The 55592-nt window shown below is 71.0% G+C and carries 55 protein-coding genes and 1 pseudogene (1 of these 56 cut by a window edge); 23 read left to right on the forward strand and 33 right to left on the reverse strand.

The genetic code is table 11. The features are described 5' to 3' along the window. Positions 1-280: 280 nt before the first annotated feature. Positions 281-988: a dienelactone hydrolase family protein gene (locus AQJ46_RS31975; protein WP_059208864.1), complete on the reverse strand. Its 708-nt coding sequence runs from the start codon at positions 986-988 to the stop codon at positions 281-283. A 178-nt stretch (positions 989-1166) separates the two neighbouring features. Between AQJ46_RS31975 and AQJ46_RS31980 the strand changes: the two genes are divergently transcribed. Next, positions 1167-1559 (forward strand): VOC family protein, encoded by a 393-nt coding sequence (locus tag AQJ46_RS31980; protein ID WP_059208865.1) that lies wholly within the window; start codon positions 1167-1169, stop codon positions 1557-1559. 42 nt (positions 1560-1601) lie between these two features. After that, entirely contained in the window at positions 1602-2666 is a 1065-nt protein-coding gene (locus tag AQJ46_RS31985) for an adenosine deaminase (RefSeq protein WP_057611448.1), read from the forward strand. On the opposite strand, the gene AQJ46_RS31990 is transcribed toward AQJ46_RS31985, so the two are convergent. The 3 genes from AQJ46_RS31990 to AQJ46_RS32000 all read right to left on the reverse strand — a co-directional run bounded on the left by AQJ46_RS31990 (position 2654) and on the right by AQJ46_RS32000 (position 5679). After that, positions 2654-3163, reverse strand: a complete 510-nt coding sequence (locus AQJ46_RS31990) for a mycothiol transferase (RefSeq protein WP_059208956.1) — start codon at positions 3161-3163, stop codon at positions 2654-2656. The genes AQJ46_RS31985 and AQJ46_RS31990 overlap by 13 nt on opposite strands. 28 nt (positions 3164-3191) lie before the next feature. Beyond that, the gene (locus AQJ46_RS31995) at positions 3192-4694 is read right to left on the reverse strand and encodes a carotenoid oxygenase family protein (protein ID WP_059208866.1); all 1503 of its coding nucleotides are present in this window, start codon (positions 4692-4694) and stop codon (positions 3192-3194) included. A gap of 67 nt (positions 4695-4761) precedes the next feature. Beyond that, a complete protein-coding gene (locus AQJ46_RS32000) occupies positions 4762-5679 on the reverse strand; it encodes a LysR family transcriptional regulator (protein ID WP_059208867.1) in 918 nt (305 codons plus the stop codon). A gap of 124 nt (positions 5680-5803) precedes the next feature. Between AQJ46_RS32000 and mgrA the strand changes: the two genes are divergently transcribed. Then, positions 5804-6799 carry an L-glyceraldehyde 3-phosphate reductase gene (gene mgrA / locus AQJ46_RS32005; protein ID WP_059208868.1) on the forward strand — a complete coding sequence of 332 codons (996 nt, stop codon included), beginning with the start codon at positions 5804-5806 and terminating at the stop codon, positions 6797-6799. 103 nt (positions 6800-6902) lie between these two features. Here mgrA and AQJ46_RS32010 read toward each other — a convergent pair whose 3' ends face one another. Then, positions 6903-7187, reverse strand: coding sequence for a DUF1905 domain-containing protein (locus AQJ46_RS32010; protein ID WP_059208869.1), 285 nt, complete (start codon positions 7185-7187; stop codon positions 6903-6905). Positions 7188-7258: 71 nt separating this feature from the next. Then, complete coding sequence (locus AQJ46_RS32015) at positions 7259-7642, reverse strand: nuclear transport factor 2 family protein (protein ID WP_059208870.1); 384 nt, start codon at positions 7640-7642, stop codon at positions 7259-7261. Between the two features lie 331 nt (positions 7643-7973). On the opposite strand from AQJ46_RS32015, the gene AQJ46_RS32020 reads away from it, so the two are divergent. From AQJ46_RS32020 to AQJ46_RS32035, 4 genes are all read left to right on the forward strand, one after another. Continuing rightward, positions 7974-8384: a hypothetical protein gene (locus AQJ46_RS32020; protein ID WP_059208871.1), complete on the forward strand. Its 411-nt coding sequence runs from the start codon at positions 7974-7976 to the stop codon at positions 8382-8384. Positions 8385-8462: 78 nt separating this feature from the next. Next, positions 8463-10796 (forward strand): ABC transporter ATP-binding protein/permease, encoded by a 2334-nt coding sequence (locus tag AQJ46_RS32025; RefSeq protein WP_059208872.1) that lies wholly within the window; start codon positions 8463-8465, stop codon positions 10794-10796. Between the two features lie 7 nt (positions 10797-10803). Beyond that, the gene (locus AQJ46_RS32030; protein WP_059208873.1) at positions 10804-11352 is read left to right on the forward strand and encodes an SH3 domain-containing protein; all 549 of its coding nucleotides are present in this window, start codon (positions 10804-10806) and stop codon (positions 11350-11352) included. Then, complete coding sequence (locus AQJ46_RS32035) at positions 11342-12319, forward strand: serine/threonine-protein kinase (protein WP_059208874.1); 978 nt, start codon at positions 11342-11344, stop codon at positions 12317-12319. The genes AQJ46_RS32030 and AQJ46_RS32035 overlap by 11 nt, the downstream gene beginning before the upstream one ends. Here the strand turns inward: AQJ46_RS32035 and AQJ46_RS32040 are convergent, their stop codons facing one another. Then, on the reverse strand, positions 12320-12733 hold the full coding sequence (locus tag AQJ46_RS32040; protein WP_059208875.1) for a nuclear transport factor 2 family protein: 414 nt from the start codon (positions 12731-12733) through the stop codon (positions 12320-12322). Positions 12734-12777: 44 nt separating this feature from the next. Then, positions 12778-14055 carry a streptophobe family protein gene (locus AQJ46_RS32045; RefSeq protein ID WP_059208876.1) on the reverse strand — a complete coding sequence of 426 codons (1278 nt, stop codon included), beginning with the start codon at positions 14053-14055 and terminating at the stop codon, positions 12778-12780. Between the two features lie 174 nt (positions 14056-14229). Between AQJ46_RS32045 and AQJ46_RS32050 the strand changes: the two genes are divergently transcribed. Beyond that, entirely contained in the window at positions 14230-15453 is a 1224-nt protein-coding gene (locus tag AQJ46_RS32050) for a DUF6777 domain-containing protein (protein ID WP_059208877.1), read from the forward strand. Between the two features lie 87 nt (positions 15454-15540). Continuing rightward, positions 15541-15999, forward strand: coding sequence for an ATP-binding protein (locus AQJ46_RS32055; RefSeq protein ID WP_059208878.1), 459 nt, complete (start codon positions 15541-15543; stop codon positions 15997-15999). A 67-nt stretch (positions 16000-16066) separates the two neighbouring features. On the opposite strand, the gene AQJ46_RS32060 is transcribed toward AQJ46_RS32055, so the two are convergent. Both AQJ46_RS32060 and AQJ46_RS32065 read right to left on the reverse strand, forming a co-directional pair. Further along, positions 16067-16963 (reverse strand): RNA polymerase sigma factor SigF, encoded by an 897-nt coding sequence (locus AQJ46_RS32060; RefSeq protein ID WP_057611434.1) that lies wholly within the window; start codon positions 16961-16963, stop codon positions 16067-16069. Positions 16964-17184: 221 nt separating this feature from the next. After that, positions 17185-17964: a class I SAM-dependent methyltransferase gene (locus AQJ46_RS32065; RefSeq protein WP_059208957.1), complete on the reverse strand. Its 780-nt coding sequence runs from the start codon at positions 17962-17964 to the stop codon at positions 17185-17187. Between the two features lie 88 nt (positions 17965-18052). Here AQJ46_RS32065 and AQJ46_RS58830 point away from each other — a divergent pair, with 88 nt between their 5' ends. Beyond that, positions 18053-18481 (forward strand): helix-turn-helix domain-containing protein, encoded by a 429-nt coding sequence (locus tag AQJ46_RS58830; RefSeq protein WP_057611433.1) that lies wholly within the window; start codon positions 18053-18055, stop codon positions 18479-18481. Between the two features lie 18 nt (positions 18482-18499). On the opposite strand, the gene AQJ46_RS32075 is transcribed toward AQJ46_RS58830, so the two are convergent. From AQJ46_RS32075 to AQJ46_RS32085, 3 genes are all read right to left on the reverse strand, one after another. After that, the gene (locus AQJ46_RS32075) at positions 18500-19102 is read right to left on the reverse strand and encodes a ClpP family protease (RefSeq protein ID WP_020117991.1); all 603 of its coding nucleotides are present in this window, start codon (positions 19100-19102) and stop codon (positions 18500-18502) included. Between the two features lies 1 nt (position 19103). After that, positions 19104-19727, reverse strand: coding sequence for a ClpP family protease (locus AQJ46_RS32080; protein ID WP_059208879.1), 624 nt, complete (start codon positions 19725-19727; stop codon positions 19104-19106). Positions 19728-19848: 121 nt separating this feature from the next. After that, entirely contained in the window at positions 19849-21060 is a 1212-nt protein-coding gene (locus tag AQJ46_RS32085) for an epoxide hydrolase family protein (RefSeq protein ID WP_059208880.1), read from the reverse strand. A 124-nt stretch (positions 21061-21184) separates the two neighbouring features. Between AQJ46_RS32085 and AQJ46_RS32090 the strand changes: the two genes are divergently transcribed. Beyond that, a complete protein-coding gene (locus AQJ46_RS32090) occupies positions 21185-21667 on the forward strand; it encodes a VOC family protein (protein WP_059208958.1) in 483 nt (160 codons plus the stop codon). Between the two features lie 27 nt (positions 21668-21694). On the opposite strand, the gene AQJ46_RS32095 is transcribed toward AQJ46_RS32090, so the two are convergent. The 5 genes from AQJ46_RS32095 to AQJ46_RS32115 all read right to left on the reverse strand — a co-directional run bounded on the left by AQJ46_RS32095 (position 21695) and on the right by AQJ46_RS32115 (position 27300). Then, the gene (locus tag AQJ46_RS32095) at positions 21695-22597 is read right to left on the reverse strand and encodes an SGNH/GDSL hydrolase family protein (protein WP_057611430.1); all 903 of its coding nucleotides are present in this window, start codon (positions 22595-22597) and stop codon (positions 21695-21697) included. 124 nt (positions 22598-22721) lie between these two features. Beyond that, the gene (locus AQJ46_RS32100) at positions 22722-23600 is read right to left on the reverse strand and encodes a geranyl diphosphate 2-C-methyltransferase (protein WP_059208881.1); all 879 of its coding nucleotides are present in this window, start codon (positions 23598-23600) and stop codon (positions 22722-22724) included. A gap of 50 nt (positions 23601-23650) precedes the next feature. Further along, complete coding sequence (locus AQJ46_RS32105) at positions 23651-24691, reverse strand: family 2 encapsulin nanocompartment cargo protein terpene cyclase (RefSeq protein WP_059208959.1); 1041 nt, start codon at positions 24689-24691, stop codon at positions 23651-23653. Positions 24692-24696: 5 nt separating this feature from the next. Then, positions 24697-26133 (reverse strand): family 2B encapsulin nanocompartment shell protein, encoded by a 1437-nt coding sequence (locus tag AQJ46_RS32110; protein ID WP_059208882.1) that lies wholly within the window; start codon positions 26131-26133, stop codon positions 24697-24699. 159 nt (positions 26134-26292) lie between these two features. Next, on the reverse strand, positions 26293-27300 hold the full coding sequence (locus AQJ46_RS32115) for a zinc-binding alcohol dehydrogenase family protein (RefSeq protein ID WP_208617017.1): 1008 nt from the start codon (positions 27298-27300) through the stop codon (positions 26293-26295). A 139-nt stretch (positions 27301-27439) separates the two neighbouring features. Here AQJ46_RS32115 and AQJ46_RS32120 point away from each other — a divergent pair, with 139 nt between their 5' ends. Further along, positions 27440-28240, forward strand: a complete 801-nt coding sequence (locus tag AQJ46_RS32120) for a VOC family protein (protein ID WP_079072503.1) — start codon at positions 27440-27442, stop codon at positions 28238-28240. Here AQJ46_RS32120 and AQJ46_RS32125 read toward each other — a convergent pair. Further along, entirely contained in the window at positions 28237-29037 is an 801-nt protein-coding gene (locus AQJ46_RS32125) for a class I SAM-dependent methyltransferase (protein WP_059208885.1), read from the reverse strand. The genes AQJ46_RS32120 and AQJ46_RS32125 overlap by 4 nt on opposite strands. A gap of 74 nt (positions 29038-29111) precedes the next feature. On the opposite strand from AQJ46_RS32125, the gene AQJ46_RS32130 reads away from it, so the two are divergent. Both AQJ46_RS32130 and AQJ46_RS32135 read left to right on the forward strand, forming a co-directional pair. Continuing rightward, on the forward strand, positions 29112-29693 hold the full coding sequence (locus tag AQJ46_RS32130; protein ID WP_059208886.1) for a TetR/AcrR family transcriptional regulator: 582 nt from the start codon (positions 29112-29114) through the stop codon (positions 29691-29693). Between the two features lie 23 nt (positions 29694-29716). After that, positions 29717-30412 (forward strand): ribonuclease H family protein, encoded by a 696-nt coding sequence (locus AQJ46_RS32135; protein ID WP_059208887.1) that lies wholly within the window; start codon positions 29717-29719, stop codon positions 30410-30412. A 21-nt stretch (positions 30413-30433) separates the two neighbouring features. On the opposite strand, the gene AQJ46_RS32140 is transcribed toward AQJ46_RS32135, so the two are convergent. Together AQJ46_RS32140 and AQJ46_RS54485 are read right to left on the reverse strand one after the other, a co-directional pair. After that, complete coding sequence (locus AQJ46_RS32140; RefSeq protein WP_059208888.1) at positions 30434-30886, reverse strand: SRPBCC family protein; 453 nt, start codon at positions 30884-30886, stop codon at positions 30434-30436. A gap of 81 nt (positions 30887-30967) precedes the next feature. Beyond that, positions 30968-31163, reverse strand: a pseudogene (locus AQJ46_RS54485) (tyrosinase family oxidase copper chaperone); the annotation flags it as partial. A 161-nt stretch (positions 31164-31324) separates the two neighbouring features. Here AQJ46_RS54485 and AQJ46_RS32145 point away from each other — a divergent pair. From AQJ46_RS32145 to AQJ46_RS32155, 3 genes are all read left to right on the forward strand, one after another. Then, on the forward strand, positions 31325-32542 hold the full coding sequence (locus AQJ46_RS32145) for an FAD-dependent monooxygenase (protein WP_059208889.1): 1218 nt from the start codon (positions 31325-31327) through the stop codon (positions 32540-32542). Positions 32543-32635: 93 nt separating this feature from the next. Continuing rightward, complete coding sequence (locus AQJ46_RS32150; protein WP_059208890.1) at positions 32636-34114, forward strand: MFS transporter; 1479 nt, start codon at positions 32636-32638, stop codon at positions 34112-34114. After that, positions 34111-34704: a TetR/AcrR family transcriptional regulator gene (locus tag AQJ46_RS32155; RefSeq protein WP_059208891.1), complete on the forward strand. Its 594-nt coding sequence runs from the start codon at positions 34111-34113 to the stop codon at positions 34702-34704. The genes AQJ46_RS32150 and AQJ46_RS32155 overlap by 4 nt, the downstream gene beginning before the upstream one ends. Here AQJ46_RS32155 and AQJ46_RS32160 read toward each other — a convergent pair. After that, entirely contained in the window at positions 34701-36413 is a 1713-nt protein-coding gene (locus tag AQJ46_RS32160; protein ID WP_404828489.1) for a cholesterol oxidase substrate-binding domain-containing protein, read from the reverse strand. The two genes, AQJ46_RS32155 and AQJ46_RS32160, sit on opposite strands and share 4 nt — an antisense overlap. Positions 36414-36549: 136 nt before the next feature. Here AQJ46_RS32160 and AQJ46_RS32165 point away from each other — a divergent pair, with 136 nt between their 5' ends. Together AQJ46_RS32165 and AQJ46_RS32170 are read left to right on the forward strand one after the other, a co-directional pair. Beyond that, positions 36550-37533: an aldo/keto reductase gene (locus AQJ46_RS32165; protein WP_059208893.1), complete on the forward strand. Its 984-nt coding sequence runs from the start codon at positions 36550-36552 to the stop codon at positions 37531-37533. An 84-nt stretch (positions 37534-37617) separates the two neighbouring features. After that, positions 37618-38103, forward strand: coding sequence for a DUF6328 family protein (locus AQJ46_RS32170; protein ID WP_059208894.1), 486 nt, complete (start codon positions 37618-37620; stop codon positions 38101-38103). Here AQJ46_RS32170 and AQJ46_RS32175 read toward each other — a convergent pair. The 4 genes from AQJ46_RS32175 to AQJ46_RS32190 all read right to left on the reverse strand — a co-directional run bounded on the left by AQJ46_RS32175 (position 38024) and on the right by AQJ46_RS32190 (position 41442). After that, positions 38024-38716, reverse strand: coding sequence for a DUF2238 domain-containing protein (locus AQJ46_RS32175; protein ID WP_059208960.1), 693 nt, complete (start codon positions 38714-38716; stop codon positions 38024-38026). The two genes, AQJ46_RS32170 and AQJ46_RS32175, sit on opposite strands and share 80 nt — an antisense overlap. A 106-nt stretch (positions 38717-38822) precedes the next feature. Next, positions 38823-39260: an SsgA family sporulation/cell division regulator gene (locus tag AQJ46_RS32180; RefSeq protein WP_057611414.1), complete on the reverse strand. Its 438-nt coding sequence runs from the start codon at positions 39258-39260 to the stop codon at positions 38823-38825. Between the two features lie 61 nt (positions 39261-39321). After that, positions 39322-40377, reverse strand: a complete 1056-nt coding sequence (locus AQJ46_RS32185) for a hypothetical protein (RefSeq protein ID WP_059208895.1) — start codon at positions 40375-40377, stop codon at positions 39322-39324. 93 nt (positions 40378-40470) lie between these two features. Continuing rightward, positions 40471-41442, reverse strand: coding sequence for an LLM class F420-dependent oxidoreductase (locus AQJ46_RS32190; RefSeq protein WP_059208896.1), 972 nt, complete (start codon positions 41440-41442; stop codon positions 40471-40473). An 86-nt stretch (positions 41443-41528) separates the two neighbouring features. Here AQJ46_RS32190 and AQJ46_RS32195 point away from each other — a divergent pair, with 86 nt between their 5' ends. Beyond that, on the forward strand, positions 41529-42956 hold the full coding sequence (locus AQJ46_RS32195; RefSeq protein WP_059208897.1) for a serine hydrolase domain-containing protein: 1428 nt from the start codon (positions 41529-41531) through the stop codon (positions 42954-42956). On the opposite strand, the gene AQJ46_RS32200 is transcribed toward AQJ46_RS32195, so the two are convergent. The 7 genes from AQJ46_RS32200 to AQJ46_RS32230 form a co-directional block, all read right to left on the reverse strand. Further along, the gene (locus AQJ46_RS32200) at positions 42948-44588 is read right to left on the reverse strand and encodes a serine/threonine protein kinase (RefSeq protein WP_059208898.1); all 1641 of its coding nucleotides are present in this window, start codon (positions 44586-44588) and stop codon (positions 42948-42950) included. The genes AQJ46_RS32195 and AQJ46_RS32200 overlap by 9 nt on opposite strands. 152 nt (positions 44589-44740) lie before the next feature. Beyond that, a complete protein-coding gene (locus tag AQJ46_RS32205) occupies positions 44741-45700 on the reverse strand; it encodes a threonine/serine dehydratase (protein WP_059208899.1) in 960 nt (319 codons plus the stop codon). 70 nt (positions 45701-45770) lie between these two features. After that, positions 45771-46745, reverse strand: a complete 975-nt coding sequence (locus AQJ46_RS32210; RefSeq protein ID WP_059208900.1) for a polyprenyl synthetase family protein — start codon at positions 46743-46745, stop codon at positions 45771-45773. After that, the gene (locus AQJ46_RS32215) at positions 46742-47782 is read right to left on the reverse strand and encodes a tetratricopeptide repeat protein (RefSeq protein ID WP_059208901.1); all 1041 of its coding nucleotides are present in this window, start codon (positions 47780-47782) and stop codon (positions 46742-46744) included. The genes AQJ46_RS32210 and AQJ46_RS32215 overlap by 4 nt, the downstream gene beginning before the upstream one ends. 171 nt (positions 47783-47953) lie before the next feature. Continuing rightward, complete coding sequence (locus AQJ46_RS32220; RefSeq protein ID WP_059208902.1) at positions 47954-48631, reverse strand: AIM24 family protein; 678 nt, start codon at positions 48629-48631, stop codon at positions 47954-47956. A gap of 69 nt (positions 48632-48700) precedes the next feature. Beyond that, positions 48701-50119: a CAP domain-containing protein gene (locus AQJ46_RS32225; protein ID WP_059208903.1), complete on the reverse strand. Its 1419-nt coding sequence runs from the start codon at positions 50117-50119 to the stop codon at positions 48701-48703. A 66-nt stretch (positions 50120-50185) separates the two neighbouring features. Continuing rightward, complete coding sequence (locus AQJ46_RS32230; protein WP_059208904.1) at positions 50186-51382, reverse strand: serine hydrolase domain-containing protein; 1197 nt, start codon at positions 51380-51382, stop codon at positions 50186-50188. Between the two features lie 176 nt (positions 51383-51558). Between AQJ46_RS32230 and AQJ46_RS32235 the strand changes: the two genes are divergently transcribed. The 3 genes in view from AQJ46_RS32235 to AQJ46_RS32245 are tightly spaced (at most 29 nt apart) and all read left to right on the forward strand, a layout consistent with a single transcriptional unit that may run on beyond the window. Further along, entirely contained in the window at positions 51559-52737 is a 1179-nt protein-coding gene (locus AQJ46_RS32235; RefSeq protein ID WP_059208905.1) for an ROK family transcriptional regulator, read from the forward strand. A 29-nt stretch (positions 52738-52766) separates the two neighbouring features. Further along, the gene (locus tag AQJ46_RS32240; RefSeq protein ID WP_059208906.1) at positions 52767-54545 is read left to right on the forward strand and encodes an alpha-galactosidase D; all 1779 of its coding nucleotides are present in this window, start codon (positions 52767-52769) and stop codon (positions 54543-54545) included. Between the two features lie 20 nt (positions 54546-54565). Further along, positions 54566-55592 carry the start of a glycosyl hydrolase family 95 catalytic domain-containing protein gene (locus tag AQJ46_RS32245; RefSeq protein WP_059208907.1) on the forward strand. The gene runs 1316 nt beyond the window's last position, so the window shows 1027 of its 2343 coding nt (coding positions 1-1027); it begins with the start codon at positions 54566-54568; its stop codon lies off the right edge, out of view.

Here is a 55592-nt window from a genome sequence, read left to right on the forward strand (position 1 = left end):
AGCAAGGTGGCGGCGGTCCTGACCGCGACCCCCGGAATCGAGGTCAGGATACGGTTCGTCACAGGGCACCCGCGCTTTCAGCGGGTCCGGTCCGTCGGCCCCCGCGCCTCGCAGCGGGTCCGAGCCGTCGCAGGGCGCCCCGTCTTGCAGCGGGTCCGAGCCGTCGCAGGGCCCCGCTTTGCAGCCGGCCCAACCCGACCCAGGGCACCCCGCCCTGCAGCCGGCCAACCCGCCGCAGGGCACCCCCGTCTCGCAGCCGCCCCGGTCCTCAGTGCAACCCCTAGCCCAGCCATTCGTGCAGGAACGGCACCGTGCTCTCCCACGCGCGGGTGGCGGACTCGGCGTCGTAGACCGGGCGGCCGTCGTTGAAGAAGGCGTGGTTCGCCGGGTAGAGGCGCAGGTCCGGGGTGATCCCGGACTGCTCCCGGACGGCCTCGCGCAGAGCGTCGAGGCTCTTCGCCGGGATGCTCTCGTCCAGCTCGCCGTAGTGGCCCAGGATCTCCGCCTTCAGGCCCGAGAAGTCGGGCAGCTCGCCCTGGATCACGCCGTAGAACGGCACCGCCGCGCTCACCCGGGAGTCGGCCGCCGCCAGGTACAGGACGAATCCGCCGCCCATGCAGAAGCCGACCGCGCCGACCGTGTCCGAGGTGACCTCGTCCAGCGACAGCAGGTGGTCGACCGCGCCGGAGAGCAGCTCCACACCCCGTGAGACCGGGAGGTCCTGCATCATCCGCAGGGCCTCGGCGCTCTCGTGGGCGACATTGCCGCCGTACAGGTCGGGGGCGAGGGCCACGAGGCCCTCCGCCGCCAGCCGGTCGGCGACGTCGGCGATGTGGTCGGTCAGGCCCCACCACTCCTGGATGACGATGACACCCGGCCCGCTCCCGGACGGCGGCAGTGCCAGATAGCCGTGCGCGGTGGTGCCACCGCTCGGGAAGGTGACGTTCTGGCGGGCGGGAGCTCCAGTCGACTTCGGCAGTTCTGTCATGGTGCTCGACTCCTGTGCGGCAGTCCGGTGATGGGGCGCCGGAGCCGTGACCCCGGCGGTGATCACCAGCCTGTCACGCGGCGCACGGCCCACACACAGGAGCCCCTGCGGATCGGACTGGCGTCAAGGAGGTTTTACGTATAACCTCTCCCGTCAACCACCCGTCCGAGAGGTTCCGATGAGACGCATCGCCCTGGTCACCCTCGTCGTCGACGACTACGACGAGGCGATCCGCTTCTACACCGAAGCTCTCGGCTTCCGGCTCATCGAGGACGCACCCCGCCCCGACGGCTCCCGCTGGGTCGTCGTACGGCCTGACGAGCGCGAAGGCGGCACCGACCTGCTGCTCGCCCGCGCCAAGGACGAGGCTCAGCAGGCCCGGGTGGGGGACCAGACCGGCGGGCGCGTCGGCTTCTTCCTGCACACCGACGATTTCGCCCGCGACCACGCCCGCATGCTCGGCGCGGGCGTGACCTTCCTGGAGGAGCCGCGCCACGAGCCCTACGGCTCGGTCGCCGTCTTCCAGGACCTCTACGGAAACCGCTGGGACCTGCTCCAGCCCGCCGACTGACCTTCACCGCCACCCTGCTCGAAGTCCGAGGAAGACCCCGCCATGACCGCTACGCGCGTAGACGCCGAACTGATCCGCCGCCTCCCGAAGGCCGTCCTGCACGACCACCTCGACGGCGGCCTGCGCCCCGCCACCGTGGTGGAGCTCGCGGCGGAGGTCGGCCACACCCTGCCCACCACCGACCCGGACGAGCTCGCCGCCTGGTACTTCGAGGCAGCCAACTCCGGGGACCTGGTGCGCTACATAGCCACCTTCGAGCACACCCTCGCCGTCATGCAGACACGTGAGGGCCTGCTGCGCACGGCCGAGGAGTACGTCCTCGACCTGGCCGCCGACGGGGTCGTGTACGGCGAGGTGCGCTACGCCCCCGAGCTGAACACCAACGGCGAACTGACCATGGCCGAGGTCGTCGAGACGGTCCAGGAGGGCCTGGCCGCCGGTATGGCGAAGGCCGCCGCCGCGGGCACCCCGGTACGGGTCGGGACGCTGCTGTGCGGGATGCGGATGTTCGACCGGGTGCGCGAGGCCGCCGACCTGGCCGTGGCCTTCCGGGACGCCGGTGTCGTCGGCTTCGACATCGCCGGCGCCGAGGACGGCTTCCCCGCCGCCGACCACCGGGACGCCTTCGAGCACCTGCGCCGCGAGAACGTTCCGTTCACCATCCACGCCGGCGAGGCCCACGGCCTGCCCAGCATCCACCAGGCCGTGCAGGTGTGCGGCGCCCAGCGCCTGGGCCACGGGGTGCGGATCACCGAGGACATCGTCGACGGCAAGCTCGGCCGGCTAGCGGGCTGGGTCCGGGACCGCCGGATCGCCCTGGAGATGTGCCCGACCTCCAACCTCCAGACCGGCGCCGCCACCTCGATCGCCGAGCACCCCATCACCGTCCTGAAGGACCTGGGCTTCCGGGTCACCCTCAACACCGACAACCGGCTCGTGTCCGGTACGACGATGACCCGGGAGATGTCCCTGCTGGTCGAGGACGCGGGCTGGACGGTCGAGGACCTGCGCACGGTCACGGTGAACGCTCTCAAGAGCGCCTTCATCCCGTTCGACGAGCGCAGGGCCCTCATCGAGGACGTCGTCCTGCCGGGCTACGCGCTCTGAAGCAGCCCTCGCAGATAGGCGGCCTGTCCGACGTGCTGGAGATCGTCGGACAGGACGCTGATCAACCGGACCGCCAGGGTGACCGGCGGATCCCAGTTCTCGTCCACGACCCGGTCCAGGTCCGCGGCGGTCAGCCCGCGCAGGGCTTCGAGGCTCTGGGCGTGCACGGCGTCGTAGTAGCCGGTCAGCAGGTCGGCGGAGTCGACCCGCACCTTGGCGACCTGCGCGGAAGTGTGGCCGTACCCGATGTCATGGGGCTTCAGGTCCAGTCCGAAGCGCTTCTCCCAGTCCTGCGTCAGCCAGACCTGGTCGAGGCCGAAGGCGCCGGCAACGTGGTCGTCCTGGACGCGGGTGAGATGCCAGACCAGCCAGGCCACGGAGTTGGCGTCGGGGCCGGGGCGACGGTGGAGGTCGTCGAGGGTCAGGCCTTCGACGGCCGCGTGGACCTCTTCCTGGATGCGGGTGTACGCGTCGATGAGGATGTCCTTTGCATGCATGGTGTCCACCCTCGCGCATCGCGCCGCGTCACGCGTCGGGAATCCAACTCCCGTGGAAACCCAGCGGCACCCGTCCCGGCAGATGGATCCGGGCGACCGGCTCGCCGCTGAAGTCCTGGGCCGCGAGAATCACCAGGTCCGAGGCCCCGCGATCGGGGTTGTGCACATACGCGATCGCGTACCCGTCGTCCTCGGCGGCCCGCTCGTCGCAGGGGTCGGACGGCACGAACACGGCCTCGCTCGCCGCCGCGCCCCGGGGCAGCCGGTGCACCTGCGAGGTGCCGCGCAGCAGGTCGTGCTTGATGAGCGCGTTGCTGAACGCCCGGTCGGGTGGATTGCCGTCGACCGCCTGATAGGCCAACGCCATCTCCGCGGCTGCCGCCGAGTAGCCGTAGCGGTGCCGGCGGGACACCAACGCCTCGTTGACGCGCGGGAATTCCTGCGGGCGGTCGTCGAGGGTCCGGGTCCGTACCCGCCCCTGACGCAGGTCCACCGTCCAGCGGTCCAGCCGGGGGGTGCCCGCCCCGTACGGCCCTCCCGAGCCGTTGCCCGCCACGAGGAAGGGCGCGTCGAAGTTAGTCATGTCGATGACCAGGTTCGGGCCCTCCTCGTAGGCGTTGAGGGTGTGCGAGTAGTACACCGGGTCGACCTCGAACCAGCGGACCGCACCCCCGGCGCGAGGCAGCACGCCGACCCGTGCCGGATGCCGGTCGTTCCAGACGTACGGCACCATGTCGCCGCGCTCGGCGCCCGCCGGGTCGAAGGTGACCGGCATGTCGAGGATCACCACATGGTTCTCGGTGAGCGCGAAGTCGTGGATCATCGGCGCGTCCGCCACCGGGATCCGCGTGCTGCGCGAGACGCGGCCCGCCGGGTCCACGACCAGGTGCCGCACATGGTCCCAGGTCGGGTAGTAGGCGATCGCGTGCAGTTCACCGGCGTGCACGTCGTACTTGGTGTGCGCGGTGAACGCGCCCTCCAGGGTGCCCCGGAAGTCGTACGTGCCCACGGTGTTCAGCTCGTCGTCCAGCTCGTACGGCAGCGGCCCGCTCTCCTGGAGCGCCAGGATCCGCCCCCGGTGCGGGATCACATGGGTGTTGCAGGGGAAGTCGTCCGGCGGCACCGGGCCCGGGTAGGGCTCGCCGAGCTTCTTCGTCACCTGCGACGAGCGCACCCAGCGGTTGCGGTACCACTCCGCACGGCCCTCGCGCAGCCGGACGCCGTGCACCATGCCCTCGCCGAGCATCCAGTGGTGGGCGCGCGGGTCCTCAAGGCCCAGAGCGTTGGGGCCGTTGCGCAGATAACGGCCGTTGAGCTCACGCGGGATGCGCCCGGTGACCGGCAGGTCGAAGGCCGTCAGCTCCTCGGTGACCGGCTTGAAGGCGCCCTCCAGGAACGGGAAGTGGCGCGTGGGCGTCGGGCGCGGTGCCGCGGAGGCGGGGCCCGCGCCCACTCCCGTGCCGGCCAGGCCGCCCGCGGCCGCGACCGCCGCCGCGCCGCGCAGTACGTTCCGTCGTGTGGGGTCCGTCATCTTCCCTACTCCTGACCGTAGTTGTCCTCGGGGACGGTCATGAGTCTGGTTCGCGGGACGGATCAGGTCACGAGGTGTGGACCCCGTCGGGGGGTGTACTCAGACCCCCTGTTTCCAGCAGCGCCATCAGCGCCCGCGCCGCCGGGCTCGTCGCCTGCGAGGGCGGCAGCAGGGCGACCGTCTCGTACACGGTCTCGCCGGTGCCCTTGACCGGCAGAGCCGTCAGCGACGACCGCTTGTGCCGGAAGTGCTGGGGCACGACGGCCACGCCGAGGTTCTCGTCCACGAGGTCGAGGAGACTGTGCACGTCGTTGACCTCCAGCGCGACGTTGCGGCGCAGTCCCGCGGCGGCGAAGGCGGCGTCGGTGGTGCGGCGCGGGCCCCAGTCCGGATGGAAGTCGACGAAGACCTCGCCGCCCAGATCCTCCGGCGTCACGGCCGCGCCGAGGGCCGCGAGCCGGTGGCTGGGGTGGCACAGCACGGTCATGGGCTCGCTCGACAGCGGAACGACGCGCAGCTGGTCGGTGTCCTGTTGCGCCGCCCGGACCGCGAAGGCCAGATCGAGGCGTCCGGCGGCGACCTCCTCGGCGAGGGCGGCGGACCCCGCCTGGCGCAGACAGATCTCGACGTCCGCATGCTGCCGTCGGAACGCGGCGAGCAACCCCGCCACATGCAGTCCGGCGATGCACTGTTCGGAGCCCAGCGCGAGCATCCCGCGCAGCACCCCCTGCACGGCCGCCACCGCCTCATGGGCCGAGCGCACCTGCGCCAGGATCCGCTCGGCCTCGCCGAGCAGCGCCCGCCCCGCGGGAGTGAGCGTCACCCGGCGCGTGGTCCGCACGAACAGCGGGGTCTGCAGCTCCCGCTCCAGCGCCCGAATGGACGCGGACAGTCCCGACTGGGACACCAGGAGCCGCTCGGCGGCCCGGGTGAAGTGCTGGTCCTCGGCGACCGCCACGAAGTGTTGGAGATGGCGCAGTTCCATGATTGAGAAGCCTATCCGCTGAATTCCATCGGATTCTTCTGTTGGACCAATGCCCCCAGGTCGCGAAAGAGTGGACAGAGGTTCAAGACCCTGGTTTCACCGTGCCAACCCCTCTGGAGTCGCGTTGTACACCGCACACCCCGACCGCTACGCGGAGATGCCCTACCGGCGCACCGGACGCAGCGGCCTGAAGCTTCCCGCGATCTCGCTCGGCCTGTGGCACAACTTCGGCCCCGCGGACCGTACCGTCGAGACCCAGCGGGCCATCCTGCGGCGCGCCTTCGACCTCGGTGTCACCCACTTCGACCTGGCCAACAACTACGGCCCGCCGCCCGGCGCCGCCGAGTCCGCCTTCGGTGAGGCGCTCAAAGCCGACCTCGCGGCCTACCGCGACGAGCTGATCATCTCCACCAAGGCCGGATACCTGATGTGGCCCGGTCCGTACGGCGAGTGGGGTTCCCGCAAGTACCTTCTGTCCTCGCTGGACCAGAGCCTCACCCGGATGGGCCTGGACTACGTCGACATCTTCTACTCGCACAGGCCCGACCCGGAGACTCCGCTAGAGGAGACGATGGGCGCCCTGCACACCGCGGTCCAGCAGGGCAAGGCGCTCTACGTCGGCATCTCGAACTACTCGGCCGAGCAGACCCGCGAGGCCGCCCGCATCCTCGGTGAGCTGGGCACCCCGCTGCTCATCCACCAGCCGCGCTACTCGATGCTGGACCGCCGCCCCGAGGACGGCGGTCTGCTGGACGCGCTGGACGAGCTCCAGGTCGGCTCCATCGTCTTCTCCCCGCTGGAGCAGGGCCTGCTGACCGGCCGCTACCTCGACGGCATTCCCGAGGACTCGCGAGCCGCGAGCGACAGCCCGTTCCTGAACTCGGACGCGGTCACCGAGGACCTGGTGCAGCAGCTCCGGGAGCTCGACGACATCGCCAAGGGCCGCGGCCAGACCCTCGCCCAGCTGGCCCTGGCCTGGGTCCTGCGCGGCGGCCGCGTCACCTCGGCGCTCGTCGGAGCCAGTAGCCCGAAGCAGATCGAGGACAGCGTGGGCACGATCGCCAACCTGGACTTCGACGCGGAGGAACTGGCGAGGATCGAGGCGATCGTCAAGGGATGACCGACGCGGCCGTCATGGCCGCGGGAGGTTGAACGGACGGGCACCGGCTTCGGGCGGTGCCAGGGTCCGCTGCTGGTGATGCGGCCACGTGGGGGAGGCCTGATCAGCCGGTTCGCTCCTCGATGCGCACGGTGACCGTGTCCCCGGCCTCCTTCCCGATGGCCTTCCGCACGTCGGCCTTCACGGGCAGCATGTGGGTGCCGTCCCCGAGCGCCATGAAGGAGCTCTGGAAGGGGTGTCCGTCGACGGTCCCGCGGACCTTCACCAGTCCGCGGGTGCCGAAGAACTCGACGGAGGCGGGCCAGTGGACACAGGTCCAGCTGCCCTTCTCCGGTTTCCTGCTGAGGACCGCGGTGAATTCCGCGTCCACTTCTCCGGTAGCGGCCATGAGGTCCTCCCTCGCCGGTGGCTTCTCTTCAAGAGACCACCGGCGAGGGGAAAACTCATCGCGGCCGTCGCTCACGCCCCGTCCGGAACCCGGTCGAGAAAGCCGAGGACACTCCTGATCCGGCCGTCACCGGCCAGCGTGATCACGTCGGATCCGGCGACGGGCGCCGACCCGTCGACCTCACTCACGAGCTCCCAGGAGAACCGCGCGGTGTCGTGATGCCCGTCGACGGCGCCGGTGAGCCGGAAGGCGAAACCGGGGAACTGCTCGTGGGCCGCCGCGATGACCCCGGCGATCTGCTCGTGGCCGACCACGTCGGCGAGCGGGTCGGTGTATCCGCCGCCCACCGCCCAGGCGGCCGCCACCGCTTTCGTACGTGCCTCCGGCTCCCTGGAGTTCCAGGCTTCGAAGTAGCGGCTGACGGCGTTCTCGTAACGATCTGTGTTCACGGGCATGGGTGATCAGCCTCCGTCGAGGTCGTCTGTGCTGGTGGGACCTGATACCGCAACCCTGCCCGCGACCCTCGGAACCGTCGATTACTTCCCGGGTAATGACGTTTGAGTGTGTACCCGTCAGATTTCGGCCAGGAGGGTGGGCGAATATGCCAGGAGACTGGCCAAAAAGATGTGGTGACAGTGTTTCAGTAGTGAACATACTCGACTGACAGGTCCTTCACATCGAGCGAAGAGTCCGTCACGTACAGCACTGAGGACCGCGACCGCACATGAACCGCACCGAAAGCGAGGCCCTGCCGCCAGGTGAACGGAGCAAGCGGGGGAGTGGATCGTGCACGACGAATTCCTGTGCCATGTCACGGGGTACGGCATCTGCGACGGGCGGCGCATCGGCGTACCTCTCGGAACCTATCGCGCGCCCACCCTTGCCCTCGCTCTGTGGTGGTTACGTGACCGGGCCTCGTGGATCGCCGACCGATTAGATCCCCAGCCCGAGGCCGAGCACTTCCCGGCGGGCGCCCTCGCCCCCGTCGCCGGCACCGTGCTCGACGTGCCCGCCGTCATGCGGGCCTGGTGTGCCGACCTGTATCAACAGGATCTGGTCGCCGACGAGTTGGCGGCCGGCCGCCTGGTCCGGATCGCTGCCAGTGACGACACCACCGAGTACGAACTGCTCGCCGAGTCCGTTGACGCGGCGAGAATGCACCGGATGGCCTCGGCGCTCTTCACGCCGGTCGCCTGAGCCCGGCCCACGCCTCTGTGTGTGATGCTCGATCTGCGCCGCCGGGCGACAAAGGTGGTGAATCGGTAGAATTCTGGCATGGCGGAGCGGCCGGTCGCACCGACGGCGCCCGAGCTCGTCCTGGAGACCGACACCGGCTCCACGGTGATGAGCCCGGGCCACGACTACCATGTCGGGCGCGACCCGCTGAGCGACATCGTCATCGACGATGCCCGGGTCTCCTGGCACCACGCGGTGCTGCGACCCGGGGCCGACCACTGGACCATCGAGGACGAGAACAGCACCAACGGCACCTACGCCGACGGCCGCCGCGTCCGCGAGTGGGACGTCGGCCCCGGCAGCGTGATCCACTTCGGCAGCCCCGCCGACGGCCCCTGCGCGGTCCTGCTGGGCCGCCTCGAGCCCGAGCGCCCTTCCGCGGTCTCGATGCCGGGTCTGACCGGCACCTTCCGGCGGCCCACTGCCGTACGCCCGCTGCCCACCCGCACGGTCCGTATCGGCCGCGCCGACGACAACGACCTCGTCATCGACGACCTGGTCGTCTCCCGTCACCACGCCGAACTGCGCGCCCTGCCCGACGACAGCTACGAGATCGCCGACCTCGGCAGCCACAACGGCACCTATCTCAACGGCCGGCCGGTCACCGGCGCCGCCATCGGCCCCGGTGACATCGTCGGCATCGGCCACTCGGCGTTCTGCCTGGTCGGCGACACGCTCCAGGAGTACGTCGACACCGGCGAGGTCTCCCTCGACGTCCAGGACCTCACGGTCGCCGTCGACCGCGGCCGCAAGACCCTGCTCGACCACGTGTCCTTCCCGGTGGGGGAGAAGTGCCTGCTCGCGGTCGTCGGCCCGAGCGGCGCCGGAAAGTCCACCCTCCTGAACGCCCTCACCGGACAGCGCCCCGCCGACCACGGCACCGTCCTCTACGACGGCCGCGACCTCTACCGCGACTACGCCGAGTTGCGCCAGCGCATCGGCCTGGTCCCGCAGGACGACATCCTGCACGCCCAGCTCACCGTCCGCAGCGCCCTGTCCTACGCCGCCGAACTGCGCTTCCCGCAGGACACCGCCAAGGCCGAGCGCCGGGCCCGGGTCGACGAGGTCATCCGGGAACTCGGTCTGGAGCAGCGCGCCGCCCAGCCCGTGCACAGCCTGTCCGGCGGTCAGCGCAAGCGGGTCAGCGTGGCCCTGGAGCTGCTGACCAAGCCCTCCCTGCTCTTCCTCGACGAACCGACCTCCGGCCTCGACCCCGGCATGGACCGCTCGGTGATGCACATGCTGCGCGGCCTCGCCGACGACGGCCGCACGGTCATCGTCGTCACCCACAGCGTCCTGAGCCTGGACGTCTGCGACCGCCTCCTCGTCCTCGCGCCCGGCGGGAGGATCGCCTACTACGGCCCGCCCGAGGACGCCCTCGCCTACTTCGGCTTCGAGCAGTGGCCGGAGGCCTTCGAGGCCTTCGAACGGGACCAGGACCGGGACTGGTCCGGCGACTTCCGCACCTCGCCCTTCCGGCACCAGTACGTCACCGAGGCCACCGCACAGCCCCGGATGCCCCGCTCCGAGCCGGTCATCATCGCGCCCCCGCCGAGGCCCCGCAGCCGCGGCGCCCAGCTCGGCACCCTGATCCGCCGCTACAGCGCCGCTCTCGGCGCCGACCGCACCTTCCTCGTCATCATGATCGCCCTGCCGTTCGTCATGGGCGCCATGGCCCGGGCCCTCGCGGGCAGCCAACTCACCCGCGACACCGCGATGAACGCCCTGCTCATCCTGTGCGTCGGAGGCGTCCTCACCGGCGCCGCGAACGCCGTGCGCGAGCTGGTGAAGGAGCGGGTCATCTACCAGCGCGAACGAGCCGTCGGCCTGTCCAGATCGGCGTACCTGATGTCCAAGGTCGTCGTGCTGGGCACGATCACCGTCGTGCAGGCGGTGGTCCTGACCCTGGTCGCCCTCCTCGGGGTCGACCTCAACGCGCCCGGTGGCGAAGGCGTGTTGATGCCGCCCCTTGCCGAGATCACGATCGCTGTCGCCCTTCTGGCGTTCACGGCGATGATGCTCGGTCTGCTCGTGTCCGCGCTGGTGCGCAAGGAGGAGGTGACGATGCCGCTGCTCGTGCTGCTCGCCATCGTCCAGGTCGTCTTCTGCGGGGCCCTGCTGAAGCTCGACGGTGTGCCCGGCCTGGAACAGCTGTCCTGGCTGGTGCCCTCGCGCTGGGCGCTCGGAGCGATGGCCGGCACGATCGGTCTCGCCCGGATCGTGCCGGGCGACCTCACCGGCGATCCGTTGTTCAAGCACTCGGCGGGCGTGTGGCTGCTGAACATCGGCATGCTCGTCGTCCTCTCCGTGCTCTTCGGATACGTCGTCTCCCGGCTGCTGCGCCGCCACGAACCCGCCGTCATGCGGAAGTAGGCCGCCGATGACGACTCCCGGCTTCCGGCCCACCCACGTCGTCCCCGGCCAGGGCATGCCCGCCTGGGACGCCCCCGACCCGGCCCGCCCCACCGTCCCCCTCGACCCGCTCCTGCCCGTCCAGCTCATGGAGCGACGCGGCGACTGGGCGTACGTCCTGTGCGCCAACGGCTGGTCGGCCTGGGTCGACGGCCGCCATCTGGTCGCCGTACCGCAGGATCCTCCCGCCCCCGACAGCCCGCTCACCCGCGCCGCCGACCCGCGCCCCCTGCTGGCCCGCGCGGACGAGACCCTCGCCCGCTACCGGGCCGCGGTCGAGGAGCTGGCCGGCGGCGGCCTCGACGGGGAGGCGTTCCGCGGCCGCACGCGGGGACTGCGGATCGGGGTGGTCGTCGACGGGGAGCACATGTGGCTGTACGACGCCCAGCACGGACGCTGGGTGTACGCGGACGGGACCCGGCTGAACACCTACGCCACCGATGACGGGCCGCAAGCGGACGGGCCTCAAGCGGGCGGACATGCCCCCACCCAGGTCGTGACGCGCGATGGCCCGTGAGACCAGCCTCTTCTCCGGCAGCCCCTCCGAACTGGTCGGCAGACAGGTCGCGAGCTACCGCATCGAGCAGGAGATCGGCCGCGGGGGCATGGCCGTCGTCTACCGGGCCCGGGACCTGCGCCTGGACCGCACGGTGGCGCTGAAGCTGCTGGCCCCCGAACTGGCCCGCAACGACACCTTCCGCAACCGCTTCAGCCACGAGTCCCGGGTGGCCGCCGCGATCGACCACCCGCACATCGTCCCCGTCTTCGAGGCGGGCGAGACGGACGGCGTCCTGTACATCGCCATGCGGTACGTCGCCGGCAGCGACCTGCGTCATCTCCTGGACCGCCAGGGCCCGTTGCCCCTCCCGACCGCCTTGCGGATCGCCGCCCAGATCGCCTCCGCGCTCGACGCGGCCCACGAGCACGGGCTGGTCCACCGGGACGTGAAACCCGGCAACATCCTGGTCGCCCGCGGCACCGACAGCGACCACCCCGAGCACACCTACCTCACCGACTTCGGCCTCACGAAGAAGTCCCTGTCGCTGACCGGGTTCACGACGGTCGGCCAGTTCGTCGGCACCCTCGACTACGTGGCACCCGAGCAGATCTCGGGCCGCCCGGTCGACGGCCGCTGTGACGTCTACGGCTTCGCCTGCGTGGTCTACGAGTCCCTCACGGGCCACCCGCCCTTCCGCCGAGACGACGACATGGCCCTGCTGTGGGCCCACCAGTACGACGCCCCGCCCGCCCTCTCCGAGGCCCGCCCCGGCCTCCCCGCACCACTCGACGCGGTCTTCGCCAAGGCCCTCGCCAAGACGCCCGACGACCGCCACGACTCCTGCCTGGCCTTCGTCGCGGCCCTCCGCTCGGCGGCGACGGGCACCCACCCGCCGACGGAGGTCGCCCTGCCGACCGTAAAACCACAGGACACCCGACCGAAGCCCCCACCCCACTGGGCGAAGCCGGTGGTCCGGGGGCGGTAGTCAGCCCTGACCCAGCCCGTTCAACGGCAGCTTCCGCGCCAGCACCCTGCGGTGGCTGATCCGCCACCGCGCCCCGACGCGGATCACGGTGTCCTCGTACGTGACCGAGCCGCACGCGCCGTCCGCCATGACGCCGAGACCCTTGGAACGGGCGTGGACCCGGTCGTCGCCGATCTCCTCGACGAACACGTTGGTGACGTGGTGCGCCACGGGATTTCCGGCACCCAGAGCCAGGGCCGCAGCCTTGACCGCGACGAGCCCGATGAGTTCACCCTGGCCGTAGTCGGACACGTCGTAGACGACATCCGCGGTGAAGACCTCGTCCAGCCTGTCCAGCGCCCCGGCGTCCACCAGGTGTCCGTGCAGCGCGATCAACTCGGTTACGGCAAGGCGGTCTTCGAGAGCCAACGTCATGCGGAGCCCCTTCCTCGGCTGAGCGCACCCTGCCACGCCCCGTGTCACAGGTCAGCCGGTTTGATCTCTCCTTTGCGCCGCACCGACCGTGCCGGCAGTGCGCCGAGGAAACCGGTGACCAGACCCCACAGGGCGCCGAGGCCGACCGCCGGCCAGAGCTCCGGTTCGAGGAACAGCTTTCCGCCCAGGCCGCCCCCGAGGTCGCCGATGCCGAGCACCGAGAGTCCGTACTGGGCGGAGATCCGGCCCACGAGGCAGATCATGAGAACCGTCAGGGCCAGGGCGACCGCCATGTGCACCGCGTGTCGCCAGGCGCGGACCCGGGCGGGTGAGCGGGCCGCCATCAGGAACGCCACGGCCAGCAGCAGGACCGCGTCGACGACGACCAGCCACCAGACCCGGCCGTCGTGCTCGGCGAGTGTCCGCAGATCGAGCGTGGTGGTGTCCTTGGAGCGCAGCACCTCGTCCAGGACGTGCGGCATGGGCAGTCCGAAGGGCCCTTCCACCCGGCCGTTCCAGGTGGCGCCGAGCCCGATGGTCAGGGTGAGCCAGACCAGGTTCGGCATGCCCAGCAGGATCACCGCGAGCGTCTCGCGCGCATGACCGCGTGTCACGGCGACGACCAGGGCGATGAGGGTGCCGAGGACGACGTAGGCGAGCAGCAGGACGACCATGGCGTGCGCGGCCGGCCGTACCGACTCCTGGAACGGCAGCAGCCGACCGGGCAGCGGAGCCCTGGCCGACACCAGCAGGGTCAGCACCAGTACGCCGGCCATCCACAGGAGGCCGAACAGAAGGGTCTGCGGCACGTCCGTGGTGAAACCGACCTCGGGCGAGACACCGAAGATGTCTCCCAGGTCGCTCAGCGTGTCGTCGCCGAGGGAGAGCTTGAACGTCTGGCGGGCCGCGTAGGCCAGGGCGAGGAGCGCCGGCAGCCACAGGACGGCGATCCGGGCGGCCCATCCGGCGAGCTCCCGACCGCCCGCGACCGCCCGGTGCCGCAGCGGACGCAGAAAGCCCGCACCGAGCACCAGCGCACCGGTCAGGGTGACGGAGAGAGGGATAACGGTGAGCCCGGCCTCGGTGTCGGCGAGCCCTCCCGCGCTTCCCGACAGCTTGATCGTGCCGCCGACGGCGGTGACGACGGTCGCCGCCACGACCCGGGGGAACGCGTGGTCGGGAAGATCGGACGCACCCGCCGCCCACAGCCCCAGTGCGGCCACCACCCCCATGGCGCCCAGCGCGACCAGGACCGCGGCCACGGCCTGCGCCCAGCCGTGGCGAGCGACGACTGCCTGGTCAAAGGGGGGGTGTGGGCTCACCCTGCCACGCTATGCAGCCCCGGCACGGCGCGCCCGCCGGGAGGTCCGTCCGCGTCCGCTTGCGGACGGCACAGGGCCGGAGCAGAGAATAGGTACGGAACGTAAAAATGCGGCTGAACCGGGGCAAGCGCATCGCGCGCCGCAGGAATCCCGAGTCGGGAAGAAGAAGAGCTCGTGAGCGTCGAACCTCCGTCGTCAGGCCGTCCCACGGGGCCGCCCTCCGGCCCGCTCTCGGGCCCTTCGCAGCCGCCTTCGGGCCCGCCCTCGCAGCCCCCGGACAGCAGCGGCGGGGCATCCGCGCCCGAACCCCGCCGCCCCTGGTGGAGGTCGGCGCCCCGGGTCGCGCTGATCGCCGCCGCGGTGGTCGCCGCCGTCGCCCTCGCGGTCGTCCTCACCCGCCCGGACGGCGCCTCCACCTCGGCCGGCGGCGACGGCGAGGTCTTCCTCCAGGCCGCCGCCAAGACGGGCCCCGACCCCTTCACCGAGTCGACCGCGAAGGACAGCTCGGCCCCGCCCGTCTCCGCCTCCCCGACGGACACCTCCGAGCCCGCGAACGCCGTACGAGGCGTCGACGGCGGCGCCCCTGGTCTCTACGGCGGCACCCGCAACGTCTCCAGCTGCGACGTCGAGAAGCAGGTCAAGGCCCTCCAGGCGGATCCCTCGAAGAACAGGGCGTTCGCCTCGGTCGCCGGCGTCCAGCCGACCGGGGTCCCGGCCTACCTGCGCTCGCTCACACCCGTCCAGCTGCGCATGGACACCCGCGTCACCAACCACGGCTACCGCGACGGCGCCGCCACCAGCTACCAGGCCGTCCTCCAGGCCGGCACCGCCGTCCTCGTCGACTCCCACGGCGTGCCCCGCACACGCTGCGCCTGCGGCAACCCGCTGACACCGCCGGTCGCCCAGCAGACCACGCCGAAGCACACCGGCGACACCTGGTCGTCGTTCCGCCCCTCGAACGTGGTCGTGGTCGCGCCCTCCACGACGGTCATCAACATCTTCGTGATCTACGACCCCGTCCATCACGACTGGATCGCCCGGCACCGCGGCGACACCGGAGGCAAGGACCACAAGACCCACCCGCCGGCCAGGCCCTCGCCGTCGGTGAGCGCGTCCACGCTGCCCCCGCCGACCTCTCCGTCGCCCTGCGTCTCCACGTCCAAGGGAGCCACCGGCACCCCCTCCGGATCGGCGAGTCCCTGCCCGCCGACCTCGACCGCCCCGTCCTCACCGGCCCCGAAGACACCGTCGACGAAGCCGCCCACCAGTGAATCCTCGGGTGACGAGACCGTCACGCCCGACTCCTCGGCACCGCAGTCGCCCCACGCCTCCGACACGACGCCCGGCACCACACAGTCGGCGTCCCTGGCCGGCGATCCGGTGTCCTGGGTGGTGTGACGCGTCACCTGGACTGCGCCGCGCGGCTCGGGGTACGAGCACTGATGCAGCAGCGTCCGGCCAGTCCGGCTTCCGAGAGAGAAACGCATGATCGAGCACCTGGACGGGGCAGTGATACCGACTGGTTTCGACGTGCCCGTGGAACCCCTGAGGCAGGCGGCGCACTACACCGGGGAGCCGGGAAGCATCGCCGAGGCGCGGTCGTTCGCCGCGGACTTCCTCAGCAGGCTCAGAACCGAGTGGTGTGCCGCCATCGGTGACCGCACCGAGGAGGAGGTGCTCCTCGTGGTGAGCGAACTCGTCACCAACGCCGACCGGCACAGCAACGGGCCGTACATCCTTGAGCTGGAGGGCACCGACGCCGCGGTCGTCGTCACGGTCTACGACAGCAGCGCCACCTTGCCCCGCAGGTTCCCGCGGGATCCTGAGCGCGTGGGCCGGCACGGGCTGGAGATCGTGCACGTCCTGGCGCACGAGGTCGCCGCGGAACGCGTACCCGTGGGCAAGCGGGTGAGGGCCGTACTGGGCTTCGGCGCCAGGGAATGAGCCCGCCCGGTCGTGCAGCGGGTGCCGTCCCGGGGACGGCACCCGCCGCTTTCGCTGTCCGTGTGCCTCAGGCGCAGCCCAGCTCGCCCAGCATGCCCTCGCGCAGCCGTGTGATGATCCGCTTGATCAGCCGGGACACATGCATCTGCGAGCAACCGAGCCGCTCACCGATCTCCGACTGGGTGGCCTCCTCCACGAACCGCATGTGGATGATCTGCCGGTCGCGGTCGCTCAGCTCGGCCATCAGCGGGGCGAGTGACTGGAAGTCCTCGACGAGCCGCAGCCCGTCCTCCTCCACACCGATGAAGTCGGCGAGGACCGCTTCGCCGCCCTCGGGGCCGTCGCCGGTCAGGGCCGCGTCCAGAGAGGAGGAGTTGTAGCCGTTCGAAGCGATCTGTGCCTCGATCACCTCGTTCTCGGAGATGTTCATCAGGGTGGCGAGTTCGGCCACCGACGGGTCCCGGTCCAGACGGCTGGCGAGCTCCTCGCGGGCCTTGGCCAGCTCGACACGCAGTTCCTGCAGGCGCCGGGGGACGTGCACCGCCCAGGTGGTGTCACGGAAGAAGCGCTTGATCTCGCCGACGATGTAGGGCAGCGCGAACGACGTGAACTCGACCTCGCGGGACACCTCGAACCGGTCGATCGCCTTGATCAGGCCGATCATGCCGGTCTGGACGATGTCCTCCATGTCGTCCCCGCGGCCCCGGAACCTTCCGGCCGCGAAGCGAACGAGCGACATGTTCATCTCAATGAGGGTGTTGCGCGCGTACTGGTACTCGTGCGTCCCCTCCTCGAGCTCGGTCAGACGGTGGAAGAACTGACGGGACAGCTCCCGCGCGTCCCGCGGTGCGACGGCCCGCGGTTCCTCGACTCCCGGCAGCGGTGTCTCACCCGTCCTGGTCCCGCTGGCGTGCTCGGTGACCTGTGCCTCCGAACGGTTCACGGCGGTGACGACGGTATGCATTACCTCTCCCACGAAAGTCACGGCTCGACGTCTGCCTCTTCGGCCTGGGTTGTCTCGGGTCCTGCGAATGGTGCGCGGCCTGCCGTGTACCCCGAACGCGAAAACATATGCGTCCCCGGCCACCGGCAGACCAACCGCCCGCAGCTCCCTCACCTTGCGCGTACCCGAGGAGTGACGACGCATGCCCGACAAGTGGCCGGGTGGCGCGAAATCGACGCTGCTCAGGGAGCGACCCGGGTCGTGACGATCAGTTCGTGGAGGTACCGCTTGGTGACACGGCCGCCGTGGCGCGTCTCGATCAGATCCCGGATACAGGCCAGGAGGCCCTCGCGGCGGGTGCTGTCGAGGGCCCGGTGGCCCGAGTAGGTCAGGAGCACGTCGATGTACTGGTCGGTGGTGTAGGTGATGTCCTGTTCGACACGGGTCACCGTGACGTCACCGAAACGCGGACAGCTCTCGAACTGCTCCGTGTCCGAGACGATCTCCGACGACGGTTGGAGCCGCAGCCCGGGCGGCGTGGCCGGATCCCAGCGTTCGTAGCACTCCTGGGCCCGGGCGAAGAAATCGACGGTGCCACCCGCCACATGCTCGGTGACGACCACGGCGAGGTGCCCTCCCGGGTGCAGCGCGTCCGCGGACTTCTCCACGCGGACGGCCGGGTCGAGCCAGTGCCAGGCGGTGGCACAGGCGACCAGGTCGAAGGGCTCGTCCGGCAGGGTCCAGCCCTCGAAGTCCGCGTGGCGCACCTCGACACGGGGGAATCCGCCCAGTCGCCGCCGGGCCACCGCCGCCATGGCGTCGCCCAGTTCCACGGCGGTGATGTGGCAGCCGGACTCGGCCAGGGCGCGGGTGAGTTGGCCGGTCCCGGGAGCCACCTCCAGGACACGCGTGTACGGGCCGAGGTCCGCCACCCGGGCCAACTCCGAGACCAGAGCCTGCGGATAGCCCGGCCGCGCCCTGTCGTACAGCTCCGCCGCCTCGTTGAACGTGTCGCGCAGCACCGGTTCCCGCACTTTCCCGTCGGACGATTCCACCCAGGGCAGAATGCCGGACCCTTCCCATGGCGGCCACGGAATCTAGGCTGATCCGGTGAGCAACGAAGCGCCGAACCAAGCCCGCGTGATCCCCCTGCGCCCGCAGTCCGTGCGCCCGGGGACCGCCCGCCCAGTGTCCGAACGCCCCGCCACGACACCGCCCAGGGAGCCCGCCGCCCGGCAGACCAGGGAACCCCTGTGGCGTGACCTCGTCGGAGACGTCCTGCGCCGCGAGCGTCTCGCCCAGGAGCGCACACTCAAGGACGTGGCCGACGCGGCCCGGATCTCGATGCCCTACCTCTCCGAGGTGGAGCGCGGCCGCAAGGAGGCATCCTCCGAGGTCCTCGCGGCCGCCGCCCACGCCCTGGGTCTCGGCCTCGGTGATCTGCTCTCCCTGGCCCAGGGGGAGCTCACCCGGCACTCGGCGCGCAGCCGCCGCGCGGTGCCGGGATCGCCGTACAACGGGATGTGCCTGGCGGCCTGAGGCGGCGGGGCCGGTGCCTCAGACCGTGACGAGGCGCCGGCTCACCACCTCGTCGGCCAGCCCGTACTCCACGGCCTCCTCCGCGGTGAACACCTTGTCGCGGTCCATGTCCGCGCGCAGGGTCGCGATGTCGTGGTGGGTGTGGCGGGCCAGCACCTCCTCGACCTGGGAGCGGATGCGGACCATCTCCTTGGCCTGCAGGGCGAGATCGGAGATGGCGCCGCGGCTGCCGCCGGAGGCGGGCTGGCCGAGCAGCACGCGCGCGTGCTCCAGCACCAGCCGTCGCCCGGGATCCCCTCCGGCCAGCAGCACGGCCGCGGTGGAGGCCGCCTGCCCCACGCAGAGCGTCGAGATCGGCGCCTGCACGTAGGTCATCGTGTCGTAGATCGCCATCAGCGAAGTGAACGATCCGCCGGGGGAGTTGATGTAGATCGAGATCTCGTTCTCCGGTGCCGCCGACTCCAGGTGGAGGAGCTGCGCGATCACGACGTTGGCCACCCCGTCGTCGATCTCGGTGCCGAGGAAGATGATCCTCTCGGACAGCAGCCGGCTGAACACGTCCGAGGACCGCTCGCCGTGCGCGGTCCGCTCGACCACGTACGGAATCGTGTAGTTCGCCATGTCACAGCCCCATCCGTCGCTTCGAGGCGGCCGGGCGGACGTCGGCCAGCGACTCCAGGACCCGGTCCACCATGCCGTACTCCCTGGCCTCCTCGGCCGTGAACCAGCGGTCGCGGTCGCCGTCGCGGGCGATGGTCTCCGGTGTCTGGCCCGTGTTCTCGGCGAGGAGCCGCTCCATGGTCTGTTTGCTGTGATCCAGGTTCTCTGCCTGGATCAGGATGTCGGCGGTGGTCCCGCCGATGCCCGCGGACCCCTGGTGCATCATGATCCGCGCGTTGGGCAGGGCGTACCGCTTGCCGGGCGTGCCGCCGCAGAGCAGGAACTGGCCCATGCTCGCCGCGAAACCCATGGCGAGCGTCGACACGTCGTTGGGAATCAGCCGCATCGTGTCGTAGATGGCGAGACCCGCGTACACGGAGCCGCCCGGACTGTTGATGTACAGACTGATGTCGGTGCGCGGGTCCTCCGCGGACAGGACCAGCAGCTGGGAGCAGACCCGGTTGGCGGAGACCTCGTCGACCTGGGTGCCCAGCAACACGATGCGCTGGGCGAGGAGTTGGGCGGCCAGTTGGTCGTCGAAGCGGGTGGGAGGGGTGTCGCCCTCCTCGGCCCGGATGGAAGTCATGGGCTGTCCTCGTGGTCGTAGGGATGCCGTCGGCTCCACTGTTGACCTCGGACGATGCCCCGACGCGGTTTCTCTGCCGGTGGCAGATTCGCCACCGGCAGAGCGCGGGCCCAGTGGGCGCTCAGTCCTTCTCGCGCAGTTGCCGGAAGAACGCCCGCACGTCCTCGACCAGCAGGTCCGGCTCCTCCATCGCCGCGAAGTGGCCGCCGCGGTCGAACTCGGTCCAGCGCACGAGGTTCTCGGTGCGTTCCGCCTTGTGCCGCAGCGGGATCTGGATCTCCGCCGGGAAGACGGCGACGGCGGTCGGCGCGGTCGACGGTTCGGTGGGCCGGGCCGCCCTTCCGCCCGTGGCGTGCGCCCGCTCGTAGTAGATCCGGGCGGCCGAACCGGCGGTCCCGGTCAGCCAGTACAGCATCACGTTGGTCAGCAGCCGGTCCCGGTCCACGGCCTCCTCGGGCAGCTCCGCGGAGTCGGTCCACTCCTGGAACTTCTCCACGATCCAGGCGAGTTGGCCGACCGGCGAGTCGGTGAGCGCGTAGGCGAGGGTCTGCGGCCGGGTGGAGTGCAGCACGGCGTACCCGGTGCCCTCGCCCGACCAGGCGCTCCACCGGCGCCAGGACTCCAGCGCGCGCTCCCGTTGCTCGGCCGCGAGGGGAGCGAGTTCCTCCTCGGTCGGTTCGTGCGTCGCCTGCGCGCCCGGCAGCAGGTTGAGGTGAACGCCGATGACCCGCCGGGGGTGGGCGCGGCCCAGCTCCCGGGAGATCGCCGAGCCCCAGTCCCCACCCTGCGCGCCGAACCGCTCGTAGCCGAGCCGTGTCATCAGCTCGGCCCACGCGTCGGCGATCCGGCCCGCCTCCCAGCCCGTGTCGGCGGGCGGCCCGGACAGCCCGAAACCCGGAATGCTCGGTACGACGACATGGAAGGCGTCGGCCCGGTCGCCCCCGTGGGCCTCCGGATCGGTCAACGGGCCCACCACGTCCAGGAATTCGACGATCGAGCCCGGCCAGCCGTGCGTGATGACCAACGGGGTGGCGTCCGGCTCGGGGGAGCGGACGTGGGCGAAGTGCACGGTGGTGCCGTCGATGACGGTCGTGAACTGCGGCCACTCGTTCAGCCGTGTCTCGGCGGCGCGCCAGTCGTAGGAGTGCCGCCAGTGGTGCGCGAGCTCACGCAGATAGCCGGCCGGCACCCCGTAGGCCCACCCGGTGGCCGAGAGGTCGTCGGGCCAGCGGGTGCGGTCGAGCCGGTCGTGGAGGTCGTCCAGGTCGCTCTGCGGAATGTCGAGTCGGAAGGGCCGGACGAGGTCCGGGTGCTCAGTGGGCGCAGACGTCATGCCCGGATGCTAGTTCGCACCGGTGTATCGGCCACCTGGATTAACCGACTGCCCGACCGATGAGTTCCGCGGCGAGGATCGGTCGACACAGATGACGGACGTTCGCACCACCCAGGAGGTACGCATGAGCACCGACGGTTTCACCACTTGTCTCTGGTTCGACGGCCAGGCGGAGGAGGCCGCCCACTACTACGTCTCCGTCTTCAAGAACTCCAGCATCGGCGAGATCGCCCGCTATCCGGAGGGCGCGCCCCAGCCCGCCGGCAGCGTGCTGACCGTCGAGTTCACGGCCAACGGCCACCGGTTCCTCGCGCTGAACGGCGGCCCCGAGTTCAAGTTCACCGAGGCGGTCTCCTTCATGATCTTCTGCGAGAACCAGGAGGAGATCGACTACTACTGGACCAAGCTCACCGAGGGCGGTGGCGAGCCCGGCCCCTGCGGCTGGCTGAAGGACAGGTACGGCCTGTCCTGGCAGGTGGTTCCGGACCGGCTGCAGGCCATGGTCACCGACCCGGACCCGGCGAAGTCGGCCCGTGTGATGAAGGCGTTCATGGCGATGAGCAAGTTCGACATCGCCGCCCTGGACAAGGCCTACGCGGGCGAGTGAGCGTTCCTCGAACGCTCTCGAACCGTCTCAGGACGAACCGATCACCCGCGTGATCTCCCGGGCGATCCGCAGGATGCCGGGGGAGCGGGCCGGGCAGGGCCTGGGCGTGGACGTCGTGGGCGCCAGACAGAAGTGCAGATAGTCCTTGTCGAGGTGCAGGGCCGTGCGGTCGCGGTCCGGCTGGGTGCAGTAGTCGGGATGCTCGTGCTCGTAGGAGGTGCACGGCAGGTACTGCACCCAGGTGTACCGGGACCCGGCGGGTGCCACCGTCGCGCCCGCGTCGGCGACGACGTCCCCCGAGGCGGCCGCCTGCTCCTCGTACAGCTCGTTCACGCGCCGGACGCGGTCGGGGGTGATCGGGTCCGGGCCCTGTGCCACCCACACGATCCGCGGCCGCCGCTCGCCGCCCGCCGCGGCGATCTGGTCGGTCAGCCGGCGAAGGTCGGCCCGGTACCTGCTGAAGTACTTCTGCGGCGAGGCGGCGTGGCTGATCCCGTCCATGCACCACGTGTAGTCCCACGCGTTGCCCCAGAACTGCAGCACCACGAAGTCCGGGTGCAGCGCGCGGACCAGCGCGGCCGCCTTGTCCCGGTCGGGCACCAGCGACTTCTTCCCGGTGCCCTCCAGGTAGTCGCAGGGTGTGGTCCCCGAGTACGGCGCGCTCGTGTACGTCGCCCGCAGCTCCCGGCGCAGCTCCTGCCCGAGGACCCGCTGGGCCTCCATGGCGAGCGAGTCGCCGAGATACAGCACCCGCGGGGCGACCACGGCGACCGCGGAGGGACTGGGGGAGGACTGGGCGCGCTGATGCGTGGTGGCCGCACGCGAGACGTCCGGGGTCGGTGGCGCCGCCTCCGGGCCGTCCGACGGGTCGCTGCAGGCACCGAGCAGCAGAACTGCGGTCAGTAACCCCACGATCCACGATGTCCGCATGTGCGACTCCCGCCCCGGTCGCCGAAAAACGGTTCCCCAGGCAAGCACAGCCGGGCCCGAGGGGGAAGACACGCGGCGTGGCAAGGGAGGACCGGGGCTCGCGACGCAGCCCCGGTCCTCCCGTTCACACGCGGTCGGCAGCGATCAGCAGGTACTGGAAACTGCCGTTCCGGTAGGCGGTCATAAAGGTGTCCTCGATTCCCGTGACCAGATGGTCGGCCTCCTTGCGCAACTCCCAGTAGGGCAGGGCCGCCTCGGTGAGGTCCTCCACGTGCACCGGAACCAGCCGGTTGCGGGCCATGGCGCGGAAGTAGGCCGAGCGGGGATGGATGTCGCAGATGTAGTGGGCGTTGATGAGCGAGACCTCGCGGGAGGCCTGCCCGTAGGTGTCGTTGTAGCAGCCGGTGATCACCACATAGCGTCCGCCGCGGCGCAGCAGCCGCGCGTGCTCGGCGAACAGCAGGTCCAGCTCGACGTACATGGTCGACTCGTTGTTCCAGGAGGCCGCGTAGGCCCCGGAGGGCAGCCCGGTGTCGAGCATGTTGCGGTGGTGGTAGCGCACCCGGTCGTCGATGCCCCGCTTGCGGGCCTGGGCGTTGGCGAACTCCGCCTGCTTCTCGGAGATGGTGACGCCGTCTGCGTGGCAGCCGTGGTGCAGATGCGCCACGACACTGCCGCCGCCGCGCCCGCACCCCGCGTCGAAGACACGGTCCTCGGGACGGAGCGGGCCGAGCCGGGCGGCGAGGAGTTCGGCCTGGGCGTGTTCGAGGCGGTGCAGTTCGGCGGTGATCCGCTCCCGCCGCCGTACCGGATCGGGTTCCTCGAGGACGGAGCGGTCGGCCTCTCCGATTCCGTAGTGGTGGTGGTAGAGGTCGTCGAGCTTTCCGAGTTCGAGGTTGACCGGGTTCTCCTCGGCGTTCCAGTAGTCCGCGACTCGGGTCTGGTACGTCGACTGGGTCGGCACCGGAATGCTCCGGGCGCCGGCGTGGGGGGCGGTGGTCAACGGTGACTCCTCGTGCTGGTACGTGTGACGTCCTGTCATGCGATCGCGCTTTACCAGTAGTTGGGCAGGTGATAGCGGTGGCTGTTGGTGGCGTGCCACTCGTGGTTGCCGGCCACCCAGTCGGACAGGCTCCGGGTGTAGCGCTCCACGAGCGGTGAGGTGGCGGAGAGCAGGGCCGACTCCTCGTCGAAGGCCGCCATGATCCGGTTGTGGATCTCGACCGACCTCAGATACGCGGCCTTGAGCCCGCACCGCTCGTTGGCGGCGACGACCTGCGGCAGATTGAGGTGGGTCGGGTCGCTCGCCAGCTCCTTGGTGAAGGAGTAGAGGTCGTTGACGATCGTGGTGGCGTTGCAGGCCAGTGCCGTGACCCGCTGGATCTCGGGACGGGCGTAGATCGCCTCGGGCAGTTCGTAGCCGTCGACCGCGTCGACGATCGACAGACAGGGACGGAAGTTGTTGAACTGCCGCATCACCAGGTACTCCCAGACCCGCGGCACATAGCGGGTCTCCGCCCAGGCCGCCTCGGCCAGGTAGCCCAGATGCAGCCGGGCGATGTCGTGCACGAACCGGTCGGTCTGACTCGGGGTGGCGAGGACGGCGTAGTCCCCCAGCGCGAAGTGGTAGGAGCGCAGCGGGCCGTCGGCCCGTACGCCCTCGCGCCACTCCTCCTCCAGTTCGGGGATGCCGTGGTAGGGGTCGACGGCGGACTGCGCCATGATCAGCCGGCCGCCGAGACCCCGGCGCGCTCCGCCGCGGCCCTCGTCCTCCTCGCAGTAGCAGGAGTCGACGACGTTCTCGGCGAGCAGCAACTCGCCGGCGACCGTGAGCCGTTCGAGGTCGGCCGCCTCCGGGTGTTGCAGCACCACGGCCCGGCCGAACTGGAACCCGGAGAAGTCCCCCTTCCACGCCTCGGGGAACAGATCGAGGCGCCTGGCCCAGGCTTCCAGCCTGCGGTCGATCTCCGCGGCCTTCACCGGGTCGGCGGGGGCGACCTTCCGGTACCTCAGACCGGGGATCGCCCCGCCGGGCCGGCCGGCGCGCAGGGTGCTCGCGATGTCGGGCGGGCCCGGCAAGGACTGGGTGCTCATCGCGGTCACTCGGCCGTCCGGCCGATCTGAGCGTTCTCCAGGATCCCGACCGCGTCGGGCACGAGGATGGCCATCGAGTAGTAGGCGGTGACGAGGTAGCGGATGATCGAGTTGGTGTCGATGCCCATGAACCGTACGTTCAGGCCGGGTTGGTACTCCTCGGGGATGCCGGTCTGGTAGAGCCCGATGGCACCCTGGTCGCCCTCCCCGGTGCGCAGCGCGATGATGCTGCTGGTGTGCTGCGGGCTGACCGGGATCTTGTTGCAGGGGAAGATCGGCACCCCCCGCCAGGCGGGGATCTCGTGCCCCTCGACGCTCGCCGTGCCCGGCACCAGACCGCGCCGGTTGCACTGCCGGAAGAACGCCGCGATGGCCTTCGGGTGGGCGAGGAACAGCTTGGTCTTGCGGCGCATGGCGAGCAGTTCGTCCATGTCGTCGGGGGTCGGCGGTCCGGTGAAGGTGCTGACGCGCTGGGCGTGGTCGGCGTTGTGCAGCAGCCCGAACTCCCGGTTGTTGACCAGCTCCCACTCCTGGCGCTCGCGGATCTCCTCGATGGTGAGCCGGAGTTGCTGCTCGGTCTGGTCCATCGGGTTGTTGTAGAGGTCGGCCACCCGGGTGTGGACCCGCAGCACGGTCTGGGTGAGCGACAACTCGTACTCACGCGGGGCGAGTTCGTAGTCGACATAGCCGCCGTTGATCGTCGGCTCCCCCACGTGGCCCGCCTGGACGGGGACGTCGGCCTCGCCCTTGCGGTTCATCGGCAGGCTCTGCCGCCGCGCGTAGGCCTCCAGATGGGCCGCGAGGGACGGCACCCGCTCGGTGAACTCGGTGACCACCGACCAGGGCAGGGCCAGCACGACGCCCGAGGTCTCGGCCCGGACCGAGCTCAGCCACAGCGGATCGGGCTGCCCTATGGCCTCGTCGCCCATCTGGGCGCCGTCGGTGACGACACCGACGATCTCCTCCTCGCCGTACTTGCCCTCGGTGAAGCGGGTGAAGCGGCCGTGCACGACGAGGTAGGCCTCGGTGACCGGCTGCCCGGCCTCGACCAGGACCTGGCCGGCCCGGATCTCCCGGACCCGGAAGCGGGTCGCGATCTCTTTGAGGACCTCGGTGTCGGAGTAGCCGCGCAGGGTGGGGAGTTCGGTGAGTGTCTGGGGGATGACCCGGATGTCGTCGGCGCCGTTCTGCTCGAACTGCACCCGGCCCCGGCCCACCCGGAGCTGGAGGCGCCGGTTGACCCGGTAGGTGCCGCCCTTCACGTCCACCCACGGCAGCATGCGCAGTAGCCAGCGGGAGCTGATGGCCTGCATCTGGGGTTCGGACTTGGTGGTGGTGGCGAGTTGCCGGGCGGCCGTGGTGCTGAGGCTGGTGAGCCGGTCTTCGGACGGGGGATCGGGTTCGTCGACGGCGGGGCCGGTGGCGCTGTCCGGTGTGGACACATTCCCTCCTGGGAGGTGAGCGGGCTGGCCTTGCGCGAGGTCCAGCCAAACAGCTGGAGCGGCCTCTTGATCAGGGCGTGAAGGGGGCGGCTTCACGGGCGGGAAGGTGTAAACCTTGCAGGTGAGGCAGTCGGCGCATCATGAGTGCCCCCGCGCTCCTCAGGACAGGTCGTTCACCAGTACGGCCGCCCCGTCGAAGCGCCCCGCCTTCAGATCCCGCAGCGCCCGGTCGGCCTCCGACAGCGGATACGTGTGCGTGGTCGCACGCACGCCGTGCCGGGCGGCCAGGGCCAGGAACTCCCTTCCGTCCTCACGGGTGTTGGAGGTGACGCTGCGCACCTCCTTCTCGTAGAACAGCTCGCTCTCGTAGTGCAGCGCGGGCACGTCGCTGAGATGGATCCCGGCGATCGCCAGCACCCCGCCCCGGTCGAGGGCCCGCAGTGCCAGGGGGACCAGGTCACCCACCGGCGCGAAGAGGATCGCGCTGTCCAGCGGCTCGGGAGGCATCTCGTAGGCGTCCCGCGCCGAAGCGGCTCCCAGCTTCAGCGCCAGCGTCCGAGCGGCAGCACCACGGGTCAGGACGTGCACGGTGGCGCCCTCGGCCAGGGCCATCTGTGCGCACAGATGGGCGCTGCCGCCGAAGCCGTAGAGCCCGAGGCGCCCGCCCGGTGGAAGGGAGGCCCGCCGCAGCGCCCGGTGGCCGATGATCCCCGCGCACAGCAGGGGAGCGAGCGACACGTCGTCGACCCCTCCGGGCAGCCGGTAGGCGAAAGCGGCCGGTACCACCGTGTACTCCGCGTAGCCGCCGTCGGCGTCCCAGCCCGTGTACCGGGAGGCCGGGCACAGGTTCTCGGACCCGCGCACGCAGTACGCGCACGTCCCGTCGGTCCGCCGCAGCCAGGCCACCCCCACCCGCTCACCGACCTCGAAGCCGCGCACCGCCGCTCCGAGCCCGGCCACCACCCCGACGACCTCGTGCCCCGGCGTCACCCCCGGCCGGTGCACCGGCAGATCCCCCTCGGCGACGTGCAGATCGGTGCGGCACACCCCGCACGCGCGCACATGCACGAGAAGTTCGTCGTCACCCGGATCCGGGACCGGCCGTGCGACGAACCGGAGGCCGCCTTCCTCGACCGGTCCCGGAGCCGCCACCGACCACGCCCGCATCGTCATGGGAGTTCCCGTCCTCGGAGAGTGTCCTTTCTGTCCAGTCTGAAGCGGAATCGTCCGTTCGACGCGCGGTCGGACGCACCCGTGACTAGCGTGTGGAGTCGTACCGACCACCGATTCGGGAAAGGCCGCGATCATGGCCGTACAACCTGAGGGAACCCCCTGTTGGGCCGACGCGATGTTCAGCGACGTCGAGGGGGCCAAGAGCTTCTACGGCGACGTCCTCGGCTGGACCTTCGGCGAGGCGTCGTCGGAGTTCGGCAACTACACGCAGGCCTACGCGGACGGGAAGGCCGTCGCCGCCGTCGTGCCGCCGATGCCCGGTCAGGAGGGCCATTCGCAGTGGTGCCTGTACTTCGCGTCCGCGGACGTCTCCGCCACCGCCGGCAAGATCCGTGACAACGGCGGCGAGCTGCTCATGGAACCGATGCAGGTCGGCGACTTCGGCACGATGTGCCTGGCCCGCGACCCGAGTGGCGTCGTCTTCGGCGTGTGGCAGGCAGGCACCCACGAGGGCTTCGAGGCGCCGCCCGAGCAGACGGGGGCGTTCTGCTGGGCCGAGGTCTACACCCGTGAACCCGAGAAGTCCGACGCGTTCTTCCCGGCCGTCTTCGGCTACAGCGCCCGGCAGATGCAGGACGACGCCGTCGACTTCCGCATGTTCAACCTCGGCGACCACACCGTTCTCGGTCGCATGAAGATGACGGACGACTTCCCGCCCGAGGTGCCGGCGTACATCAACGTCTACTTCAGCGTCGACAACTGCGACGACGCCGTCGCCCGCGCCACCAAGCTCGGCGGCATCCTGCGCTTCGGGCCCATGGACTCCCCGTTCGGCCGGTTCGCCGCCCTCAGTGATCCGCAGGGCGCGAGCTTCTCGGTGATCGACGTGACGACGACCCAGGGCGACATGCCTCAGATCTCCGACGTGCCCTAGCCGCTGCGCACCGCCGTGACCACCACGGCGGTGTAGTGCATCGAGAAGCTCCCGCCCAGCGCGTCGACGGCGTCGCCGAGACCGCCGAGCAGGGCGTCGAGCTGCTCGGCGGGCAACTGCCCGTGGCCGCCGAAGGTGGGTACCTGGTCCAGCCACTCCTCGCGGGTGTAGACCCGGTCCCACTCGAAGCGCCACTCCTCCGGCTCACCGAAGGCGGCCGCCTTCCGGATCCCGTCGGCCGCCGTGGCGCAGACGCCCGCGTAGGCGTCCGGACCGGTCATCCGGCGCCAGTCCATCGGCATGCCGGGCACGGCCCGGGTGTACGCCTCGGCGAACGCCTCGGCCACGTCGTTCGCGGGCTGGAAGGCGTTCCAGAAGAGGGCCAGCCGTCCGCCCGGCCGCAGCGCCCGGGCCGCCCGGTCCGCACCGGCGACGGGGTCGACCCAGTGCCAGACGGTCCCCGCCACGACCGCGTCGAAGTCGCGGCCCGCCGGATCCCAGTCCTCGAACTTGGCGACCTCGACGTCGAGTCCCTTGTCGCGCGCGAACGCCGCCATCCGGGCGTCGGGTTCCACCCCGAGCACCCGGCAGCCGTACGCCCGGAACGCCAGCCCGGCGATACCGGTGCCCGTGCCCACGTCCAGGACGTCCCGGCCGGGACTCGCGGCGGCGATCCGCTCCACCAGGGCGTCGGGATAGCGGGGGCGGGTCCGGTCGTAGCGCTCGGCGTCCGAGCCGTACGACTCGGCGATGGCGCGCTGGGTGTGCGGCTGTTGTTCCTCAGCTGGAGTGGGCATGCGCCCACTCTAAGTGGGCGCATGCCCACTCGACAAGAATCAGGGAGGATGTTCGAGAAAGAGGGAGGTGGGCCGTGCCGACAGGGATCGCCATCCGCGATGTGCGGGAGCAGTTGTTCGACGCCGCCGAGCGGATCCTGCTGCGGGGCGGGGCGAACGCGCTGACCAGCCGGGCGGTCACCACCGAGGCAGGGGTCGCCAAAGGGGTTCTGCACCGCCACTTCGAGGACTTCGACGCGTTTCTCGCCGAGCTGGTGCTGGACCGCATCGGGCGTATCGAGGACCGCTCCCGGGCCCTGCGCGAGTCGGCGGGGACCGGTGCCGTCGTCGACAACCTCACCGCGGTCCTGACCGAGCTCTTCGGGACGATCGCCCTGCGGATCGTCGGCCTGGTCATCGCTCGCGACGCTCTGCGGGCCCGGTTGCGCGAGGCGAGGGGTGGGGGAGTGCCGGTGCTGCGGGAGGCCACGGCGATGGTGGCCGGTTATCTCGCCGCGGAGCGCGACCTGGGGCGCGTCCCGGCCGACGCCGAGGTGGAACTGATCGCCCCCGCGCTGATCGGGGCGGCGCATCTCCTCTTCGCCGACACGGAAGGGGCGACACCCGGTGACGGGGAGGTCCGCAGGGTCGTGGCCACGGTGGTCACGGTGGAGTGAAGGGGCGTCCCTCCGCTCATGGCATGATCGAGCGCATGCGTGAACGACTGGTGGCCGCGTGCGACGGCGCTTCGAAGGGAAATCCGGGACCTGCGGCCTGGGCCTGGGTCATCGCCGACGAATCGGAGACGCCGGACCGCTGGGAGGCCGGGCCGCTCGGCAAGGCCACCAACAACGTCGCCGAACTCACCGCGCTGGAGCGGCTGTTGGCGGCGACCGACCCGGATGTGCCACTCGAGATCCGGATGGACTCGCAGTACGCCATGAAGGCCGTCACCACCTGGCTGCCCGGGTGGAAGCGCAACGGCTGGAAGACCTCCGCGGGCAAGCCGGTCGCCAACCAGGACCTCGTCGTCCGGATCGACGAACTGCTCGACGGCCGTTCGGTCGAGTTCCGTTACGTCCCCGCCCACCAGGTCGACGGCGACCCGCTGAACGACTTCGCCGACCGCGCGGCCAGCCAGGCGGCGATCGTCCAGGAGCCCGCGAGCAGCGAACTCGGCTCTCCGCAGCCGCCGCCGTCGCCGGACACCCCGAAAGCCGACCGCCCCGCCCGGGCCAAGTCGCCCAAGCGGAGCGGCGGTTCGTCTTCTCGTACGATCAAGGCCAAGTTCCCCGGCCGGTGTCTGTGCGGACGTTCCTATGCGGCGGGCGAACCCATCGCGAAGAACGCACAGGGCTGGGGGCACCCGGAGTGCCGTACGGAAGCGGCCGGTTAGCGGCCGGTCGCAGCGCGGCGGTCAGACGACCGCCCCGCGCCACTCTCCGGTCTCCTGACCACGCTCCTCGATGAACGTCTTGAAGCGCTCCAGGTCGCCCTTGGTCTGCCGCTTCACGAACCCGAGCTTGTCGCCGACCTTCTCGGTGATGCTCTCGGGATGGAAGTCCATCTGGAGCATCACCTTGGTGTGGGCGTCGTCGAGGCGGTGGAAGGTCACCGCACCCGCCTGCTTGGCCTCGCCGGCGATGGTGGTCCACGCGACCCGCTCGTCCGGGATCTGCTCGGTGATCTCCGCGTCGAACTCCCTGTGCACCCCGTTGACGTTGGTCACCCAGTGCGTGAGCGTGTCGGTGCGCTGTTCGATCCGCTCGACCCCGCTCATGAACTCGGGGAAGGTCTCGAACTGCGTCCACTGGTTGTAGGCGGTGTGCACCGGCACGCCGACCTCGATGGATTCCTCGACCTGCGACACGGGTGAATCCCTCCTTGGTCTTCTCGGTGTGTACGGCGCGGGTACCGCACGACCTGCGGGGCAAACCGGACGAGACGATCGTCATGCGCTGTCGTAGGTGTAGTGGCGGGTGTGGTCCAGCGGGTCCGCGGGGAACGGCAGTTGCTGTGCGCCCTGGAGCTCGTCCACGGCGGCCGTGCGGCGGCGCGGGTGCCGGGGCGTGGTGGCTGACGATGCCGATCCAGCTGCCATCGGCGTTGCGCCTCAGGTGCAGCTCCCTCCCGTCGGCCGTCACGGCCTCCCGGAGTCGACGGACTCAGCATGCCCATCGTCCTCGCCGAGCGAGCGCGGCCCGGGCCCGCCTCACGTGCGGAAAGTGACGCGATCCGAATCGGAGGTCGCGCATCGCCGGGCTGCTACTCTGCGTTGCCAATCGACCGCTTTGAGTAATTACTAGGGGTGTGTGTGAAGGTCGCCTGCGTCGGCGGCGGGCCCGCCGGCCTGTATCTCTCGATCCTGCTGAAGCGGCAGGACCCGTCCCACGACATCACTGTCCACGAGCGCAACCCGGAGGGCTCGACCTACGGCTGGGGCGTCACCTACTGGCGCGGACTGCTCGACAAACTGCACGCCCGCGACCCAGAGTCGTCCCGCGCGATCGAGGAGTCCTCGGTCACCTGGAACGAGGGCGAGGCCCGGGTACGGGACCTGGTCACCCGGCGCGACAGCGACCCGGGCTTCGGCATCGGCCGCCACCGCCTGCTGGAGATCCTCGCCGAGCGGGCCCGCTCGCTGGGGGTGCGGCTCGAGTTCGAGCACGAGGTCACCGGCGACAACCTCCCCGATGCCGACCTCGTCGTGGCCGGCGACGGCGTGCGCAGCGCCCTGCGCACCGGACATGCCGACCACTTCGGCGCCGAGACCCGGGAAGGCCGCAACCGCTACATCTGGCTCGGCACCAGCAAGGTCTTCGACTCCTTCACCTTCGCCTTCGTCGAGACCGACCACGGCTGGATCTGGTGCTACGGCTATCCCTTCAGCCCCGAAGGCAGCACCTGCGTCGTCGAGTGCGCGCCCGAGACCTGGGCCGGCCTCGGCCTCGGCAGTGCGAACGAGGCCGACGGACTCGCCCTGCTGGAGAAGCTGTTCGCCGACGTCCTCGACGGCCACCCCCTGATCGGCCGCTCCGCCGGCTCGGGCAGCGCCCAGTGGCTCAGCTTCCGCACCCTCACCAACCGCACCTGGCACCGCGACAACCTCGTCCTCCTCGGCGACGCCGCCCACACCACCCACTACTCCATCGGCGCCGGTACCACCCTCGCCCTGGAGGACGCCATCGCCCTGGCCGACGCCCTGCGCCGGGACGCCGAGCTTCCGCAGGCCCTCGTCCGCTACGAGCGGCAGCGCAAGGCGGAACTGCTCTCCATCCAGAGCGCGGCCCGCTACAGCGCTCAGTGGTACGAGAACCTGCCGCGCTACATCGGCCTGCCCCCGGAGCAGATGTTCGCCCTGCTCGGCCAGCGCCACTCGCCGCTGCTGCCGTATGTCCCGCCCCAGCTGTACTACCGGCTCGACAAGGCCGCCGGGCAGCTGGAGGCGCTGCGCAGGATCAAGCGCTGGCTCGGGCCGAAGGTGGCGCGCAGCGTGCACGCACGGGAGCTGGCTTCTCGCAAGTAGCTCGGTGGCCCCGGAAAGTGTTGGGTGAATGACGATTCACCGCTAAAGTGAATTGTCATTCACCCAGCTTTCCGTATCGAGTCCGGAGCGCCGATGGACCAGCAGGGCCCGATATCCCCGCCGCGCGGAGCAAGCCTGCGGACCCGGCTCACCGTCCCGGTGCTGGCGATGTGCGGCACGCTCATGGCCGTCATGCAGACCGTGGTCGTCCCGCTGCTGCCGGACCTGCCCCGGCTGACCCACTCCTCGCCCGGCGCCGTCTCCTGGATGGTCACGGCGACCCTGCTCGCCGGTGCGGTCCTCACTCCGGTGCTCGGCCGTGCCGGTGACATGTACGGCAAGCGGCGGGTCCTCACCGGCGCCCTCGCCCTGATGACGCTCGGCTCGGTGATGTGCGCACTCTCGTCCGACATCACCGTGCTCATCACGGCTCGCGCCCTGCAGGGTGCCGCCGCCTCAGTGGTGCCGCTGTCGATCAGCATCCTGCGCGACGAACTGCCGCCGGAGCGCCGGGGTTCCGCCGTCGCGATGATGAGCTCCACGGTCGGCATCGGCGCCGCGCTCGGTCTGCCGCTGGCCGCGATGGTCGTCCAGTACGCCGACTGGCACACCATGTTCTGGATGACCAGCGCCCTCGGCGCCCTGGGGGTCACGGCCGTGGCGTGGGCGGTCCGCGAGTCGCCGGTACGACAGCCGGGCCGCTTCGACGTGCAGGGCGCCCTGGGACTGGCCGTGGGCCTGGTGAGCCTGCTGCTCGGGGTGTCCCAGGGCGGGCAGTGGGGCTGGGGCAGCCCCCGGGTCCTGGGCCTGTTCCTGGTGTCCGTCGCCGTCCTGGCCCTGTGGTGGTGGCGCCAACTGCGCACCGACCAGCCCCTGGTCGACCTGCGGCTCGTCACCCGGCCGCGGGTCGGCCTGTCGCACGTGGCCGCCCTGCTCACCGGCTTCGCGTTCTACGCCAACTCCCTGGTCACGGCCCAGCTGGTGCAGGCGCCGAAGGCCACCGGCTACGGACTCGGTCTGTCGATCGTGGACACCGGCCTGTGCCTGCTGCCGGGCGGAGTCACCATGCTCCTGTTCTCACCGCTCTCGGCCCGGATCTCCGCCTCCCGCGGTCCGCGCATCACGCTCGCCCTCGGCGCCGCGGTCATCGCGTGCGGCTACGCGGTACGCATCGCGGACAGCCGCGATCTGTGGATGATCATCCTGGGCGCGACCGTGGTGGCCACCGGCACCACCCTCGCCTACTCGGCGCTGCCCACGCTGATCCTGCGCGCCGTCCCGGCCGAGCAGACGGCCTCCGCCAACGGCGTCAACGTCCTGATGCGCACCGTCGGCCAGGCCGCCTCCAGCGCGGCGGTCGCAGCGGTCCTGGTCCACCACACCAGCCTGGTCGGCGGCGTACTCGTCTCCACCCTGCACGGCTACCTGCTGGCCTTCGCCATGGCGGGCGCGATAGCCCTCGCGGCGTGCGCGGCGGCGCTGACCATCCCCGGCGACTCCGCCCCCGAGGGGACCCGCCGGGCCAAGGGCCGCACCCGGGGCGCGCGGGAGGAGGCGATGGAGGGAGCATGAGTGCCGTGAGCACACCGCCCCCCACCACCACCACCACCACGACCGCCCGCCGGGACGCCGAGGCGACCAAGGCCGCCATCCTCAGGGCGGCCCGCTATCTCCTGGCCCGCACCCCCCACGCCGACATCACCCTCAAGGCGGTCGCCGAACGCGCCGGAGTCAGCCCGCCGTTGATCGTGAAGTACTTCGGCAACAAGGACGCCCTCTTCGCCCGCGTCATGTCCTTCGAGTCCGACGCGACGGCCCTGCTCGACGCACCCCTGGACGAACTGGGCCGTCACATGGTCCGCCATGTCCTCACCGGCCAGATCGAACGAGGCGCCGACCCCCTGCTCCGGATCGCCTTCGCCCCCGTCCAGGGCGAACACGGTGACATCCTGCGCGTCAACTTCCGCTCCCAGGTGGTCGAACGCCTCGCGGCACGCCTGCCCGGCCCCGACGCCGGCCTGCGCGCCGAACTGGCGGTGGGCACCCTCCTGGGCCTGGGCGTGATGTACGGCATCGCACGGGGCACCGAGCTGAGGGCGAGTGCCGTGGAGGACGTGGTGGAGCGGTACGCCCCCACGGTGCAGGCCCACTTGACGCCCTAACGGAACAGCCGGTCCAGGAAGGCGTTGCCGAACACCCCGTGCGGATCGAGCCGGTCCAGCACCCCCGCGGCCTGGCCCCACACCGCCTCACCGAACGATCCGGGAATGGCCGTCCCCAGTACCTCCTCGTCCTCCCACACGGCGTCGTCCGTGTAGGCCCACCCCTTGGACCACTCGACGCGAGTCCCGTCGTAGCCATCGAGGAGGAACTGCTCGATCTCCCGCAGGAAGGCCTCCGCGTACGGCGTCCCCGGCAGCGTGAGGATGTCCAGCCACACCGCCGTGTCCCGTTCGGGATGCTCCTGATCCGCCCGCAACGCCGACAGCAGCGGAGCCCGTGCCCCCTGCAGCTCGGCCTCGGCCGGATCATCGAGGCCGGTCACCCTGATCTCCACCGTTCCGTTGACCGGGAACCGCCCCTGCGCCGTGTACGCGGTGAGCCGCTCCCGGTAGAAGTCCGTGAACTGCGAGACGACCCGCTGCACTTGGTCCCGGCTCGTGAGGACCGCGTACCCGTTCGCGGTCACCCTGAGCGTCGTCGGCTTGATGTAGAGCATCGTGTTCTTGGACGGCCCCCAGATGTCCGCCGACAGCGTCGCGGTGAGCCCCACCGTCGCCACGTCGAGCTGCGCGTTCCCGAGCACCGGCGCCAGATACCAGGCCGCGTCCGACACCATCCGCCCGGCCAGATCCGCCACCAGGGTCGGAACGTTGTCGGAGAAGGGATAGTTGTACGGCGAGGTCACGCGCCGCGAGGTCAGCGGCCTGGTCGGCGCCACGCTCCACACCTTCAGCCACGGGAACTCCGTGTAGGCGAACCAGATCGCCTCGACCCGTCCGGCCTGCTCCAGGAAGCTCGCGAAGGTCCGCCCGTCGCCGCCGGGCGCCGCGAAGAGCTCGGCCGCCGGAATGTCGACCCGGCTGACACACCGCAGATTGCTGTTGGCGCCGACCCGCAGCACGACTTCGGTGACGAAGGCCCGCCCGAGATGGGTGAGCAGGGCGGCACTGTCGGCCTCGGCACGGCTGAACTCACGCAGGACGTACGCCCCGCTGTCCTCGTCCCACACCACCGCCGTCAACGACAGGATGCGGTTGCTGAGCGAGCCGTACGTCTGTCCCGGCAGCCGCTGCTCTCCGTCGGCCGGAACGGCGGTGCCGTGCGCGTCGACCGCCAGTGCGCCGCCCAGGGTGAGGTCGCCGGGGGCGGGCGCGGCGGTGACCCCGAGCCCGTGCTCCTCCAGATAGGTGAGCAGCGCCTCCAGCGTGACGCCGGTGCCGGCCCGCACGGCGGAGGCGGAGTCCAGGGACAGGCCGGTGAGGTGGGAGGCGGTGTCGACGAGGAGGACGGGCGCGTCCGACGCCGTGCCCTCCGTGACGGTGAGGGGCGACCAGCCGTGCGAGGAGCCCCGGGCACGCACCCGCCAGCCGTGCTGCCAGGCCCAGTTGACGACCTGGGTCACCTGGTCCGGGCCGGTCGGGGCACAGGCCCACAGCCCGTCGGCGGTGATCTCGCCGACCCAGTTCCGGTACGCCGAACGGTGCAGGGCCACGCCCGCCGGGAAATCGGGCAGTTCTTCGGCCGCGGCCGCCGGGTCCGCCGGCAGCAGAATCGGTACGGCGGCCAGGGCCGCGGCGCTGAGAAGGAAGCCGCGACGGGACCAGGACGAGTCGTCCTGCGGGTGGTTGCTCACTGAACGATCAGTCACGGGATCACGCTAGGCGCTGATTGACACGTGCATGCCTTACGTCGAAGCGTGTCACCCATGTGAGTGAATAATTCACCGACGTCAGCCCGGAGCGGCCCGTTCCGCGCAGGTCGGCGACGGATGACAGACTGACGCCATGGACGAACGCACATTCGGCAGGTCGCAGCAGCACGCATCCGTGGTCGGACTCGGCACCTGGCAGTTGGGGGCCGACTGGGGAGACGTCGACGACAAGGAAGCCGTCTCGGTGCTGGAGGCGGCGGCCGAGTCGGGGGTCACCTTCTTCGACACGGCGGACGTGTACGGCGACGGACGCAGCGAGCAGACCATCGCCACCTTCCTGAGCGGCCGGCCCGACCTGCACGTGCTGGTCGCGACGAAGATGGGCCGCCGGCTCGACCAGATCCCGGAGAACTACGTCCTCGACAACTTCCGTGCCTGGAACGACCGTTCGCGCCGCAATCTCGGCGTCGACCGCATCGACCTGGTCCAGCTGCACTGCCCGCCGACGCCCGTCTACTCCACCGACGAGGTGTTCGACGCCCTCGACACCCTGGTCGAGGAGGAGCGCATCGCCCAGTACGGCGTCAGCGTCGAGACCTGCGAGGAGGCGCTGACGGCGATCGCCCGGCCGGGTGTGGCGAGTGTGCAGATCATCCTCAACGCCTTCCGCATGAAGCCGCTGCGCGAGGTGCTCCCCGCCGCGCGGGAGGCGGGCGTCGGGATCATCGCCCGGGTCCCGCTGGCCTCGGGCCTGCTGTCCGGCAAGTACACCAAGGACACGGTCTTCCCGGAGAACGACCACCGCGCCTACAACCGGCACGGCGAGGCCTTCGACGTCGGCGAGACCTTCTCCGGCGTGGACTACACGACCGGTGTCGAGGCCGCCGCCGAGTTCTCCGCGCTCGCCCCCGAGGGTTACACCCCGGCTCAGCTCGCCCTGCGGTGGATCATCGAGCAGCCGGGCGTCACCACCGTCATCCCCGGCGCCCGCTCGCCCGAGCAGGCCCGCGCCAACGCGGCCGCCGCCAAGCTGCCGCCGCTGTCCGACGAGACCCTCGCGGCCGTCCGCGACCTCTACGACCGCCGGATCAAGGACCAGGTCGAGAACCGCTGGTGACCCACGCCCGGCTCCGGGAGGCGGCTTCTCACCGCTCCCGGAGCCGCGCTGTTTGAACGATCAGCCACCGGATACCCGTAGCGCATGGTCGACACGGTGAGACGGACGGGCCGCGACGAGACCGAGGACGAGCGCGCGGACCGCATGTGGGGCGAACTCATCCAGGAGATACGCGTCGCGCAGACAGGTGTCCAGATCCTGTTCGGCTTCCTGCTCACCGTGGTGTTCACACCCAAGTACGACGACCTCGCCCACACCGACCAGGTCATCTACATCGTGACGGTCGTCCTCGGCTCCTGCGCCACCGGAGCCCTCATCGGGCCGGTCTCCCTGCACCGCCTCGTCTCGGGGCGGCGCATCAAACCCCAGGCCGTGCGGATCGCCTCCCGGCTGACCTTCGTGGGGCTGGTTCTCCTGCTCACGACGATGACGGCCGCCCTGCTGCTGATCCTGCGGGTCGCGACCCACGACTCCTGGGTGCCCTGGCTCGTCACGGGAGTCGTGGCCTGGTACCTGCTGTGCTGGTTCGCACTGCCCCTGTGGACCCGGCGCCGCTATACGACGGAGTGACGCGCAGCCCGTCCAACTGCCGGTCGTGCAGGCGGCTCAGCGACAGCACGGACACCGTGGCGCCGATCAGCGCGCAGAACATGTCCCACTGGGTGTCCCACACATCGCCCTGCGTGGCCAGGAAGGCGTCCGCCGCCTGACCCCCGGTCACCGCGGCCGCCCACTCCAGCATCTCGAAGACGGCGCTGAAGGCCAGACACGCGCACACCGTCAGCGGCGCCAGCCAGCGGCTGCCCCGCAGCGGTGAGGTGCGGCAGAGCAGTTCCCGCACCAGGACCGCCGGCACGAAGCCCTGCATGAGATGGCCGAAACGGTCGTACGGATTGCGGTCGAGCCCGAAGGTGTCCCGCACCCAGTCGCCGAGCGGGACCTCGGCGTACGTGTAGTGGCCGCCCACGATCAGCACGAGCGCGTGGACCGCCAGCAGACAGCACAGCAGGCCGGTCAGCGGGAAACGGCGCCACGTCAGCACGATCAGCGGCAGGCCCACCAGGACCCAGACGGTCTCCAGGAACCAGGTGGTGCGGTCGCGCGGGCCCCAGGCCGACAGGGCGAGCGCGGCGAGCACGGCCCAGGCGAGCAGGACCGGCAGGGGCCGTCGCACAGCGGTCATGAGGTGCTCCTTGTCGTCGGAGCCCTCATCGTCGGGGCAGGGGGCCGACGCCGGCATGAGTACGGCTACTCAGCCCGCGTGCGCATCAGGCCCGTCCTGCTCGGGCTCAGCCTCCCGCGATGACCGAGGCCAGGAAGTCGTCCACGCGGACCTCCTCCTGGCCCGGCGGCACGATCTCGCGGGTCTCGCGCAGGAAGGACGCCAGCGCCGGGGCCCAGGCGAAGACCACGGCGTGCTGGCGGCCCCCGTCGGCGCGGGCGTCGCCGTAGAACTCCATGCGGAGCTCCTCCCAGACGCCGGTCGAGACGGGGCTGAGCCGTACGTCCCCGATTCCGACCGGACCGCGCAGGCCCTCGGCGAGCATCTCCCGGTCCAGCCGCCACCGCGCCAGCACCCGGCCGTCATGGCTGAACACTGCGGTGACGGCGAACGGGTCCGCCGCGTCGTAGCCCAGGTGGGCGAGCACGGGGCACCGGCCCGTGCCGCCCGCCTGCAGTTGCACGACCAGAGTCTTGTGCGCGGTTCTGGGGACGAAGGAGTTCACCTGAAGGCCTCCGGGAAGAGCGACGTGTCGCCCTCTAGTACCCCTCACACGCCCAAGATGCTCAGCCGTCCGGGTGATTCCCCTTCGCGGTGCGCAGGGCGGTGATGCACGAGGCGATGGCCTGCTGGAGTTCCTCCAGTTGCTGGACCATGTCGTCCTCGTAGAAGTCCTGGGCGTCGTCGAAGGTCAGCTCCTCGAACACCTTGGTGGCCTTCTGGAGGCTGTTGTAGAACCTCGTACGCCGTTCCTGGACCCGGAGTTCGGGGTCGGCCTCCACGGCCTCGGCGACCAGGGACTTCATGGTGTCGAAGGCCTCGGCCGCCCACTCGCCGGTGTCCTCGTCCTCCTCCAGTTCCTCGAGGAGGGACAGGTGCCGCTCGGCCTCCTGGCGCAGGTCGACGGGTGCGTCGATGGTCTGCCCGGCCGGGGTCCTGACCTGACCGGACTCGGCGATCTGGCGGACGTAGCCGATCCGGTCGGCCGCTCGGCTCTCGGTGGCCACGGCCTTCTTCAGGTCGTCCGTGCGCACCACGTCCCGGGCCAGCGAGGCCTGGAGGTCCGGGTCCTCCTTGATCCGGTCGAGGAGTGCGCTGCGCGCGGCCCGGGCGGTGGAGGGGTCGGCGAGGATGGCGGCGCGCAGTGCGGTCGGGTTCTCGGCGACCTCCAGGGCCTTGGTGGGCCGGATGCCCTCGGCCTCGGCGGCCTCGGCGATGGCGGTGCCGCGCTCGGAGCCGGCGCTGTTGCGGGAGACGTAGTAGTCGAGCCACACGTCCGCGTCCGGCAGTTCCACCTCCTGGCCCGGCGCCAGCGCCTCGAAGTGCGGGACCATGCCGTCGTCGGCGGCCCGGTCCCAGGCCTTGTAGTAGCGCATGACGCGCTCGGGCGAGCAGCCGGCGAGCTGGGCGAACTCCTTCGCGGACACCTTCGGCGTCTCGTCCGCGCTCTGGCCGCCGGGCCGCACGCTGCGCGCCACCATCAGGCCGAAGGCCCATCCGCCGGTCCGCGCGTAGACACCGAACTCTCGGGCGTCCCGCGCGACGAGGTCGGACAAGGGCGCGCCGGACGTCTCGACCGAGGCCTCGGAGGACGTGTCGGACGGGTCGATCGCTAGGGTCACGGGTGCTTCTCCTGGGCAGGCTCGTTCGGACCGCACGATGTGCGGGTCGGAAGCCTATTGCACCCTCGGGTGCCGCCGGGGAGGTCGGCCCGCTCAGGCGAACGCGTCGCGCAGCGCGGGCAGCAGCGTCTTCGCCGACCAGTCCAGGAACTCCGGTTGCGAGTCCCCGCCGATCTGCACCAGGGCGATCTCGGTGAAACCCGCCTCCGCGTACGGCCGTACGGCCTCGACGAAGTCGTCCGGGTCGTCGCCGCAGGGAATCGACTCGGCGACATCGTCGGGCGTGACGAACTGGGTGGCCGCCTCGAAGGCATCCGGGTGCGGGAGCTCGGAGTTGACCTTCCAGCCGCTGCCGAACCAGCGGAACTGGGAGTGCGCCCGCTTGATCGCCGTGTCCCGGTCGGGGTCGTAGCAGACGGGCAGTTGCCCCACGCGCGGCCTGCCCTCGCCACCGTGCCGGTCGAACGCGTCGAGCAGGCCCGCCTTGGGCTCCGTGGCGATGACCAGGTCGGCGAGGCGGCCGGCCAGTTCGCAGGACTGTTCGCCGGAGACGGCCAGGCCGATCTGCGGCGGCTCGTCCGGCAGGTCCCACAGCCGGGCCGACTCCACGTCGAAGTGGTTGCCGCGGTGGTTCACATGGCCGCCCCGGAACAGCGCGCGGATGATCTCCACCGCCTCTTCGAGCATCTCGTGCCGTACGTCCGCCGAGGGCCAGCCGCCGCCCACCACATGCTCGTTGAGGTTCTCGCCGGAGCCGAGCCCCAGCCGGAACCGGCCCTGTGAGAGCAGCTGCATCGTCGCCGCCTTCTGCGCCACCACCGCCGGGTGGTAGCGGAAGGAAGGACAGGTCACGTACGTCATCAGCGGAATGCGGGAGGTCGCCTGGGCGGCCGCCCCGAGCACGCTCCACGCGTACGGCGAGTGACCCTGCGACCGCAGCCACGGGAAGTAGTGGTCCGAGGTCACCGAGAAGTCGTAGCCGGCCTCCTCGGCCCGCACCACATGGCCGACGAGCTCTCGCGGGCCGGCCTGCTCGGTCATCATCGTGTATCCGATTTGCACCATGGGTGCCGAGTCCCCGGTGACCGGAGGGGAAAACGGGCTTCCCAGGCCCTCTCGATCAAGGCCGGTGGACGAGGCAGGATGCGCGTATGAGTTCCCTGCCCACGAGCACCCCCGCGGCCCAGGGCGTCGACGCCGCCGGCATACAGGCCTTCCTCGATGCCCTCGAAGCCGAACCGCACCTCGAGCCGCACAGCCTGATGCTGCTGCGCCACGGCCATGTCGTGGCCTCGGGCTGGTGGGCGCCGTACGCTCCGGACCGGCCCCATCTCCTCTACTCGCTCAGCAAGAGCTTCACGGCCACGGCCGCCGGGTTCGCCCTCGCCGAGGGGCTGATCCGGCTGGACGACCCGGTGATCTCGTACTTCCCGGAGTTCGAGGCCGATGTCACCGACCCGCGCAGCCGCGCGATGCTCGTACGGCATGTGGCGTCTATGGCCAGCGGCCATCTCGAGGAGACACTGGACCGGGCACGCGCCCAGGACCGCGACGAGCTCGTCCGGGGCTTCCTGCTGGTGCCGCCCGACCGGGACCCGGGCACCGTCTTCGCCTACAACCAGCCCGCCACCTACACCCTCGCCGCGATCGTCCAGCGCGTCACGGGCGAGAAGCTCACCGAGTACCTGCGGCCCCGGCTGTTCGACCCGCTCGGTATCGGCGAGGCGGCCTGGATCCCCGACCGCAGCGGCCGCGAACTCGGCTTCAGCGGGCTGCACGCCACCACCGACGCCGTCGCCCGGTTCGGCCAGCTGTATCTGCGGCGCGGGGCGTGGGAGGGCGAGCGGCTGCTGCCCGAGTCGTGGGTGACCGAGGCGACGCGCGTCCAGATCGCGCACGAGGCACCGCCGGTGGACGGCTGGTCGGACTGGGAGCAGGGCTACGGCTTCCAGTTCTGGATCTCGCGGCACGGTTACCGCGGGGACGGGGCGTACGGGCAGTTCTGCGTGGTGCTGCCCGAACAGGACGCGGTGCTCGCGATCACCTCGGAGACCCTGGACATGCAGAAGGTGCTGGACCTGGCCTGGGAGCATCTGCTCCCCGCGTTCGGGGCCGACCCGCTGCCCGGCCGTGAGGCGGCGGACGCGGCTCTGGCCGACCGTCTGACACGGCTCGCGCTGCCGCCCGCCGAGGGCAAGGCGACCCCCGCGGACCGGGCGGAGGACTGGAACACCGCCTTCACTCCCTACGGCGGTGCCTGCGCCGACCAGCCGTCCCTGAGCGCGGTCGAGGTGGACCCGGGGGGCCGCGTGACGCTGGTCGACGACGGCGACCGGCTGGAACTGGGGCTCGGAACCGGGGAGGCCGGCTGGACGGTGGCCGATGAGCCGGTGCCCGTCGCGGTGAGCGGCGGCTGGACCGACGCGGAGACCCTCGCCGTCGACGTGGCTTTCCTGGAGACACCGCACCACCTGCTGGTGACGTGCTCGCTCGGGGACCGGACGTTCAACGCGCGCTGGCGCACCCAGCCCCTGCACGTGGGACCGCTGCGGCGGATGCGGGCGCCGCGCTCAGTCTGAGGGGACGTGGAGGGTGCTCAGGAAGGTGTCCAGGGCCATCTGGTTGGTGTCGTCGTTCCAGTCGGCCGCCGGGGTCGTCCAGCGCAGTGAGTAGCCGCGGCCCTCGCCGATGAGGAAGCCGCGGCCGAAGGTGCGCACCCGGGTGCCGTCGACGTCCTCGATCCACTGCATGTCGGCGGCCTCGCGGCCCTGGTAGGTCGTGGCGCGGATGTCACCGAGGCGCTCGTAGCCGGGGTTGTCCTCCAGGCCCGGTTCCACGTCGTCGCGCCACACGGCCACGGCGTCCGTGCCGACGGCCTTGCTGTAGGTGATGGCGAGCGTGCGCGGGTCACCGGAGGCGCCGAAGGTGACGCGGTACGCCAGGTCACCCTGGCGTTGGGTCTCCAGCGGCTTCCATCCCTTGGGCAGGGCGACGGAGAAGCCTTCGGGGGAGTGGTACTCGCTGTATCCGGACGGCAGCCCCGTGCCCGCGGTGGGAGAGGCCGTTCGGCTCGGCGTGGGCGTGGGTGTGAGCGTCGCGGGCGGTTCGACGCTCTCGTCGGTGCGGCTGCCGGGTGCGGTGACCGACGGGGAGGGGGCCGGAGGCGGTGGGGCGGGAGCGGAGGCGGAGGCCGACGCGGACGGGGCGGGCGCCTCACCCGTCGTCGCACCGTCGCCGCCGGGCAGCGCCTTGGTGACCGTGAGGACGGCGGCGGCCACCGTGACGACGGCCAGGGCGGTCCCCGCGATCAGGAACCGGCTGCCGCGGCCCGGGGCCACGCCGTGCAGGACGCGCAGCCGGGACCTGGATTCCTCCGGCGGGACCGAGTCGGGATCTTCGTCGAGAACCCGGAGGAGGGCGCCCCGCACGGCCGTGCGGCTCAGCCGCTCCCGGGAGTCCTTGCGCAGCAGCCCCTGCACGGTCTGGGTGAGGGGCCCGGCGCGCACCGGCGCCCGCAGCGGCAGCCGGTCGACCCCCTTCAGGGTGGCCGCGGGCCGGTCGCGGTCACGGAAGGGCGGACGTCCCTCGACCAGCGTGTAGAGGATCGCGCCGAGCGCCCACAGGTCGGCGGCCGGCCCGATGCGCTCGTCACGGGCCTGTTCGGGGGAGGCGTACGACGGTGCCGAGAGCCGGGGGGCGAGGGTCGCGCCGGCCAGGCCCCAGCCGGTGACGACGACGGAGCCCTGGTGGTGCACGAACACCTGGCCCGGGCTGAGTTCACCGTGCGTGATGCCCTCGCCGTGCGCCGCCTCCAGCACCTCCAGCAGCTCCAGGCCGATGCGCGCCGCCCGCACGTGGTCGAACGTCCCCTGGCGGCCGAGGAGTTCGCCCAGCGGGATGCCGTCGACCGGCTCGGTGACGGTCCACAGGGTGTCCTCCTGCGTCACGGCGTCCACGACCGCGGCGATCCGGCCGGGGGAGAGCACCCGCATGGTCTTGGACATCCGGACGACTCCCGCGGCGGTGCGCAGCGAGGTCTCCTCGTCGGTGCCGGCCGGCAGACCGATCTCGGTGAGCAGACAGGGGCGTTCGGTCGAGACGTCCTCGCCGTACCAGCAGGTCCGGTTCGTCTCGCGGTGCAGGATGTCCAGGGGCCGGTACCGTCCTGCGACCAACTCGTGTGTGGAGACGTGCGCCTTGACCATGGTCATCCCTCGCTGAACCCCTGGCTCTCACCTTTCACAGAGGTACGGCGGGTGCGGCGGGGTCCGTTCAATCAAATCGTCAACCGATGGAATCCGCTTTCTGGTTGCTCGCTTTCTGACTTACAAGTCAGTAGAGCGAACGCAGTCGAGCACTTCTCTCACCGCAGCCCGAACCGCCCGGCCCAGGCCATGACATCGGCGGTGGTCGCGTTGCCGCCGCACACCACGAGGCCCAACCGGCAGTCGTCGCCGACGCGCTCCAGCACCCGCCGGGCGGCGGGCAGAAGACATCCGGCCGCCGGCTCGCCCCACACCTTGGCGTGGTCGGCGAGGTCGAGACAGCCCTGCACGGCCTCCCGGTCCGGGACCACGAGGACCTCGGTGACCAGAGCGGCCACATGGTCGTACGTCAGCTGCGAGACGGACGGGGCGCTCAGCGTGGACACGAGGGAGGACAGCACGACCGGCACCGGCCCGCCCGCGGCGAGCGCCCGGGACATGGCCTCGGCGCCCTCGGTCTCCACACCCCAGACCCTGACACCCGGACGTCGTGCCCGCAGCGCCGCCGCGACTCCGGCGATCAGGCCGCCGCCCCCGACGCTGACGAGGACGTCGGTGAGGTCGCCCGCGTCGTCGGCGAGTTCCAGCCCGACGGTCCCCTGCCCCGCGATCACCAGGGGGTCGTCGAAGGGGTGGACCAGTGTCAGCCCCTCGTCCCGCAGCCGGTTCACGAGCGAGAACGCACCGTCCATGTCGTCCGTCAGCCGCAGCGACGCCCCGGCCGCCGCCACGATCTCCACCGACCGGGCGGGCGCCGAACGCGGCATGACCACCGTCGCCTTGACGTCGAGCGCCGCCGCCATGTGGGCGAGGGCGATCCCGTGGTTGCCGCCGCTGACCGCCACGACCCCGGCCGCCCGCTCCGCCTGACTCAGCGACAGCAGCTTGGCCGTCGCCCCACGCGCCTTGAACGAGCCGGTGCGCTGGAGCAGTTCGAGCTTGACGGTGACGGGAGCACCGAGCAGCGCGGACAGACCGGGGCTGGGCAGGGTCGGCGTGCGGACGACATGGCCGGCGATCAGCCCGGCCTGCTGCTCGATGTCCGTGATCCCGATCAAGACGGTTCCTTCCGGCGGGGAGAGCTCTTCTCGAACCCTGTCCCGACGGCCGGCGCCGGTCAACTCGGCATCAGAGATCACGCCGCAGCAGGTAGTCCAGCAAAGGCCGCAGCTCGTACGCCGTCTCCGCCAAGGCCATACGACGGTGGGCCTCGGCGAGCGCCGCCGACCGGCCCCCGCACTCCTCGACCAGGTCCGCCATCTCCTGCGGGGGCCCGTCCGACTCCAGGAGCCGCACCAGACGTGCCGCCGCAGATGTCGGTGAGTCGAGCGCGGCCAGTACCGGGAAGGTCTTCTTCCGCTCCCGCAGATCGCCGTGCACCGGCTTGCCCGTGACCAGAGGATCGCCCCAGATGCCCAGGACGTCGTCGACGATCTGGAACGCGACCCCCAGATGCCGCCCGGCCCGGTCCAGGGCGGCCACCGTGGCGGGGGGCGCCCCGCCGAGAGTGGCGCCCAGTGCCGCCGCGCAGCCCAGCAGCGCCCCGGTCTTGTGCTCGGCCATGGCCCGGTACTCCTCCGGCCGCACCCGCTCCGGCCCGGTCCAGGGGCGGGTGGCGAACAGGAGGTCGTCCGCCTGCCCCCGCACCAGGTCGGACAGTGCGGCGGACAGGAGCCGTACGGCGTCGGAGCCGGCGCCGGCCAGGGTCTCGACGGCCAGCGCGAACAGGGCGTCACCCGCGAGCACGGCCGGGCCGGTGCCGTACGCCTTCCACACCGTGGGCCGGCCCCGCCGGGCCGGGTCGCCGTCCATGATGTCGTCGTGGAGCAGCGAGAAGACGTGCACCAGTTCCACCGCGACCGCCGCGGGCACCCCGGCCCGCCCGGGCGCACCGGCCGCCTCGGCACCCAGTACGGCGAGTGCCTGGCGCACCCCCTTGCCGCCGGACGCGACGGCCGGGGCGCCGCCGACCTCGCACCAGCCGAAGGAGTAGGCGGCCATCTCGCTCACCCAGGGGTGCAGTCGGCCGACGGCCTCCTGGAGCGCCGGCTGGACCAACAGGCGGCAGCGGGTGAGGACTTCCGGAGTGGCGAGCGTGGTCACCGTACCGCCTCCGTCCGCACACCGAACTCCTCCTGGGCCCGCGCCACCATCTCCCGCGCGTGCCGCAGCCCGGTCCGCTCCAGCACGCGGGCCAGATCGTCCAGTTCGGCCGCGGTGTCGGCGCGGTCGCGGCCCAGGCGGGCCAGGGACTTGGCGAGCCCCAGCCGGGCCAGGGCCTCGCCGCGGGGTTCGCTCATGGCACGGAACTCGGCGAGCGCCTGCTCGTACAGGTCGCGGGCCTCGGGGTAACGCCCCGCGCGGTAGAGAACGTTGCCGCGCATCTTGTGGTTGTAGGCCAGCGCGCTGGACAGGTTCATCTCGCGGCAGGTCGTCTCCGCCTCGGTCAGCAGGGCGAGGGCCCGCCCGGTGTCGCCGTCGCGCACGGAGACGAGGTCGGCGAGCCCGCGCAGCGCCCAGGCGTGACCGCGCCGGTCTTCTGCGCCCGCGGCGATCCGGGCCGCCTCCTCGAACATGGTGAACGCGCTGTCGTAGGACCCGGTGTTGCGGTGCATCTGCGCGATGCCGGACAGCGCCCACACCGTGTGCCGTGCCTCGCCGCGCCGTCTGGCCTCGGCCAGCAACTGTTCGTGCAGCCGGCCGACGGCTTCGTAGTCGCCCTGGATACGGCCGGTCTCGGCCAGCCCCGCCAGCGAGTAACCGCGCACGACGACATCGCCGCCCCGCTCGCCGAGTTCGGCCGCCAGCCCCAACAGTCGCCGCGCCAGGGCGAATCCACCGCGCTGACGGGCCAGTGTGCCGCCGCTCCACAGCGCCCAGGCCATGCCCGCGGTGTCCCCGGCCCGGCGGGCGGCCCGGTAACTCGCCTTCCAGGCGCGGTCGGCGTCGGTGACCCGGCCGAGCCTGCGCAGCGCCTCGGCGACCGCGAGTCCGGAGCGGGCCGCCTCCCCGTGCCGTCCGGCTCGCTCGGCCGCTCTCAACTGCTCGGTGCCGGCGTTCAGGACCTCGTCCAGCGAGGAGTTCACGGAGAGGGTGGTGAGCGCGCCTTGATACTCCGGGGCGAATGCCTTGCCGTACATGCATGCCTTTCCGTCCGTATACACCTCATCTATACATGCTGTGTATACATGGTGTGCATAGTTCCTCGTAAATGAGCCCCGGCCCGGGGGCCGGGGCATCATCCGTTGCCGGTCAAGACGTGGACGGAGCCGGACGGGTTGCCTGTGAGGCGCAGATCACTGCCTGGGGCCTCAGTGCTGCTGAGCCTTCTGCGGGGTCACCTCGCTCGGCCGTACGACGACGTATCCCGAGCCCTGCAGCACCAGCTGCACCGCTTCCCCGGAACCGCCCCGCAGCATCGACCCGATGGACTGCGAACGGTGCAGCGAGGTCGCGAGGCCCGCCGTCCACCCGACGACCGCGTCCGTGTCGACGTACACCGGGAACTCCGGCGAGACCGGGATCACCAGCGGGTTGCCCTCGCAGACGAGCCCGAGCCTGCCGTGACCCGTGAAGACACTGTTGAACAGACCGCCACCGGCTATGCCGGCACCCTTCACGGTCGCGATGCGGTACGCCAACGAGGCGTCGAAGCACAGGACGTTGCGACCGTTGACCGTGAACTCGTCACCCTGTTCCACGTCGACGATGAAACAGTTCTGCGCCTCGTGCGCGAACCAGGCCTCGCCCTGTCCGCGCACCGTCATCAACGGCAGTCCCTCGCCGGTGACGGCCCGCTTGAGCATGCCCCCGACGCCCTGGCCCTTGCGCTCGAACTGGAGATTGCCGCGGTAGGCGACCATCGCCCCCTGGCGGGCGAGCATCTCGCCGTGCACCGCGTACCTGATGCACTTGGAGTTCTCGACCGTCATGCCCGGCGCCGTGGCCGGCTGCACCATGTGCTCACTGGAAAACAGGTCACCCTTCATGGGGGCATCCTGGCCCGGAGGGATCCCCTCCGCCAAGATCGCGGCCCAACTCACGTCCGTGAGGCTCGCTCAGGCGCCGAACAACTGGGTCCAGTACGTGCCCGCCGGGCCGCCGCCCGCGAAGCCGATCCCGATGTGGGTGAAGCCGGGCTTGAGGATGTTGGCGCGGTGACCCGGGCTGTTCATCCAGCCCTCGACGACCTCGGCGGCCGAGCGCTGGCCGCACGCGATGTTCTCCCCGATGGAGCGACGGGTCGAGCCCGCGGCGGCGGCCCGGTCCCAGGGCTGGGTGCCCTCGGGGGAGGTGTGGGAGTAGAAGGCGCGGACCGCCATGTCGGTGCTGTACGCCTGCGCGGCACGGGCCAGAAGGGGATCGACGCCGAGCGGCGGCAGGCCGGCCCTGGCGCGCTCGCGGTTGGTGAGGCCGACCACCTCGTCGGCGGTCCGCGTCAGGGCGGCGGGCGTGAGCGGGCTGGCCCACAGCGCCGTCCAGTACACATCGCCGGAGCGGCCGTTGGCGGCGCGCGCCAGACCGACGTGGCTGAAGGCCGGATCGTGCAGGGTCCGCCGGGGCTGCTCGGTGCGCAGGCAGTACTCGACGAACTCGGACGGGTCGCGGGGGCCCGAGACGAGGTGCTCGCCGACGGTGAGGTACGCGTAGCCGGTGGCGGTGAGCCGCTGGAAGACGGACACGCCGTCTGGGCCCTCCACACCGAGGCGGTCCGCGGAGGCCATCGCGGAGGCGTGGGCGCGGGCGGCGTCGGTGAGACGGGGGTCGAGCATGACCGGGGATGAACCGGCCGTGGAGCGCGCGGAGTTGACCAGGGTGAGGAAGGCGGCCAGATCGGTGGAGGCGGCGGGCGCCGGAGTGCGGGGGAGGGGCGCGGGGCGGGTCGGAGGCGGCGGGTAGGCCGGGGACGATCCCGAGGGCGTCCGGAGGGCGGGACCAGCGGCAGGACGTGCCCCCGATACCGTCAACGGCGCGGAAGGCACCGCGGTCGTGGGCGTGTCGTCCATGACGTCCACCCCGAAGTCCCGCGCCAGCCCCGCGAGCCCGTCCGCGTACCCCTGCCCCAGCGCCCGCAGCTTCCATCCGTCGCCCCGACGGTAGATCTCCGCGAGCAGCAGGACGGTCTCCTGCCGTGGCCGCGGCGGCGCGAACCGGGCGAGCGGGCGGCCGCCCGCACCGGTGACCTGAAGGACCGGGGCGGGCAGCCGGCCCAGGGGGGTGCCGGGATCGGCCGGGCTGACGACCACCGTCAGCCTGGAGGCGCCCGCGCGCAGTCGCCGGGGATCGATGGTCAGGGTGTCGCCGGAGAGCCGGGCGCCGGGAGCGGAGGGCTGGTTGTAGAACACGAAGTCGGCGTCGCCCCCGACCTTGCCGTGGTCGTCCGTGACAAGGGCGGACACGTCGAAGGGGCCGGGCACCCGCACGGTGACGGCCCCTTCGGGGAGGGGCAGATTGCCTCCGGGAACCAACTCGCTCATCGTGCCGCCCTGGTGTCGTCGCTCGCCGGGAAAACGCACACCAGGGCGCAGGGGTTCCCGGCGTGCTCAGTCCAGCCTGACCGCCGGCGCCATGTCCTCGTGCCGCTCCACCGGCGCCTTGCCGCGCGGAGCCTTCGTCGCCTTGCCGCAGAACGCGGAGTCGAGGGTGCGCAGCATCGTGTTGAGGACCGTGCCGTTGTTGGAGGTGTTGGCGACCGCGGCGAGCGCGCGCTTGCCGTCCTTCGAGGCGAACGCGTACGTGTAGAAGCCCTGCACGGCACCTGTGTGGCCGTACACCGACACTCCGCACGACAGATCGCGACGGCGCAACCCGAGGCCGTACGCCTGACCGCTCCCCGCCGGCATCCACCGCTCCATCTGCGCCAGTTGCTCGGCCGAGGTGAGCCGGCCCGCGAGCAGGGCGGACAGGAAGGTGTTCAGGTCCCGGGTGCTGGAGATGAGCGCGCCCGCGCTCTGCGCCCACGACACGGTCTGCTCGGTCGCGTCGACGAGCGGGGCGCCGGCCTGGTCAGGGGTGAGATAGCCGTGTGCATGACGGCCGGGGATCTTCATGCCGGGGTGCACATAGGACGTGTCGCGCAGCTGCAGCGGTTCGATGATCCGCTTCTCGTACTCGGTCCGCACCGGGTTCCCGGTCAGCTTCTCGATCAGCATCCCGGCGACGACGAAGTTGGTGTTCGAGTACGAGTACACCGCGCCGGCCGCGTTCGTGCGCGGCTTGCGCAGCGAGCGCTTCACCAGCTCCTCGGGGGTGAAGACCTTCTTGCGGACCGCCTCGAACCCCTGGACCGTCTTGGCGAACATCTCGTTCGTGTAGTCGTACAGGCCGCTGCGGTGGCTCAGGACGTGCCGCACCGTGATCCGGTCGTCGGGCAGCAGCCCGGGCAGATAGCGGTTGACCGGCGCGTCGAGTTCCAGCTTCTTCTCGTCGACCAGCTGGAGCAGGACGACGGCGGTGAAGGTCTTGGTGACGCTGCCGATACGGAACCGGTCGGTGTCGCTCATCGTCTGCTCGCTCTTGCGGTCCGCGACGCCGACCGCGGCCCGGTACACCGAGTTCCCGTCGTCGATCCGGGCCATGGAACCCGGCGCGCCCTGCGCCGTCGCGGAATGCAACACGCCGAGCAGACCTGTGAGATCCACCTCCGGTGCGGCAGGCGACCCAGCGTGGGCGGGGACCGCGAGAAGGGGCAGCAGGACCGCTCCGGCCACCGCCCCGACCATCACTCGTGCTGATGCCATCCGGCTGATCTCCTGTCGTTTCGTCAGTTTCCATACGAATGAGGAGAGTATGGCGATGAAGAGAACGAAAAGTGATGATTGACCGCTCCGGTCGGCACAGAAGTCTCTTCAGGAACGCACAGCGAATCCTGCTTCTTTTATTGACGAAGGAAAAGAACCCCTCTAAGTTCCCGGCCATGCGCTCAACCCCTCGCGCCGAGACCTTCCCCGCCAACACACCCGCCGCCTCACAGGTGTTCACCACCGTCCTGTCGCAGGGCCCGCTGCCCCGCCTGGAGGTGGCCCGGCGGGTCGGTCTGTCGCCGGCCGCGGTCACCAAGGCGGTCCGGCCGCTCATCGAGGCCGGATACCTGGTGGAGGGCGCCGACGAGGAGGCCCGCCCGGCGCTCGGACGGCCCGCGAACCTCGTACGGGTCGACGGAGGGCGAGCCCTGTTCATCGGCGTGAAGGTCACCGGCGACGAGATCATCGGGGTCCTCACCGACCTGTGCTGCCGTATCCGCGTCGCCCGGCATCTGCCGCTGCCCGACCGCGAGCCCAAGACGGTGCTCGCGAGCATCACGGAACTCGTCCAGCGGCTCCTCGCCGAGGCGGACGGCTCCACGGCCCCGGTCCTCGGTCTCGGCATCGCGGTCTCCGGCGACGTCGACCGGGGCGAGGGCGCGGTCCGCTACTCGCCCTTCCTGGAGTGGCGCGACGTCCCGCTCGCCGAACTCGCCGCCATGACCACGGGATTGCCCGTCACCGTCGACAACGACGTACGCGCTCTGACGGTCGCCGAGCAGTGGTTCGGCGCCGGAGTGGGCCTGTCCGACTTCGCCGTGGTCACCGTGGGCGCCGGCATCGGCTGCGGCCTGGTGGTGCACGGCCGGGTGGTCGCCGGGGCGCACGGAGTGGCCGGGGAGATCGGCCATGTGACCGTCGACCCGGCCGGCCCGCTCTGCCACTGCGGCAACCGCGGCTGCGTCGAGGCGATCGCCGGGGAAGCCGCGATCGTCCGGCAGGTCCGCGAGGCCACCGGGGCCGAAATCCCCGACGCCGCCGCGGCCTTGCACCTGGCCCGCGAAGGTGTCGCCGGAGCCCGGGACGTGTACGCGCGCGCGGGCGAGGCGATCGGCCGGGGCATCGCCACCGTCGCCAACCTCCTCGGCCCCGAACGCGTGATCATCTCCGGCGAGGGGCTCGCCGCCTACGACCTGTTCGCCGAGCAGATCCGCGACGCCTTCGTCGCGGCCGCCTTCGGCTCCGCCGCCCAGTGCGACGTCCGCACCCACCCGCTGCCCTTCGAGGAGTGGGCCCGCGGAGCCGCCGCCACCGCCATCCAGTCCTTCATCACCCCGGACCCGAGCCGATAACAACCCGCACCCCATTGGAGGTACGACCCATGCGGTCATCCTCGTACTTCGCCCTGCCCGCCAGAGCCCTGCTGGTGCTCGCTCTCACGGCGGTGGCCGTCCCCACGGCCCACGCCGCCGACGCCCCCGCGCCGTCCCTCGCCGCCAAGCCCTACATGGGCTGGTCCAGTTGGAGCATGCAGTCGTCCAAGTACCCCGGCCTCAACCCGGACGGCGACTACAGCTACCTCACCGAGGCCAACGTCCTGAAGCAGACCGACGCCATGGCCGCCAAGCTGAAGAAGTACGGCTACGAGTACGTCAACATCGACGCCGGCTGGTGGATGGACAAGGCCTGGAAGTCGGGGTTCGACCAGTACGGCCGCCAGAAGCCCGACCCGGTCCGCTTCCCGCACGGCATGAAGGCCGTCGCCGACCGCATCCACGCCAAGGGCCTCAAGGCCGGCATCTATCTCCCGGCCGGTCTGGAGAAGGGGGCGTACGGCGATGGGAAGACGCCGATCTGGAACGCCGACGGCTGCACCACCGCCGACGTCGTGTACGACGACCTGCGCACCACCAACGGCTGGGACAGCGCGTACAAGCTCGACTTCGCCAAGCCGTGCACCAGCAAGTACATCGACTCCCAGGCCCAGTTGATCGCCGGTTGGGGCTACGACTTCCTCAAGCTCGACGGTGTCGGCCCCGGCTCCGGGAAGAGCGGCGACCAGTACGACAACGTTGCCGACGTGGCGGCCTGGAACAGGGCGATAACCGGCACCGGCCGCACCGTCCACCTCGAACTCTCCTGGTCCCTCGACATCGGACACGCCGCCGACTGGAAGAAGTACTCGCAGGGCTGGCGCGTCGACACCGACGTCGAGTGCTACTGCAACACCCTGGTCAGCTGGGAGAACTCGGTCGACGACCGCTGGGACGACACCCCCGCCTGGACCCGGCACGCCGGACCCGGCGGCTGGAACGACCTCGACTCCCTCGATGTCGGCAACGGGCAGATGGACGGCCTGACCAAGGCGGAACGGCAGAGCTACGCCACCCTGTGGGCCATCGCCAAGTCCCCCCTCTACACCGGCGACGACCTCACCCGCCTGGACTCCTACGGCCTGTCCCTGCTGACCAACCGCGAGGTCATCGGCCTCAACCAGGGCCCCAACCCGCCCGCACACCCGGTCACCCCGTCCGACCCGCAACAGGTCTGGGCCGCCAAGAACCCCGACGGCACCTACACCGTCGCCCTGTTCAACCTCGCCGACGCCCCCGCCGCCGTCACCGCCGACTGGGCCACCCTCGGCTTCACCGGCAAGGCCTCCGTCCGCGACCTGTGGAACCACGAGAACCTCGGCACCTACAAGAACACGGTGACCCAGGCCCTGCCCGCCCACGGCTCGCGCCTGTTCACGGTCGCCCCGCACGGCACCGCACTCGCCTTCGCGGGATACGAGGCCGAGTCCTCCGCGAACACCCTCGGCGGCAACGCCTCCGTCGCCGACTGCTCCGCCTGCTCCGACGGAAAGAAGGTCGGCAACTTGTACCTCGGCGGGACCCTGACCTTCCGCGACGTCGTCGTCGCCAAGGCAGGCACCTACCAGATCAAGGTCTCCTACATCAGCGGTGACGCCCGCTCGGTGGACGTCTCCGCGAACGGCGGCGGCGCCACCCGCCACAAGCTCCCCGCCACCGGCGACTGGGGCACCGTGTCGAGCGTGTACGTGCCCGTGACGCTCAAGGCCGGCGCCAACACGATCACCTTCGACAGCGGCAGCGGCTACGCACCGGACATCGACCGGATCGACGTACCGAAGTCCTGACCGAGCCACCAGGAGCCGCCATGACCCCCGCCCCGTCCAGACGCGGTGTCCTCGCGCTGACCGCCGCACTCGCCGCGCTGCCCACCTTCACCGCGACCGCGGCACCCCGGCGACCCGCTGACGCACCCGCCCTCGACGCCGACCCACGCCACCGGCTCCGGTGGCAGGCTCCCGCCGACGAACACTCGATGATCGAACAGGGCCTGCCCGTCGGCAACGGCCGCCTCGGCGCCCTCGCGAGCAACGACCCCGGCCGCGAAGTCCTTCTCGTCACCGACGCCACCCTGTGGACCGGCGGCCTCAACGACACCCTCGACGCCGACGGCCAATTCCCCTACGGCCGCCAGGATTTCGGCTCCTTCACCCTGCTGGCCCGGCTCACCGTCGACATCCCCGACCACGACCTGTCCGCCGTCTCCGGCTACCGCCGCACCCTCGACCTCGCCCAGGGCGTGAACGAAACGTCGTACGTCCGCTCCGGCGTGACCTACCGACGCCAGATCTTCGCCAGCCGGCCCGACGACGTCATCGTCCTGCACTTCGACCAGAGCGGAGAAGGCCGCTACACCGGCAGCATCACGCTGGAGGGAACCCACGGCGAGGAGCCCGCGGTCTCCTTCGGCGCCGCCCTCCCGAACGGACTGAGATACGGGGCCGCGATCGCGGCGTACGGCTCCGGCGGCAGCGTCACCGTCGAAGGGACGCACATCGGCTTCACCGGGTGCAGGGAACTCACCGTCGTCCTGAGCGGGGGCACCAACTACACACCCGACGCCGCCGCGCACTTCCGCGACCCCTCCCTCGACCCGCAGCAGCTCGCACGCACCAAGGTCCGGACCGCCGCCCGTCACTCGGCGAACACCCTCCTCCGTACCCACACCGCCGACCATCACGCCCTGTTCGGGCAGTGGGACGTGTCGCTCGGCACCTCCTCCGCCGAGCAGCGCTCCCTCGACACCTGGGAGCGCCTGCGCGCACGCGCCCGGGACGGGGTGCCCGACCCGGAACTGGAGGCGCAGTACCTGCAGTTCGGCCGCTACCTGATGA

It is taken from the genome of Streptomyces canus (assembly GCF_001514145.1).
GTDB classification, from domain to species: domain Bacteria; phylum Actinomycetota; class Actinomycetes; order Streptomycetales; family Streptomycetaceae; genus Streptomyces; species Streptomyces canus.

What these genes read in the sequence shown, in the direction of transcription:
- AQJ46_RS31975 (WP_059208864.1), bottom strand. Translation starts at nt 988, where the DNA reads ATGACAGAACTGCCGAAGTCGACTGGAGCTCCCGCCCGCCAGAACGTC.
- AQJ46_RS31980 (WP_059208865.1), top strand. Translation starts at nt 1,167, where the DNA reads ATGAGACGCATCGCCCTGGTCACCCTCGTCGTCGACGACTACGACGAG.
- AQJ46_RS31985 (WP_057611448.1), top strand. Translation starts at nt 1,602, where the DNA reads ATGACCGCTACGCGCGTAGACGCCGAACTGATCCGCCGCCTCCCGAAG.
- AQJ46_RS31990 (WP_059208956.1), bottom strand. Translation starts at nt 3,163, where the DNA reads ATGCATGCAAAGGACATCCTCATCGACGCGTACACCCGCATCCAGGAA.
- AQJ46_RS31995 (WP_059208866.1), bottom strand. Translation starts at nt 4,694, where the DNA reads ATGACGGACCCCACACGACGGAACGTACTGCGCGGCGCGGCGGCGGTC.
- AQJ46_RS32000 (WP_059208867.1), bottom strand. Translation starts at nt 5,679, where the DNA reads ATGGAACTGCGCCATCTCCAACACTTCGTGGCGGTCGCCGAGGACCAG.
- AQJ46_RS32010 (WP_059208869.1), bottom strand. Translation starts at nt 7,187, where the DNA reads ATGGCCGCTACCGGAGAAGTGGACGCGGAATTCACCGCGGTCCTCAGC.
- AQJ46_RS32015 (WP_059208870.1), bottom strand. Translation starts at nt 7,642, where the DNA reads ATGCCCGTGAACACAGATCGTTACGAGAACGCCGTCAGCCGCTACTTC.
- AQJ46_RS32025 (WP_059208872.1), top strand. Translation starts at nt 8,463, where the DNA reads ATGGCGGAGCGGCCGGTCGCACCGACGGCGCCCGAGCTCGTCCTGGAG.
- AQJ46_RS32030 (WP_059208873.1), top strand. Translation starts at nt 10,804, where the DNA reads ATGACGACTCCCGGCTTCCGGCCCACCCACGTCGTCCCCGGCCAGGGC.
- AQJ46_RS32035 (WP_059208874.1), top strand. Translation starts at nt 11,342, where the DNA reads ATGGCCCGTGAGACCAGCCTCTTCTCCGGCAGCCCCTCCGAACTGGTC.
- AQJ46_RS32040 (WP_059208875.1), bottom strand. Translation starts at nt 12,733, where the DNA reads ATGACGTTGGCTCTCGAAGACCGCCTTGCCGTAACCGAGTTGATCGCG.
- AQJ46_RS32055 (WP_059208878.1), top strand. Translation starts at nt 15,541, where the DNA reads ATGATCGAGCACCTGGACGGGGCAGTGATACCGACTGGTTTCGACGTG.
- AQJ46_RS32060 (WP_057611434.1), bottom strand. Translation starts at nt 16,963, where the DNA reads ATGCATACCGTCGTCACCGCCGTGAACCGTTCGGAGGCACAGGTCACC.
- AQJ46_RS32075 (WP_020117991.1), bottom strand. Translation starts at nt 19,102, where the DNA reads ATGGCGAACTACACGATTCCGTACGTGGTCGAGCGGACCGCGCACGGC.
- AQJ46_RS32080 (WP_059208879.1), bottom strand. Translation starts at nt 19,727, where the DNA reads ATGACTTCCATCCGGGCCGAGGAGGGCGACACCCCTCCCACCCGCTTC.
- AQJ46_RS32085 (WP_059208880.1), bottom strand. Translation starts at nt 21,060, where the DNA reads ATGACGTCTGCGCCCACTGAGCACCCGGACCTCGTCCGGCCCTTCCGA.
- AQJ46_RS32090 (WP_059208958.1), top strand. Translation starts at nt 21,185, where the DNA reads ATGAGCACCGACGGTTTCACCACTTGTCTCTGGTTCGACGGCCAGGCG.
- AQJ46_RS32095 (WP_057611430.1), bottom strand. Translation starts at nt 22,597, where the DNA reads ATGCGGACATCGTGGATCGTGGGGTTACTGACCGCAGTTCTGCTGCTC.
- AQJ46_RS32105 (WP_059208959.1), bottom strand. Translation starts at nt 24,691, where the DNA reads ATGAGCACCCAGTCCTTGCCGGGCCCGCCCGACATCGCGAGCACCCTG.
- AQJ46_RS32115 (WP_208617017.1), bottom strand. Translation starts at nt 27,300, where the DNA reads ATGCGGGCGTGGTCGGTGGCGGCTCCGGGACCGGTCGAGGAAGGCGGC.
- AQJ46_RS32120 (WP_079072503.1), top strand. Translation starts at nt 27,440, where the DNA reads ATGGCCGTACAACCTGAGGGAACCCCCTGTTGGGCCGACGCGATGTTC.
- AQJ46_RS32125 (WP_059208885.1), bottom strand. Translation starts at nt 29,037, where the DNA reads ATGCCCACTCCAGCTGAGGAACAACAGCCGCACACCCAGCGCGCCATC.
- AQJ46_RS32135 (WP_059208887.1), top strand. Translation starts at nt 29,717, where the DNA reads ATGATCGAGCGCATGCGTGAACGACTGGTGGCCGCGTGCGACGGCGCT.
- AQJ46_RS32150 (WP_059208890.1), top strand. Translation starts at nt 32,636, where the DNA reads ATGGACCAGCAGGGCCCGATATCCCCGCCGCGCGGAGCAAGCCTGCGG.
- AQJ46_RS32155 (WP_059208891.1), top strand. Translation starts at nt 34,111, where the DNA reads ATGAGTGCCGTGAGCACACCGCCCCCCACCACCACCACCACCACGACC.
- AQJ46_RS32165 (WP_059208893.1), top strand. Translation starts at nt 36,550, where the DNA reads ATGGACGAACGCACATTCGGCAGGTCGCAGCAGCACGCATCCGTGGTC.
- AQJ46_RS32170 (WP_059208894.1), top strand. Translation starts at nt 37,618, where the DNA reads ATGGTCGACACGGTGAGACGGACGGGCCGCGACGAGACCGAGGACGAG.
- AQJ46_RS32175 (WP_059208960.1), bottom strand. Translation starts at nt 38,716, where the DNA reads ATGACCGCTGTGCGACGGCCCCTGCCGGTCCTGCTCGCCTGGGCCGTG.
- AQJ46_RS32190 (WP_059208896.1), bottom strand. Translation starts at nt 41,442, where the DNA reads ATGGTGCAAATCGGATACACGATGATGACCGAGCAGGCCGGCCCGCGA.
- AQJ46_RS32195 (WP_059208897.1), top strand. Translation starts at nt 41,529, where the DNA reads ATGAGTTCCCTGCCCACGAGCACCCCCGCGGCCCAGGGCGTCGACGCC.
- AQJ46_RS32200 (WP_059208898.1), bottom strand. Translation starts at nt 44,588, where the DNA reads ATGACCATGGTCAAGGCGCACGTCTCCACACACGAGTTGGTCGCAGGA.
- AQJ46_RS32215 (WP_059208901.1), bottom strand. Translation starts at nt 47,782, where the DNA reads ATGTACGGCAAGGCATTCGCCCCGGAGTATCAAGGCGCGCTCACCACC.
- AQJ46_RS32220 (WP_059208902.1), bottom strand. Translation starts at nt 48,631, where the DNA reads ATGAAGGGTGACCTGTTTTCCAGTGAGCACATGGTGCAGCCGGCCACG.
- AQJ46_RS32225 (WP_059208903.1), bottom strand. Translation starts at nt 50,119, where the DNA reads ATGAGCGAGTTGGTTCCCGGAGGCAATCTGCCCCTCCCCGAAGGGGCC.
- AQJ46_RS32230 (WP_059208904.1), bottom strand. Translation starts at nt 51,382, where the DNA reads ATGGCATCAGCACGAGTGATGGTCGGGGCGGTGGCCGGAGCGGTCCTG.
- AQJ46_RS32235 (WP_059208905.1), top strand. Translation starts at nt 51,559, where the DNA reads ATGCGCTCAACCCCTCGCGCCGAGACCTTCCCCGCCAACACACCCGCC.
- AQJ46_RS32240 (WP_059208906.1), top strand. Translation starts at nt 52,767, where the DNA reads ATGCGGTCATCCTCGTACTTCGCCCTGCCCGCCAGAGCCCTGCTGGTG.